This window comes from Streptomyces sp. NPDC002835 (genome assembly GCF_053591995.1).
Map to the genome: position 1 here is coordinate 1 of NZ_JBSFUW010000019.1, position 57311 is coordinate 57311.

The 57311-nt window shown below is 71.1% G+C and carries 52 protein-coding genes (1 of these 52 running past the window's edge); 17 read left to right on the forward strand and 35 right to left on the reverse strand.

Annotated features, from left to right (window positions below; translation table 11 throughout):
• Positions 1-237: 237 nt before the first annotated feature.
• Entirely contained in the window at positions 238-870 is a 633-nt protein-coding gene (locus tag ACWD01_RS20930; protein WP_451163933.1) for a MerR family transcriptional regulator, read from the reverse strand.
• 188 nt (positions 871-1058) lie between these two features.
• Between ACWD01_RS20930 and ACWD01_RS20935 the strand changes: the two genes are divergently transcribed.
• The 4 genes from ACWD01_RS20935 to ACWD01_RS20950 are packed head-to-tail and all read left to right on the forward strand — an operon-like array spanning position 1059 to position 3911.
• The gene (locus tag ACWD01_RS20935) at positions 1059-2018 is read left to right on the forward strand and encodes a hypothetical protein (protein ID WP_451163935.1); all 960 of its coding nucleotides are present in this window, start codon (positions 1059-1061) and stop codon (positions 2016-2018) included.
• Complete coding sequence (locus ACWD01_RS20940; protein ID WP_451163937.1) at positions 2015-2482, forward strand: ABA4-like family protein; 468 nt, start codon at positions 2015-2017, stop codon at positions 2480-2482. The genes ACWD01_RS20935 and ACWD01_RS20940 overlap by 4 nt, the downstream gene beginning before the upstream one ends.
• Positions 2483-2508: 26 nt before the next feature.
• On the forward strand, positions 2509-3471 hold the full coding sequence (locus ACWD01_RS20945; RefSeq protein ID WP_451163939.1) for an ADP-ribosylglycohydrolase family protein: 963 nt from the start codon (positions 2509-2511) through the stop codon (positions 3469-3471).
• A gap of 44 nt (positions 3472-3515) precedes the next feature.
• The gene (locus ACWD01_RS20950) at positions 3516-3911 is read left to right on the forward strand and encodes a nuclear transport factor 2 family protein (protein WP_451163941.1); all 396 of its coding nucleotides are present in this window, start codon (positions 3516-3518) and stop codon (positions 3909-3911) included.
• A 466-nt stretch (positions 3912-4377) separates the two neighbouring features.
• Here ACWD01_RS20950 and ACWD01_RS20955 read toward each other — a convergent pair whose 3' ends face one another.
• The 13 genes from ACWD01_RS20955 to ACWD01_RS21015 all read right to left on the reverse strand — a co-directional run bounded on the left by ACWD01_RS20955 (position 4378) and on the right by ACWD01_RS21015 (position 17214).
• Entirely contained in the window at positions 4378-4998 is a 621-nt protein-coding gene (locus ACWD01_RS20955) for a hypothetical protein (protein ID WP_451163943.1), read from the reverse strand.
• 232 nt (positions 4999-5230) lie between these two features.
• Entirely contained in the window at positions 5231-5635 is a 405-nt protein-coding gene (locus tag ACWD01_RS20960; protein WP_451163945.1) for a VOC family protein, read from the reverse strand.
• 294 nt (positions 5636-5929) lie between these two features.
• Positions 5930-8758, reverse strand: coding sequence for a DEAD/DEAH box helicase (locus ACWD01_RS20965; RefSeq protein ID WP_451163947.1), 2829 nt, complete (start codon positions 8756-8758; stop codon positions 5930-5932).
• Between the two features lie 158 nt (positions 8759-8916).
• The gene (tatC, locus tag ACWD01_RS20970) at positions 8917-9867 is read right to left on the reverse strand and encodes a twin-arginine translocase subunit TatC (RefSeq protein ID WP_451163949.1); all 951 of its coding nucleotides are present in this window, start codon (positions 9865-9867) and stop codon (positions 8917-8919) included.
• A gap of 71 nt (positions 9868-9938) precedes the next feature.
• The gene (tatA, locus tag ACWD01_RS20975) at positions 9939-10223 is read right to left on the reverse strand and encodes a Sec-independent protein translocase subunit TatA (RefSeq protein WP_451163951.1); all 285 of its coding nucleotides are present in this window, start codon (positions 10221-10223) and stop codon (positions 9939-9941) included.
• Positions 10224-10399: 176 nt separating this feature from the next.
• Entirely contained in the window at positions 10400-10597 is a 198-nt protein-coding gene (locus ACWD01_RS20980) for a hypothetical protein (RefSeq protein ID WP_451163953.1), read from the reverse strand.
• Positions 10598-10641: 44 nt separating this feature from the next.
• Positions 10642-10914: a hypothetical protein gene (locus ACWD01_RS20985; protein ID WP_451163955.1), complete on the reverse strand. Its 273-nt coding sequence runs from the start codon at positions 10912-10914 to the stop codon at positions 10642-10644.
• Positions 10911-11915 carry a helix-turn-helix transcriptional regulator gene (locus ACWD01_RS20990; protein ID WP_451163957.1) on the reverse strand — a complete coding sequence of 335 codons (1005 nt, stop codon included), beginning with the start codon at positions 11913-11915 and terminating at the stop codon, positions 10911-10913. Before ACWD01_RS20990 ends, ACWD01_RS20985 begins: the two co-directional genes overlap by 4 nt.
• Before the next feature lie 16 nt (positions 11916-11931).
• Positions 11932-12891, reverse strand: coding sequence for a helix-turn-helix transcriptional regulator (locus ACWD01_RS20995; RefSeq protein ID WP_451163959.1), 960 nt, complete (start codon positions 12889-12891; stop codon positions 11932-11934).
• 127 nt (positions 12892-13018) lie between these two features.
• A complete protein-coding gene (locus tag ACWD01_RS21000; protein ID WP_356895124.1) occupies positions 13019-13393 on the reverse strand; it encodes an FKBP-type peptidyl-prolyl cis-trans isomerase in 375 nt (124 codons plus the stop codon).
• Positions 13394-13457: 64 nt separating this feature from the next.
• The gene (locus ACWD01_RS21005) at positions 13458-14399 is read right to left on the reverse strand and encodes an FKBP-type peptidyl-prolyl cis-trans isomerase (protein ID WP_451163961.1); all 942 of its coding nucleotides are present in this window, start codon (positions 14397-14399) and stop codon (positions 13458-13460) included.
• A 160-nt stretch (positions 14400-14559) separates the two neighbouring features.
• Positions 14560-15921: a Pup--protein ligase gene (pafA, locus tag ACWD01_RS21010; RefSeq protein ID WP_356895128.1), complete on the reverse strand. Its 1362-nt coding sequence runs from the start codon at positions 15919-15921 to the stop codon at positions 14560-14562.
• Between the two features lie 9 nt (positions 15922-15930).
• Positions 15931-17214 carry an MFS transporter gene (locus ACWD01_RS21015; protein WP_451163963.1) on the reverse strand — a complete coding sequence of 428 codons (1284 nt, stop codon included), beginning with the start codon at positions 17212-17214 and terminating at the stop codon, positions 15931-15933.
• A 157-nt stretch (positions 17215-17371) separates the two neighbouring features.
• Between ACWD01_RS21015 and ACWD01_RS21020 the strand changes: the two genes are divergently transcribed.
• Positions 17372-18421: a LacI family DNA-binding transcriptional regulator gene (locus ACWD01_RS21020; RefSeq protein WP_451163965.1), complete on the forward strand. Its 1050-nt coding sequence runs from the start codon at positions 17372-17374 to the stop codon at positions 18419-18421.
• A gap of 64 nt (positions 18422-18485) precedes the next feature.
• Here ACWD01_RS21020 and prcA read toward each other — a convergent pair whose 3' ends face one another.
• From prcA to arc, 5 genes are all read right to left on the reverse strand, one after another.
• Positions 18486-19334 carry a proteasome subunit alpha gene (gene prcA, locus ACWD01_RS21025; RefSeq protein ID WP_356895134.1) on the reverse strand — a complete coding sequence of 283 codons (849 nt, stop codon included), beginning with the start codon at positions 19332-19334 and terminating at the stop codon, positions 18486-18488.
• Positions 19335-19384: 50 nt separating this feature from the next.
• Positions 19385-20230 (reverse strand): proteasome subunit beta, encoded by an 846-nt coding sequence (gene prcB / locus ACWD01_RS21030; RefSeq protein WP_356895136.1) that lies wholly within the window; start codon positions 20228-20230, stop codon positions 19385-19387.
• A gap of 144 nt (positions 20231-20374) precedes the next feature.
• Positions 20375-20593, reverse strand: a complete 219-nt coding sequence (locus tag ACWD01_RS21035) for a ubiquitin-like protein Pup (protein WP_451163968.1) — start codon at positions 20591-20593, stop codon at positions 20375-20377.
• 120 nt (positions 20594-20713) lie between these two features.
• Complete coding sequence (gene dop, locus ACWD01_RS21040) at positions 20714-22225, reverse strand: depupylase/deamidase Dop (RefSeq protein WP_451163970.1); 1512 nt, start codon at positions 22223-22225, stop codon at positions 20714-20716.
• A gap of 259 nt (positions 22226-22484) precedes the next feature.
• Positions 22485-24251 carry a proteasome ATPase gene (gene arc, locus ACWD01_RS21045; protein ID WP_451163972.1) on the reverse strand — a complete coding sequence of 589 codons (1767 nt, stop codon included), beginning with the start codon at positions 24249-24251 and terminating at the stop codon, positions 22485-22487.
• Between the two features lie 265 nt (positions 24252-24516).
• Between arc and ACWD01_RS21050 the strand changes: the two genes are divergently transcribed.
• Positions 24517-24828 carry a ferredoxin gene (locus tag ACWD01_RS21050; protein WP_356895144.1) on the forward strand — a complete coding sequence of 104 codons (312 nt, stop codon included), beginning with the start codon at positions 24517-24519 and terminating at the stop codon, positions 24826-24828.
• Positions 24829-24832: 4 nt separating this feature from the next.
• On the opposite strand, the gene ACWD01_RS21055 is transcribed toward ACWD01_RS21050, so the two are convergent.
• From ACWD01_RS21055 to ACWD01_RS21065, 3 genes are all read right to left on the reverse strand, one after another.
• The gene (locus ACWD01_RS21055; RefSeq protein WP_451163974.1) at positions 24833-25414 is read right to left on the reverse strand and encodes a hypothetical protein; all 582 of its coding nucleotides are present in this window, start codon (positions 25412-25414) and stop codon (positions 24833-24835) included.
• Between the two features lie 230 nt (positions 25415-25644).
• A complete protein-coding gene (locus ACWD01_RS21060; protein ID WP_451163976.1) occupies positions 25645-26532 on the reverse strand; it encodes a tRNA (adenine-N1)-methyltransferase in 888 nt (295 codons plus the stop codon).
• An 18-nt stretch (positions 26533-26550) separates the two neighbouring features.
• Positions 26551-27795, reverse strand: a complete 1245-nt coding sequence (locus ACWD01_RS21065) for a site-2 protease family protein (RefSeq protein ID WP_451163978.1) — start codon at positions 27793-27795, stop codon at positions 26551-26553.
• Between the two features lie 120 nt (positions 27796-27915).
• On the opposite strand from ACWD01_RS21065, the gene ACWD01_RS21070 reads away from it, so the two are divergent.
• Together ACWD01_RS21070 and ACWD01_RS21075 are read left to right on the forward strand one after the other, a co-directional pair.
• On the forward strand, positions 27916-28959 hold the full coding sequence (locus tag ACWD01_RS21070) for a PD-(D/E)XK nuclease family protein (protein WP_451163980.1): 1044 nt from the start codon (positions 27916-27918) through the stop codon (positions 28957-28959).
• A gap of 13 nt (positions 28960-28972) precedes the next feature.
• The gene (locus ACWD01_RS21075; RefSeq protein WP_451163982.1) at positions 28973-29653 is read left to right on the forward strand and encodes a response regulator; all 681 of its coding nucleotides are present in this window, start codon (positions 28973-28975) and stop codon (positions 29651-29653) included.
• Positions 29654-29780: 127 nt separating this feature from the next.
• Here the strand turns inward: ACWD01_RS21075 and ACWD01_RS21080 are convergent, their stop codons facing one another.
• From ACWD01_RS21080 to metH, 3 genes are all read right to left on the reverse strand, one after another.
• Positions 29781-31382, reverse strand: a complete 1602-nt coding sequence (locus ACWD01_RS21080) for an ABC transporter substrate-binding protein (RefSeq protein ID WP_451163984.1) — start codon at positions 31380-31382, stop codon at positions 29781-29783.
• 514 nt (positions 31383-31896) lie between these two features.
• The gene (locus ACWD01_RS21085) at positions 31897-32598 is read right to left on the reverse strand and encodes an HAD family hydrolase (protein WP_451163986.1); all 702 of its coding nucleotides are present in this window, start codon (positions 32596-32598) and stop codon (positions 31897-31899) included.
• A gap of 109 nt (positions 32599-32707) precedes the next feature.
• Complete coding sequence (metH, locus tag ACWD01_RS21090; protein ID WP_451163988.1) at positions 32708-36217, reverse strand: methionine synthase; 3510 nt, start codon at positions 36215-36217, stop codon at positions 32708-32710.
• Positions 36218-36458: 241 nt separating this feature from the next.
• Between metH and ACWD01_RS21095 the strand changes: the two genes are divergently transcribed.
• The 5 genes from ACWD01_RS21095 to ACWD01_RS21115 all read left to right on the forward strand — a co-directional run bounded on the left by ACWD01_RS21095 (position 36459) and on the right by ACWD01_RS21115 (position 42239).
• Entirely contained in the window at positions 36459-37223 is a 765-nt protein-coding gene (locus ACWD01_RS21095; RefSeq protein ID WP_356895162.1) for an IclR family transcriptional regulator, read from the forward strand.
• A gap of 233 nt (positions 37224-37456) precedes the next feature.
• Positions 37457-38251 (forward strand): MIP/aquaporin family protein, encoded by a 795-nt coding sequence (locus tag ACWD01_RS21100; RefSeq protein ID WP_451163991.1) that lies wholly within the window; start codon positions 37457-37459, stop codon positions 38249-38251.
• A gap of 52 nt (positions 38252-38303) precedes the next feature.
• Positions 38304-39830 carry a glycerol kinase GlpK gene (glpK, locus tag ACWD01_RS21105; protein WP_451163993.1) on the forward strand — a complete coding sequence of 509 codons (1527 nt, stop codon included), beginning with the start codon at positions 38304-38306 and terminating at the stop codon, positions 39828-39830.
• Between the two features lie 12 nt (positions 39831-39842).
• Complete coding sequence (locus ACWD01_RS21110) at positions 39843-41468, forward strand: FAD-dependent oxidoreductase (protein ID WP_451163995.1); 1626 nt, start codon at positions 39843-39845, stop codon at positions 41466-41468.
• A 99-nt stretch (positions 41469-41567) separates the two neighbouring features.
• Complete coding sequence (locus ACWD01_RS21115; RefSeq protein ID WP_451163997.1) at positions 41568-42239, forward strand: FadR/GntR family transcriptional regulator; 672 nt, start codon at positions 41568-41570, stop codon at positions 42237-42239.
• 341 nt (positions 42240-42580) lie between these two features.
• Here ACWD01_RS21115 and ACWD01_RS21120 read toward each other — a convergent pair whose 3' ends face one another.
• The gene (locus ACWD01_RS21120; protein ID WP_451163999.1) at positions 42581-43357 is read right to left on the reverse strand and encodes an SDR family NAD(P)-dependent oxidoreductase; all 777 of its coding nucleotides are present in this window, start codon (positions 43355-43357) and stop codon (positions 42581-42583) included.
• Positions 43354-44673, reverse strand: a complete 1320-nt coding sequence (locus tag ACWD01_RS21125; protein WP_451164001.1) for an enolase C-terminal domain-like protein — start codon at positions 44671-44673, stop codon at positions 43354-43356. Before ACWD01_RS21125 ends, ACWD01_RS21120 begins: the two co-directional genes overlap by 4 nt.
• A 258-nt stretch (positions 44674-44931) precedes the next feature.
• On the opposite strand from ACWD01_RS21125, the gene ACWD01_RS21130 reads away from it, so the two are divergent.
• Entirely contained in the window at positions 44932-45963 is a 1032-nt protein-coding gene (locus ACWD01_RS21130; protein ID WP_451164003.1) for a PAC2 family protein, read from the forward strand.
• A gap of 48 nt (positions 45964-46011) precedes the next feature.
• Here the strand turns inward: ACWD01_RS21130 and ACWD01_RS21135 are convergent, their stop codons facing one another.
• The 5 genes from ACWD01_RS21135 to ACWD01_RS21155 form a co-directional block, all read right to left on the reverse strand.
• Positions 46012-46977, reverse strand: a complete 966-nt coding sequence (locus ACWD01_RS21135; protein WP_451164005.1) for an SMP-30/gluconolactonase/LRE family protein — start codon at positions 46975-46977, stop codon at positions 46012-46014.
• 150 nt (positions 46978-47127) lie between these two features.
• A complete protein-coding gene (gene mshC / locus ACWD01_RS21140; protein ID WP_451164007.1) occupies positions 47128-48357 on the reverse strand; it encodes a cysteine--1-D-myo-inosityl 2-amino-2-deoxy-alpha-D-glucopyranoside ligase in 1230 nt (409 codons plus the stop codon).
• Positions 48358-48459: 102 nt separating this feature from the next.
• Positions 48460-49287 (reverse strand): SCO1664 family protein, encoded by an 828-nt coding sequence (locus tag ACWD01_RS21145; RefSeq protein ID WP_451164009.1) that lies wholly within the window; start codon positions 49285-49287, stop codon positions 48460-48462.
• Positions 49251-49841 (reverse strand): DUF3090 domain-containing protein, encoded by a 591-nt coding sequence (locus ACWD01_RS21150; RefSeq protein WP_356895184.1) that lies wholly within the window; start codon positions 49839-49841, stop codon positions 49251-49253. The genes ACWD01_RS21145 and ACWD01_RS21150 overlap by 37 nt, the downstream gene beginning before the upstream one ends.
• A 115-nt stretch (positions 49842-49956) precedes the next feature.
• Positions 49957-50658 carry a histidine phosphatase family protein gene (locus tag ACWD01_RS21155; RefSeq protein ID WP_451164011.1) on the reverse strand — a complete coding sequence of 234 codons (702 nt, stop codon included), beginning with the start codon at positions 50656-50658 and terminating at the stop codon, positions 49957-49959.
• A gap of 68 nt (positions 50659-50726) precedes the next feature.
• Here ACWD01_RS21155 and ACWD01_RS21160 point away from each other — a divergent pair, with 68 nt between their 5' ends.
• A complete protein-coding gene (locus ACWD01_RS21160) occupies positions 50727-51719 on the forward strand; it encodes a magnesium and cobalt transport protein CorA (RefSeq protein ID WP_451164013.1) in 993 nt (330 codons plus the stop codon).
• A gap of 82 nt (positions 51720-51801) precedes the next feature.
• On the opposite strand, the gene ACWD01_RS21165 is transcribed toward ACWD01_RS21160, so the two are convergent.
• From ACWD01_RS21165 to ACWD01_RS21175, 3 genes are all read right to left on the reverse strand, one after another.
• Entirely contained in the window at positions 51802-53328 is a 1527-nt protein-coding gene (locus tag ACWD01_RS21165) for a hypothetical protein (RefSeq protein WP_451164014.1), read from the reverse strand.
• A gap of 2 nt (positions 53329-53330) precedes the next feature.
• Positions 53331-54122 (reverse strand): ferritin-like domain-containing protein, encoded by a 792-nt coding sequence (locus tag ACWD01_RS21170; RefSeq protein ID WP_451164015.1) that lies wholly within the window; start codon positions 54120-54122, stop codon positions 53331-53333.
• A 232-nt stretch (positions 54123-54354) separates the two neighbouring features.
• Positions 54355-55404 carry an LLM class F420-dependent oxidoreductase gene (locus ACWD01_RS21175; RefSeq protein WP_451164016.1) on the reverse strand — a complete coding sequence of 350 codons (1050 nt, stop codon included), beginning with the start codon at positions 55402-55404 and terminating at the stop codon, positions 54355-54357.
• A gap of 129 nt (positions 55405-55533) precedes the next feature.
• Between ACWD01_RS21175 and ACWD01_RS21180 the strand changes: the two genes are divergently transcribed.
• Together ACWD01_RS21180 and ACWD01_RS21185 are read left to right on the forward strand one after the other, a co-directional pair.
• Complete coding sequence (locus tag ACWD01_RS21180; protein WP_356895196.1) at positions 55534-56517, forward strand: aldo/keto reductase; 984 nt, start codon at positions 55534-55536, stop codon at positions 56515-56517.
• Between the two features lie 419 nt (positions 56518-56936).
• On the forward strand, positions 56937-57311 hold the beginning of the coding sequence (locus ACWD01_RS21185) for an ATP-binding domain-containing protein (RefSeq protein WP_451164145.1). It continues 1959 nt past the right edge of the window; the window shows 375 of its 2334 coding nt (coding positions 1-375); the start codon lies at positions 56937-56939; the stop codon falls past the right edge of the window.

The window sequence follows — 57311 nt, forward strand, 5'->3', positions numbered from 1 at the left end:
GCGGGCTGTTCCCCCACCCGCCCCTTCCCGAACCGGGCTCCGCCCGGACCCGTACCGCGCTTCGCGCGGTGCCTCAAACGCCGGCCGGGCTGACTGTGTCAGCCTCGCCGGCGTTTGAGGCGCGGGGGTCCGGGGGCGGAGCCCCCGGTTACGGGAAGGTGGGGGTCCCCCCACGGCCGCCAGGCCGTAGGGGGCGGGTAGGGGAACACGCCCCGCGCAGCGGACCCGCCCCGCCGCCTACCCCCCGCCCCCGTCGAACGCTCGCGCCGACCCGTCCACCTGCGCCAGCCTCCGCAGCGCCGCCAGCATCGCGTCGCCGATGACCGTGCCGACGACCACGCCCTCCACCAGGTCGTCCAGGCCGAGCCGGCGCCCCACATGGGCCAGATCCGCCGCGGCGATCTGTTCCGCCGCGGCGGCGTAGGCGTCGAGGACCTCGGCGAACGCGCCGTGGCCGACCCGTTCCAGCGCCGCCAGCGCCTCCGCGAGCGCCTGGGCCGCCGGGTGGTCGTCGTCGACCTCCCACCCGCGGCGGGCGATCAGCTCGCGGACCTGTCTCCGGGCGGCGTCGGGCGGCTCGTCGCCCGTCTCGTACCGCGGTACGAGCGGGTCCGTCACCGCGCCCAGCACCTTGTGCACCGACCGGTCCGGGTCGTCGACGGCGAGGAGCACGTCCCTGATCGTGGAGACGGACAGCCCGCCGACCTCCAGCAGCGCGCGGACGAGCCGCAGCCTGCGCTCGTGCGCGTCGGAGTAGCTGGCCTGGTTGGGGCTGGTCAACTCCCCCGTCGGCAGCAGCCCTTCGCGTACGTAGTACTTGATCGTCGGTACCGGCACCCCGGTCCTGCGGCTCAATTCACCGATGCGCACCGCGTGTTCGTCCTTCCGCCCTTGCCATCCCGTGCCCCCATCATAGATAGTGCCGCTATCGGATAGTAGCGAGTGCCACTATCGATACTACAGCTGTCCATAATGCTGTCTCTGGGGGTACTGCCATGTCTTCGTCCTCGCCTGCACCCGTATCGGCCCCTCCCTGGACCTCCTGGCACCGGCCGCTCATGGTGTTCGCCGCCTCGATGGTGGTGCTCGCCGTGGTCACGGCGGTGGGTCTGGCCGTGGACGACCGGACCGTCGCCGGGTCACCGGCCTGGTTCAAGCCCTTCAAGTTCGCTGTGTCGTTCGCCGCGTACGCGCTCTCGCTCGCGTGGATGCTGTCGCTGCTGCCGCGCTACCGGCGCACCGGCTGGTGGGCGGGCACGGTCGTGGCGGTGACCAGCGGGATCGAGATGGTCCTGATCACCGGCCAGGCGGCGCGCGGCAGGCGCAGCCACTTCAACAACGAGACGCCGTTCGACAGTGCGCTGTTCACCGCGATGGCGGTGACCGTCGTGGCCCTGTGGGCCGGTGCGCTGGTCATCGCGGTGCTGCTGTTCCGCATCCGCCAGGCGGACCGCGCCCTGGCCTGGTCGCTGCGGGTCGGCTCGGTGCTCTCGCTGGCCGGAGCCGCGCTCGGGTTCCAGATGGCGCGGCCGACAGCGGCGCAGCGCGCCGAGGCGGAGACGGGCGTGCCGGAGGTCCTGGGCGCGCACGGGGTCGGCGTGACGGACGGCAGCGGCCCGTCGATGGCACTGACCGGGTGGGAGACGACGGGCGGTGACCTGCGGGTGCCGCACTTCGTCGGGCTGCACGCGCTGCAGATCCTCCCGTTCGTGCTGCTCGCGCTGGTGATGCTGGCCCCGCGCTTCGCCCGGCTGCGTGACGAGCGCGTCCGGCTGCGGCTGATCCTCGTCGTCTCGGGGGCGTACAGCGCGCTGTTCGTCCTCGTCACCTGGCAGGCGCTGCGCGGCCAGGCGCTGCTCTCCCCGGACGGGGTGACGCTCGGCGCCGCGGCCGCGATCCTGCTCGCCTCGGCGGCCGGCGTCTGGGCCGCGCTGCGCGGGGCGTCCTCGCCGACAGGCCCGGCGGAACGTACGGACGGGCCCGCCGCCACCGACACGCACAAGGAGTTCTCGGCATGACCGGCTTCCTCTTCGAACTCTCCTTCTGGCTGGTCGCCCCGGTGTGGCTGCTGCTGATCTTCGCGCCCCGGTGGCGGCTCACCGAGCGCGTCGCCGCCTCACCGCTGACGGTCGTCCCCGTGCTGCTGGTGTACGTGACGATGGCCGTGCCGGTCGCGCCGGAGCTGTGGTCCGCGGTGAGCAGCCCCGACCTCGACGTGTTCCGCGAGCTGACCGCCCGCGCGAACGGCGCGGGCGCCGTCTGGGCGCAGGTCATCGCCTGGGACCTGCTGATCGGCCAGTGGATGTACCACGAGGCGCGCCGGCTGGGCATCCATCCCGCGGTGATGGGCCCGCTGCTGGTCCTGACGATCCTGCTGTCGCCGGTCGGCCTGCTCGTCTTCCTGGTGCTGCGCGCCGCCCGCACGGCGGCCGGACGCGGACAGCCCCTGCCGAAACCGGACCGTTCGCCGGCGGTCAAGTGACCTGCCCGGCCTCGTAGGGTGACGGCATGACAGACAACCGTCTCCCGTCCACCGCCCGCGCGGTCGGCGCCGTCGTCGGCTCCGCGGTCGGGGACGCGCTGGGCGCGCCCTTCGAGTTCGGCGAACCGGGCGTGTACCGGGCCCGGTTCGGCGGCCGGGGCGGCGCGATGTGCGGCGGGGGCGGCTGGGATCCGGGCGAGGCGACGGACGACACGCAGATGGCCGTACCGGTCGGCGAGTCGCTCCTGGAGCACGGCGGGTGGGAACCGGCGGACGTCTTCCGCCGGTTCCAGCGCTGGGCGGCGGGCGAACCGAAGGACATCGGCCTCCAGACGGAGGCCGTACTCGCCAGTGGCGACCCGTGGGACACGGCCGCCGCGCTGCACTTCGCCATGACGGGCCGGGCGGCCGGCAACGGCTCGCTGATGCGGGCGGCCACCTCCGCGGTGTACTACGCGGGGGCCGGCCGCTCGGTGACGATGGACGCCGCCCGCCGCATCGCCGCCCTCACGCACGGCGACCGGGCCGCCTGGGAGGGCACCGCGGTCCTCCACGAGCTGATCCGGGTCGCCCTGGACGGCGGGGACCCGCTCGCCGCCGTCCCCCGGACGCTGAGCCATGTCGACGCGGACCACCGCACCCGCTGGGCCACGGTTCTGGCCCCGGACTGGCATCCCGACGACGCGACCGAGTTCAACGGCGCCGTGTGGCCCTGCCTCGGCTCCGCCCTGTGGGGGCTGCGCACGACGTCCTCGTTCGAGGCGTCCCTCGAGGCGGCGATCGACCTCGGCGGCGACACCGACACGGTGGCGGCGGTGACGGGCGCGCTCGCGGGCCCCGTGTACGGGATCGACGCGGTGCCCCGGCGGTGGACGGAGCCGCTGCACGTACCGCTGCCGGGCTTCGGCGGCCGGGTGCTGCGCCTCCCGGAGCTGACCGGTCTGGCCGTCGCACTGCGCCGTGGACAGTGCATCCGCCCCGGCGGATGATGGACACCAAACGGGAAATTCACGGACGAAAGGTGTGGATCACCATGTCCGAACACCCTGACTGCGCCCTGGTCCGCCGGGGCTACACAGCATTCGTCGCCGGTGACATGGACACCCTCAACGAGCTGTTCACCGCCGACGCCGTCTTCCACGTCCCCGGTGATCACCTTCTCTCCGGGCACCACAAGGGTCGGGAAGCGATCATGGGCCTGTTCCGCCGCCTCGGCGAGGAGACCGGCGGCACGATGCAGATCCTGCTCGAGTCCGTCCTGGCCGACGGGCGCGGGCACGTCATGTCGTGCCACACCGTGCGGGCGGACCGGGGCGACCGCGGCCTGGAGATGCGTGAAGGTCTGTTCTTCACGATCGTGGGCGGAAAGGTCACCGACGTCGACGAGTGCGTCGAGGACCTCGACGAGGTGAACGCGTTCTGGAAGTGACGGAGCGGCACGGACGGACACCAACCGGCCGGAGCGGCTGGACGGACGTCGCCCGGCCTTGGTACTGCTTCCCACGAGCCTGGGTGCCTGCCCGCGATCTCCTGACCGGCCTGCAGTCCGATCCTTGTCCTCCGCGCGCCGCGCACCACGAAAGAGCTGTTCAGCCCGCGCGTGGGGGCGGTCAAACTGCGGACGAACGCGAACCCAGCAGGGCTGTCGGGCGTATCGGCTCCATGGCCCGCCGGTCTCTCTGATGAGGCGGCTGGTGGTCTTGTCGTCGTAGCCGAGGACGTCCGCGACGATGGGGCCTGGTAGTTCGAGGAGTTACTGTCGGATGGCGGCGGCGCGGGCAGCGGCGGCCGGGACCCGATCCTCGTTCAGAGCGCGGAGAGGTGGTCGGGGCGAAACGGCTGGCCCGCCCGGCGGCCGGGGAAGAGCCAGCAGGATGCCGGGTTGGTGGCGGTGTTCATGTTGTCGCGGTTGGCGATGTGGTCAGCAGCAGGGCTGCGACCGGTGCGGGGACGGGCGAAGCGGGCTCGCCGAGTCGTAGCAGCACCGTGTCGCCGTCACGGATCACGTCGTCGACGCTGAGCCGGACGATGCGGCTCACGGGCTGTGGGTAAAGGAGGACGATAATCCAAATGCCGGCGCAGGGTGCGGAAGTCGGAGGACACGCAGGTGTAGAGCGACGTGGTGCTGGCGTGCTCGTCGCCGACCTGCTTCTGGACGAAGCGCGGGTCCCAGCCGTCCTCGTCAGGTGCGTGGCGTAGTACCTGCGGAAGGAGCGGAAGTCGAGCCCGTCGTCCAGGCCCAGGGCCTTGCGGTAGGCGATGAAGCGGAAGTTGAGCCGCTGGCAGCCGATCCGCAGTCCCCGTTCGGAGGGCCAGGCCGCCGGGTTGTTGTCGGTGCCGAACAGCGGGCAGACCTCGGTGAACCACTCGTCCAGGACGTCCGGGGTCCAGTCGAACACGGTCAGCACCCCGCGGCGCTTGGGCGGCGAGCCCTTCTTGGCCTTGCCGAACCGGACCTGGCACCGGCCGAACTCGCCGCCGTGCGGGTTGCGGCCGAAGTCGGCGGCGTCCAGCATCCGCGTCTCGTCGCGCCGCAGACCGTAGGCGCCGGCCCCTGTCGTCGCCGATGCCCTCGGCTACCACCAGGTCACCACGGCCCGCCTCACGTCCGAGACCGGAGGCGCCTGGAGCCGATACGCCCACCGAGAACACACCCGGTCACCAGCAGGGTGGACTCGCAGGAAACTCACGGCAGGTGACCTACGCCACGAAGTGGTAGGCCAGGGCACCCCCTGGCCTACCACTGCCTCACGAAGCTGTCGGCGTCTGCCCGTGGCTGTCATAGGGCCGCGTGATGATCTCCATGCCGTGCCCGGCCGGATCCATGAAGTACAGGCCGCGCCCACCGTAGTGGTGGTTGATCTCTCCCGGCTGCTTCAGATGCGGATCGGCGTAGTACGTGATCCCGGCCTGCTGGATACGCGCGAAGGACGCGTCGAACTCCTCGTCGGAGACGAGGAACGCGTAGTGCTGCATGACGATCGACTCCGCCGGGATGGCGGCGAAGTCCAAGGTGACCCCGTTGCTGGTGGCCACTGGAATGAACGGACCCGACTCGGTCCCGACCTCAAGCCCCAGGATGTGTGCCAGGAACTCGGCCGACTCCCGGTTGTCCCGGGCATGGATGATGGTGTGATTCAACTCGACTGACATCTGTGGAATGCCTCCGCAAGGCAATCTCACGGGCACCTCCATGCCTCACCCAGCCGGTGACCGACACGCGATGCCGTGCCCATGATCCTAAAGCACTACCGCTCACGGCGTCGAGGGCCGCACCTGGTAGCCGCCGATGACGACCACACACCGTCACCAACACTCACGACGGAACCGAGAACTGGCGACAGTTGAATACGCGAGCCCACCGGTACCAAGGGCCGTCGTCCGGCAGCGGAACGGGCCCCGGCGCACCGGCCGGGGCCCGTCGGACGTCAGCCGACGTGAACGACATCAGCCGACCGAGCTGTACGCCACCACACCGCGCAGCAGCCCGTCGACCGCCTTGCGCGCGTTCTTCGCGACGGTGCTGTTCTCCCGGGGCGCGGCCGCGGCGATCTGGCCGAGCACGTCGATGACCTGCTTGCACCAGCGCACGAAGTCGCCCGCGGGCATCCCCGCCTCACGCAGCACCGCGTCGAGCCCCTTGCCAGAGGCCCACTCGTACGCGGCCCAGGCGAAACCGAGGTCCGGCTCGCGCTGGCCCACGCCCTCCGCCTGGTTGATCCTGAACTCCTCCTCCAAGGCGTCCAGCCGGCCCCAGATGCGGACCATGTCGCCGAGGGCGGCCTTCGCCTTCCCCTCGGGCACCTTGGGTGCCAGCGCGTCGTCCGACTGCCGTGCCTCGTACACCAACGCCGAGACACACGCGGCCAGTTCCGCCGGGTTCAGCCCTTCCCAGACTCGCTCGCGCAGGCATTCGCCGGCCAGCAGGTCCAGCTCGCCGTAGAGCCGGGCGAGGCGCTTGCCGTCCTCGGTGACCTCGTTGCCGCGGAGGTAGTCCATCTCGGTCAGCAGGGCGACGATCCGGTCGAAGGTCCTGGCGATGGTGTTCGTACGGCCCTCGATACGGCGCTCCAACTGCCGGGTGTCGCGCTGAAGCCGGTGGTAGCGCTCCGCCCAGCGGGCGTGGTCCTCGCGCTCGTCGCAGCCGTGGCAGGGGTGGGCGCGCAACTCCGCGCGGAGCCTGCTGATCTCGCGGTCGTCCGCCGCGGGCGACCGGCCCTTGCGGTGCCGTTCGGGCGCGATGTGCCCCGCCTTGGTGCGCAGCGCCGACGCGAGGTCCCGACGCGACTGCGGGGAGCGGGGATTGAAGGACTTGGGGACACGCATCCGGTCCAGCGCCTCGACCGGCACCGGGAAGTCGATCGACGCCAGGCGCTTGACCTGACGCTCGGCGGTGAGCACCAGTGGGCGCGGCCCGTCGTGGTACTCGAAGCCGCGGTGGCCGCCCGTCCGCCCGGCGGGCAGCCCCGGGTCGAGAACCAGCGCCAGACCGGCGAACTTCCCCGTCGGCACATGGATCACGTCACCCGGCTTGAGCCGCTCCAGCGATGTGGCGGCCGCCGCCCGGCGCTGCGCGGCGCCCTGCTTGGCGAGCTCGGTCTCCCGGTCCTTGAGGTCGCGGCGCAGCCGCGCGTACTCCTCGAAGTCGCCGAGGTGGCACGTCATTCCCTCGCGGTACCCCTGGAGGCCCTCCTCGTTGCGCTGCACCTGGCGGGAGATGCCCACCACCGACTTGTCGGCCTGGAACTGAGCGAACGACGTCTCCAGCAGCTCGCGCGAGCGGTGCCGCCCGAACTGCTGCACAAGGTTGACCGCCATGTTGTACGACGGCCTGAAGCTGGAGCGCAGCGGGTACGTACGCGTGCCGGCGAGTCCGGCGAGCGCCTCCGGGTCCATGGCCCGCTGCCACAGGACCACCGCGTGACCCTCGACGTCGATGCCGCGGCGGCCGGCGCGGCCCGTCAACTGGGTGTACTCGCCGGGGGTGATGTCGGCGTGCTGCTCGCCGTTCCACTTGACGAGCTTCTCCAGCACCACGGAACGGGCCGGCATGTTGATGCCGAGCGCCAGCGTCTCCGTCGCGAACACGGCCTTCACCAGGCCGCGTACGAACAGTTCCTCGACGACCTCCTTGAAGGTCGGCAGCATGCCGGCGTGGTGCGCGGCGATCCCCCGCTCCAGGCCCTCCAGCCACTCGTAGTAGCCGAGGACGTGCAGGTCCTCGCCGGGGATGGAGGCGGTCCGCTCCTCGACGATCTCGCGCACCGTGACGCGCGCGTCCTCGTCGTTGAGCCGCAGGCCCGCGTAGAGGCACTGCTGCACGGCGGCCTCGCAGCCCGCGCGGCTGAAGATGAACGTGATGGCCGGCAGCAGCCCTTCGGCGTCGAGCCGGTCGATGACCTCGGGCCGGCCGGGCGTCCAGATCCGGCCGCGCTGCCGCCGCTCGCGCTCCCGGTCCGCCTCCCGCACCATCTTGCCGCGGCGGCGGTCGCGCGGGTTGTACGTACGGCTGTTCTCCATCCGGGCCAGCCGCACGAGATCGGGGTTGACCTCGCGGCGGGCGACACCCCGGCCGCCGTGGTCGGTCTCCTCCTCGAACAGGTCGTACATCCGCCGCCCGGCCATGACGTGCTGCCACAGCGGGACGGGGCGGTGCTCGGAGACGATGACCTCGGTGTCGCCGCGGACGGTGTCGAGCCAGTCGCCGAACTCCTCCGCGTTGGACACGGTCGCCGAGAGCGACACGAGGGTCACCGACTCGGGGAGGTGGATGATCACTTCCTCCCACACGGCGCCGCGGAAGCGGTCGGAGAGGTAGTGCACCTCGTCCATGACGACATAGCCGAGGCCCGTGAGCGACTGGGAGCCCGCGTACAGCATGTTGCGCAGCACCTCGGTGGTCATGACGACCACCGGCGCCCCGGCGTTGACGCTGTTGTCACCGGTCAGCAGGCCGACCTGCGCGGAGCCGTACCGCTTGACCAGGTCGGTGTACTTCTGGTTCGACAGGGCCTTGATGGGGGTGGTGTAGAAGCACTTGCGGCCCCGCTCGAGGGCGAGATGGACGGCGAACTCGCCGACGATGGTCTTGCCCGAGCCGGTGGGCGCGGCGACGAGCACGCCTTTGCCCGCCTCCAGGGCCTGGCACGCCTCGATCTGGAAGGGATCGAGATCGAAGTCGTACATCGCGCGGAAGGGGGCCAGCGCTGTGGCCTCTTCGACGGCGCGGACGCGGGCGGCGGCATAGCGCTCTGCGGGAGAGAGATCCTCGGTCATCTTGTTCACGAGCCTACCCGCCGCCTCTGACAGTCAGCCGATCTTTAATCGGACGAGAGCACCTACCGGCGGGAGTACCCGTGGGGTGGCGCCGATACATGCGGAAGCGGGGCCCCGCCGCCTCGGCGTGCCCCGCTTCGCGTCCTGAAGGCGATGCCTCAGGTGATGTCGTCGTAGCTGCCCCGCGGGTGCGAGCGGCCGCCGTCGGCCTCGCCGGTGGCCTGCTCGGGCAGGGCGCCGGCGGTGGTGGCGACCGGTTCCACCTCGCCGAGGGCGGCGGGCGTGAGGTCGAGGTCGGAGGCCTCGTCGTCGCTCAGCTCGGGGCCCTCGGCACGCCGCCTGCGGCGGTCGTTCAGCAGCGAGAAGCCGACCGCGGCGAAGTAGAGGGCCGTCATGGGCACGGCGAGGGCGATCATGGACAGTGGGTCGGTGGGCGTCACCAGGGCGGAGAACACGGCGATCGCCATCACCATGCCGCGCCACCAGCCGAGCATCCGCTCGCCGCTGATCACGCCGCTGGCGTTGAGCAGCGACAGCATGAGCGGAAGCTGGAAGGCCAGTCCGAAGGCGAGCACCAGCTTGATCGACATGCCGATCATGTCGTCGACCGTGATGTAGTTGACCGAGCCCTCGACGCTGAAGCCGATCAGCACCGGAACGGCGAGCGGCAGGATCCAGTAGGCGAGGTAGGCGCCGAGCAGGAACAGCGGAGTGCCGACCGCCACGATCGAGATGGCGTACTTCTTCTCGTTCTTGTGCAGACCCGGGGCGACGAAGGCCCAGAGCTGGTAGAGCCACACCGGCGCCGCGCCCACGAGGGCGGCCATCACGGCCACCTTGACGTAGGTGGTGAACGGCGACGTGATGCCGATCTGGGAGAGCACGGCGCACTTCCCGGCCTGCGCCGCCGGGTCCTGGTCACTGGTGCACCGCGGCACCGGCGCGCTCAGGAACTCGGCGATGTCCTTGGCGTAGAACAGCGCCACGATCATCAGCGGTACGACGGCCACCAAAGCCTTGAGCAGCCGGTTGCGCAGCTCGCGCAGGTGCTCGACCAGGGGCATGCGCCCCTCGGGGTCCCTGGTCTTCTTTTGGGCAGACTTGAGCAACCCAGGTCCTCATCTCGGGGAGCAGCCGGCCACCATGACGACCGCCCGGTGCCTGTGTGATCCGGTGGGCGTCAGCCCTGGGTGGTGTGCTTCGTCTCGTCGACGGGACGGGACGTGGAGACGTCACCGGGAGCAGCCTGGATGGTCTTGGGCGAGCTCTGTGCGGCGGCGGTCCCGGAGTCCTTCTGGGTGTCGTCCGTCGCGGGGCCGTCGTTCTTCATCGCGGCGGCCTCGCTCTTGAGGATGCGTGCGGACTTGCCCAGCGAGCGTGCCATCTCGGGGAGCTTCTTGGCGCCGAAGAGCAGCACGACGATCCCGAGGAGGATGGCCAGTTGCCAGACACCGACCTGACCCATGATTGCCTACCTTCTGACCGAGGTCACATGATTAGCGGACGCTGTGGAGCAGGACTGCGTGAAGGCCCGCACGAGAAGTCATCGTAACCCTGGTGAGTGAACGCATAGCAATGCCCGCGTATCTTCCTTCCGTCCGGCCGGACCCCGCCGGCCGTCCGGCCGGGGGCCCCGTCCGGTCAGCGCAGGGTCTCGCCGGAACGGGCGAGTCCGGTGGCGGCGCGTTCCAGGTCCTCGGTGGCCCGGTTGATGCGTTCCGCAGTGCGGGCGACCTCGCGGCCCAGGCGCTGTGCCTCGATGAAGACCTTGATGCCGAGGATTCCGAGGACCGCGATCCCCAGAAAGCCGAGTGCGATGGCGAGCATGGGCCAGAACATGCGCAGAGCCTAGACCGTTCCCGTAGCGGTTCCTGGACGTGACGTCACACGGTGGAGTGCAGGCGCAGGGTCCGCACCCCGCCGTCCATGAGCAGTTCCACGATCCGTTCACCGGCCGGCTTGCGGACCGCGGAGCCACACTCCGGGCAGGTGAAGGAGTAGAACGTGGTGCGGCGGCTGCCGCCGATGGCGAGGCGAAGCGCTCCCGCGGACAGCTCGAAGCGCGCCCGGCAGTCGGGGCAGGCGGCCTTGAACAGTACCGGCCCGACGCGGGCGGGGACCGGCGACATCGCGGGGACGCGCGGTGTCACGGTCATGAGGCGCCGACTCCCTGCGGTTCGGGTTCCTGCCGCTCGTGGCCCTCGTACGCGGCCAGCGCGTCGCGGGCCGCCGCGCGGGCGCTGTCCGCGAGGTCCTGCGGCGACACGATCCGGCCGTCCCTGCCGAGCCGCAGCGCGAGCCGGCGCAGCGAAGCGGGCGAGGGCGTACGCAGCGTGATGCGCAGACCACCGCCGGGCAGCTCCTCGGCCCGGTCGTGCGGGTAGTACTCGGCGACCCAGCGGCCGCCGGGGGCCACCTCGACGACGACCTCCGGGTCGTCGGCGGACGGCTGCACCAGGCCCTCGGACAGGTCGCGCAGTTCGATCTCGGGCGGCGCGGCAGGCTCGTCGAGCAGCCGGATCTCCGCGACCCGGTCGAGCCGGAAGGTACGGCGCGCCTCGGAGAGGCGGCACCAGGCCTCCATGTACGTGTGGCCGACGGCGAACAGCCGGATCGGGTCCACCTCGCGCTCGGTGAGCTCGTCGCGCGCGGGCGAGTAGTAACGCAGCCAGAGCCGCCGGCGCTCCGAGATCGCCCGGTCGACGTCGGCGAACACCCCGCCCTCCGCCTCGAAAGTCACCGAGAGCCGGGAGCTGGCGCCCGCCGCCTCCCCGGCCGCACCCTCGACCTTGGCGGTGGCCCGCAGCAGCGCCTCGCGGTCGCCCTCCCGCAGCCCGGGGAGCGTCGCCACGGCACGGGCGGCGACGAGCAGCGCGGTCGCCTCGTCGGCGGCCAGCCGCAACGGCTCCGCGGTGGACTCGCCGGACGCGTCCGGGTTGCGCCACCAGATCCGCTCACCGTCGGTGTCGATGTCCAGCAGATCGCCGCCGCGGAAGCTGGTCCCGCACATGGGCAGCACGTCGAGGTCGGAGATCAGCTCGTCCTCGGTGATGCCGAAGGCGCGGGCGACGTCCGCGATGTGCGCGCCGGGGCGCTCCCGCAGATAGGTCACCAGCGACAGCATCCGCCGGGTCTGGTCGATGGCATTGGCCGCCATGGTCCGCGACTCCCCCTCAGCCCTTGGCCACGGCACGCAGCCGGTCGACCACGTCCGCCCGCAGATCCGCGGGCTCCAGCACGACGACGTCCGGCCCGAACTCGACGAGCCAGGCGTCCAGACCGTGTCCGTACGGAATCTCCAACTCGTCCCACCCGTCGCCGAGTTCCCGGACCGCGGTGGCCCGTGAGCGCAGCGGGTAGCCGCAGCCGGCCCGGAGCCGGATCAGCGCCGAACGGGTCGCCGTCTCACCGGCCCAGCTCTCGACGGTCTCCCGGACGGTGACGACGTCGGGCACGGGCACGGTGAACGCCCCCGAGCGGGACGAGCGGACCTTGCCGGAGATGCGCGAGAGACGGAAGACCCGCTCCGCGCCCCGGCTGCGGTCGAAACCCGCCAGATACCAGTGGCCGCGCCAGCATTCGAGCGTCCACGGCTCGACATGACGCTGCTCGGGGCTGGCCGAGTTGGCCTTGCGGTAGTCGAAGAGGACCGGCCGGCGGTCACGGCAGGCGAGCATCAGCGGCTCGAAGGCCGCCTCGTGGACGGGGATGCGCGGTTCGAGGGCGCTGTGGTGCAGCTCGTACGCGTCCTCGGTCTCCGGCATCCCGGCCGCCCGCAGCTTCTGGAGGGCGCCGCTGGCGGCCCCGGCGAGCCGCGCCTGCTGCCACACCTTGGCGGCCAGGCCCAGCGCCGCGGCCTCCTCGGCGTCCAGGGTGATGGGCGGCAGGCGGTTGCTGTCCCGGCGCGCCAGATAGCCGATGTCCCCGTCCAGGGACTCCACCGTCTCGATCACCAGGCCGAGTTCCCGCAGATCGTCCTTGTCGCGCTCGAACATCCGGTTGAACGAGTCGTCGGAACCCGCTTCCAGGTAGGCCTCGATGGACCCGCGCAGCTCGCGCTTGCTGAGCGGGCGCCTCGTCCCGAGCAGGCACAGCGCCAGATTCATCAGCCGCTCGGCCTTGGCAATCGCCATCGACGCCCTTCACCTCTTTTTATGAAGTCCCTTACGCCTGTCGACCGTACCGCCCCGGGGTGTCCGGACAAAAGCGAGGGCCCGTGCCTCAGGCACGGGCCCTCACGTCGTCACCGGTCGACCGGGCTCAGACTCCCACCAGGTCGCAGACGAAGATCAGCGTCTCACCGGGGGCGATCGCGCCGCCGCCGGCGCCGCGGTCCCCGTAGGCGAGGTGCGGGGGAATGGTCAGCTGGCGGCGCCCGCCGACCTTCATGCCCTGCACGCCCTGGTCCCAGCCGGAGATGACCTGGCCGGCGCCGAGCTGGAACTGCAGCGGCGTGCCGCGGTTCCAGGAGGCGTCGAACTCCTCACCGGTGGAGAAGGCCACGCCCACATAGTGGACGGAGACGGCGTCGCCCGCCTTCGCCACCGGGCCGTCGCCCTCCCAGATGTCCTTGATCTCCAGTTCGGCCGGCGGTTCGCCGCCCGGGAAGTCGACCTCGGGCTTCTCGATGCTCACGGATGTTGCTCCTTGCGTTCTTGAGCGATCAACCGGGACAGTCTCGCAGAATGTCCCGGCCCGCCTACTGAACGGCCAGGATGTCGACCGTGAAGACCAGGGTGGACTTGGCCGGGATGCCCTGCTGCTCCTGGTCGCCGTAGCCCATGTCCGGCGGGACGACGAGCAGCACGCGGCTGCCGGCCTTCTTGCCCTCGAGGCCCTTCTGCCAGCCCGGGATGACCTGCGCGAGCGGGAAGCTCACCGGCGCGTTGCCCCTGGCGTAGCTGCTGTCGAACTCCTTGCCGTCCTTCCACAGGACGCCCTGGTACTTCACGGACAGCGTGTCCGTGGCCTTGACCGCCGGGCCCTTGCCCTCGATCACGTAGTTCGACACGAGCTTCGCCGGAGCGTCCTTCTTGGGGACGGTGAGCGACGGCTTCTCGCCGTCCGTGTTCGTGCCGACCTTGGGCAGGTCGATGTTGTCCTGGGCGACCTCGCTGCCCTCCGCGGAGACCGGGAGCGTGGTGCCCTTGACGATGTCCATGACGAACACCAGCGTGGAATTGGCCGGGATGCTGCCCTGCTCCTGGGCGCCGTAGCCCAGGTCCGGCGGGATCGACACCTCGAGGCGGCTGCCGACCTTCTGGCCGTCGAGCGCCTTCTGCCACCCCTCGATGACACCGCCGCCGCCGAGCGTCACGGTGAACGGCTCGCCGCGGTCGAAGCTGTTGTCGAACGGCTCCTCGCCGTCCCACACCTGACCCAGGTAGTCGACCTGGGCGACATCACCCTTCTTGAGGGTCTGCCCCTTGCCCTCGCTGACGACGTTGACCTTCAGGTCCTTCGGGGGCTCGCCCTCACCCTTGGCGAGGGTCGGCTTCTCGCCGAACTTCTCACCCTCGGTGATCGCGGGGAGCCCCTTCGTCATCTGGGTGGAAGCGGAATCGGAGCCCTGGTCGTCGCCGCACGCCGCTGTCGTCAACAGCAGCAGGGGTACGACGAGCAGGCCGGCAAGTCGGCGCACGTGGTCCTCAGATCTCTAACGGCTCGGTGGATGCGGGACACTCTAGGCCGTGCCGAGGGCCCCGCACGAGAAACGTACGGGGCCCGGGTGACGTTCCGACACACGTGCGACACGCCCGGAAAGCGTCGGCCGACGGCGAGATCACCTGCCGTCGAGCGGCTCACATACCGGCGATGAGCTTCTCCACCCTGTCGTCGACCGACCGGAACGGGTCCTTGCACAACACGGTGCGCTGCGCCTGGTCGTTGAGCTTGAGGTGCACCCAGTCGACGGTGAAGTCCCGCCGCTGCTCCTGCGCCCGCCGGATGAAGTCGCCCCGCAGCCGCGCCCTGGTGGTCTGCGGGGGCACCGACTTGCCCTCGAAGATCTTCAGGTCGTTGCAGATCCGGGCGGCCTGGCCCTTCTTCTCAAGCAGGTAGTACAGCCCGCGCCGGCGGTGGATGTCGTGGTAGGCGAGGTCTATCTGCGCGACCCTCGGGTGCGACATCGACATGTTGTGCTTGGCCCGGTACCGCTCCAGGAGCTTGTACTTCATGACCCAGTCGATCTCGGTGCCGATCCGGTCCAGGTCCTCCTCCTCGATCGCGTCCAGCGCGCGGCCCCACAGCTCCAGCACCTGCTCGACCGTGCCGGTGCGGATGCCGCGCCGGTCGACGAAGTCGACCGCCTTCTCGTAGTACTCGCGCTGCACCTCCAGCGCGGAGGCCTCCCGGCCGCTGGCGAGGCGTACCTTGCGCTGGCCCGTGATGTCGTGGCTGACCTCGCGGATGGCCCGGATCGGGTTCTCCAGGGTGAGGTCGCGCATGACCGTGCCCGCCTCGATCATCCGCAGCACCAGGTCGGTCGCGCCGACCTTCAGCAGCATCGTCGTCTCCGACATGTTGGAGTCGCCGACGATGACGTGGAGCCTGCGGTACCGCTCGGCGTCCGCGTGCGGTTCGTCACGGGTGTTGATGATCGGGCGCGAGCGGGTGGTGGCGGAGCTGACGCCCTCCCAGATGTGCTCCGCGCGCTGGCTGACGCAGTAGACCGCTCCGCGGGGCGTCTGCAGTACCTTTCCGGCACCGCAGATCAGCTGCCGGGTGACCAGGAACGGAATGAGGATGTCGGCCAGCCGCGAGAACTCGCCGTGACGCGCGACGAGATAGTTCTCGTGGCAGCCGTAGGAGTTTCCCGCCGAGTCGGTGTTGTTCTTGAAGAGATAGACGTCGCCCGCGATTCCCTCCTCGTGCAGGCGGCGTTCGGCGTCGACGAGAAGGCCTTCGAGAATGCGCTCGCCGGCCTTGTCGTGCGTGACCAGCTCGGTCACATTGTCGCATTCGGGTGTTGCGTATTCCGGATGCGAACCCACGTCGAGGTACAGGCGGGCGCCGTTCCGCAGAAAGACATTGCTGCTGCGGCCCCATGACACGACACGGCGGAAGAGGTAGCGCGCCACTTCGTCAGGTGACAGTCGGCGCTGTCCCCTGAACGTGCACGTGACGCCGTACTCGTTCTCCAGCCCGAAAATGCGGCGGTCCATGTCTGAACATTACGCCTCAGGGCCTGAGCTGAAACCGGGTTGGGCGGCACCGTTTCGATCATTTTCCGAAGTGCGGGTGACGGCATGGGCTCCGGACCCGGTGATGTCCTCGCTCCGGCCCGGAACTGCGAGTACCCGCTGAGTGGTCGTCAGAACCAGCAGTGCGGCGATTCCTCCCGCTCCGGCGACGGCGAAACTCCATGCCGTACCGCCGATCTCGACCGCCGGGCCCGCGACGGCCGTGCCGGCGGCCGCGCCCACGCCGAAGGTGGTCACCAGCCAGGAGAACGCCTCGGTGACCGTGCCGCGCGGCGCGTGCCGGTCGACGACGATGAACGCGCAGGCGATCGCGGGGGCGAGGAACACGCCGGCGAGCGCCGACAGCGCCGTCATCGCCACCACGCCGGGCGTGAGCGCCAGCGGGAGGTAGCCGAGGGCCAGCAGCGCCACGATGATCCGCAGGCGCCGCTCCGGCGGCCCGGCCCACTGGCGCGCCCCGTACGCGGTGCCGCCGATCAGCGCGCCGAGGCCCAGCGCGGCCATCAGCCAGCCGTACACGGACTCGCGCCCGTGGTCGTCGGCGTAGGCCACGCCCGCGACCGTGATGGACCCGAGGGCGAGACCGACGAAGAAGAACGCGCCGAGCAGCGCGAGCAGTCCGGGCGAGCGCAGCGCGCCCAGCCAGTGCGCCTCGCGCGGCGCGGAGCGCCAGGCGCGGGACGGCTCGGACAGTACGACCGACAGGGCGCCCACGACCCCTATGGCGTTGATCACCAGCAGCGCGGCGGCGGGCGACCAGAGCGAGACCAGCAGCGTCACCATCAGCGGACCGACGGTGAACATGATCTCCTGGGCCACCGCGTCCATGGCGTAGGCCCGGTGCACCCGCTCCTCCTGGCCCAGCACGCTGGGCCACAGGGCGCGCAGCCCTCCCTCGAGCGGCGGGGTGAACAGCCCGGCGACGGTCACCGCGGTGTACGCGACGAGCAGCGATCCGGTGCCGGCCGCGGCGAGCAGGGACATGCCGAGCGCCGAGACGACGGCGGCCGGGAGCTGCACCCTGGGCTGCCCGTACAGGTCCACGGCCCGGCCCAGCAGCGGCTGGCCGACGGCGGTGGCCAGGCCGTACACGGCGGCGAGGGCGCCCGCGAGGGTGTAGCTGCCGCCCTCCGCGCGGGTGAAGAGCACGATGGCGATGTGGGCCGTCGCGTTGGGCAGCCGGCCGACGAGGGTGCCGGTGAGCAGCCGTGCGGCGTGCGGCTGCTTGAGGAGGTCTGCGTAACCGGCGGCCATGGCCGTCCCTTCTGCCCCGTCTCCGCAGCGGGCGGCCGCGGCGAGGTTTTACGTATAACGTGAGCTCCATACGTACCATGTCGACAGTCCGCGGGTCCACAGCGCCGCCGCCCCGGACCCCGCGACACCACCGACGGGCGGCCGAGGGCGGGAGCAGATGGCACACCGGGCCCAGCAGGACCGTCCCCCCGCCGCCGGAGCAGACGCGGGCCGCCCCACCAGCCGGGACGTCGCCCGCGCCGCCGGCGTCTCCCAGGCCACCGTCTCCCTCGTCCTCGGCGACAAATGGCGCGGCCGGGTCTCCGAACGGACCGCCGCCGTGGTCCGCGACGCCGCAGAGGAACTGGGCTACCGGCCTAACCTGGCCGCCCGAAGCCTGCGCCTCGGCCGCACCAGGACCGCGCTCCTCGTCGTCCCCGCCCTCACCAACGACTTCTTCGCCCGCGTCTACACCGGGGCGGCCGCCGTCGCCGCCCGGCACGGCTTCGGCGTCGTCCTGTACCCCTCACCCGAAGGCGTCGGACCCGCCAGAGACCCCTTCGCCTCCGCCCGCGCCGCCCTGGACGGCGTCATCGCCTCCTCCATGGCCGCCCAGGCCCTCACCGCCATCCGCGGCACCGACCTGCCCCTGGTCATGCTCGACAGCGACCCCGCCGACACCGGCGCCGCCGCCCACGTCAACCTCGACATCGCCGACGGGATGCGCCAGGTCGCCGACCACCTGCTCGCGCTCGGCCACCGGCGGATCGTGCACCTCGCCTCCGCCGTCGCCTCCTGGACCTTCGACGTACGCGCCGGCGCCCTGCACACCGCGACCGACGCCGTCGCCGGCGCCCACGTGGACACGGTCACCGCACCGCTCGACGTGGACAGCGGCCGGGAGGCCGCCGTACGGGCGCTCACCGCCCCGGGACCCCGCCCCACGGCCATCGTCTGCGACGACGACATCCTCGCCGCCGGCGCCTGCAAGGCCGCCCGCAGGCTCGGGCTGCGGGTGCCGGAGGACGTCACCGTCACCGGCTTCGACGACCTCGCCCTCGCCACCGCAGTCGAACCGGAACTCACCACCGTCCGGCTGCCCGCGGAACAGGTCGGAGAACGCGGCATGACGGCGCTCCTCGACGTCCTCGACGGCCGGCGCCCCGAAGAGGGCAGCCTGCCCGTCGAACTCGTCGTACGGGGCTCCTCCGCGCCACCGGCGGCCTGACGCGCACCCGGACATGACCGCGCCCCGGACCGCACGGACGGGCGGTCCGGGGCGCGGCCGTCGGTCAGCCGGACTGGTCCGGGCTGTCCGGGGTGCTGGTGCCGGGAGTGCTGGGGCCCGGGCCGGCGGCGCCGGGAGTGCCCGTACCGGACGTGCCCTCGGTCTCGTCCGTCTCCTCGTCCGACGGCGCGTCCGTCGGTGTGGAAGCCGCGCCGTCGGCCTCCAGCAGTCGCGCCAGCTGCCGGCCCACGATCCGCTTGAACTTCCGCTGCTGAGGCCGCGTACGGTCCAGGACCGCGACCTCCAGACGCTCCGCCGGGATCTCCCGGTCGTTCCCGTTCGACTGGCTGGAAAGCGCCTGCACGGCCAGCTTCAGTGCCTCCGCCAGCGACATGCCGTCGCGGTGCCGCTGGTCCAGGAAACCGCTGATCTGCTCCGCGTTGCCGCCGACCGCGACCGAGCCGTGCTCGTCCACGATCGAACCGTCGTGCGGCAGCCGGTAGATCTGGTCGCCCTCCGGAGAGGCGCCGACCTCGGCGACCACCAGCTCCACCTCGTACGGCTTCTCACCGGCGCTCGAGAAGATGGTGCCGAGCGTCTGCGCGTACACGTTCGCCAGGCCGCGGGCCGTGACGTCGTCGCGGTCGTACGTGTAACCACGCAGGTCCGCGTAGCGCACGCCGCCGATGCGGAGATTCTCGTACTCGTTGTACTTGCCGGCCGCGGCGAAGCCGATCCGGTCGTAGATCTCGCTGAACTTGTGCAGGGCACGGGACGGGTTCTCGCCGACGAAGACGATGCCGTCGGCGTACTGCAGCACGACCAGGCTGCGGCCGCGGGCGATGCCCTTGCGGGCGTACTCCGCCCGGTCGGCCATGGCCTGCTGGGGTGAGACATAGAACGGCGTCGACACCGGCTATCCGTCCCTTTCTGTCAGAGGCGAGTACATCGGAGCCGTCACCGTCACAGCAGCGCGGCGCGCGGACCGTCGGGCTGGGTGAGGCGGCCCTCGAGGATGGAACGCGCGATCTCGGAGCTCTCCGTGTCGGTGAGCCGGCGGAAACCCTCCTCCGTGATCACGGTGACGATCGGATAGATACGCCGGGCCACGTCCGGCCCGCCCGTCGCCGAGTCGTCGTCCGCCGCGTCGTACAGCGCCTGGATCACCAGCGTGGTGGCCTGCTGCTCGGTCAGGTCCTCGCGGTAGAGCTTCTTCATCGATCCGCGGGCGAAGATCGAGCCCGAGCCGGTCGCCGCGAAGCCCTGTTCCTCGGAGCGGCCGCCCGTCACGTCGTACGAGAAGATGCGGCCCCTCTCGCGGTCGATGTCGTAACCGGCGAAGAGCGGGACGACGGCGAGGCCCTGCATGGCCATGCCGAGGTTGCTGCGGATCATCGTGGAGAGGCGGTTCGCCTTGCCCTCCAGGGAGAGCTGGACGCCCTCGACCTTCTCGAAGTGCTCCAGCTCCAGCTGGAACAGCTTCACCATCTCCACGGCGAGGCCCGCGGTGCCCGCGATGCCCACCGCCGAGTACTCGTCGGCCGGGAAGACCTTCTCGATGTCGCGCTGCGCGATCATGTTCCCCATCGTCGCCCGCCGGTCACCGGCGAGCACCACACCACCGGGGAAGGTGGTGGCGACGATCGTCGTCCCGTGCGGCGCCTCGATGGCCCCCTGCAGGGGCGGCAGGACCCGCTTGCCGGGCAGCAGGTCGGGCGAGTGGTCGCCCAGGAAGTCCATGAATGACGACGAACCAGGCGTCAGGAAGGCAGCCGGTAGACGCCCGGTGCTACGAGGGTTGGCTTCCACGCGTTTCCTTCCGGATTGGCGGCGGCCCGCCGCTTCGCGCGCGGGCCGATCTTTCAAGCTGTGCACGGACATTACCCGCGCCAACGGCGGTCATCCGCCCCGGTGTCACCGGCTTTCGCCGACGGCACCGGGGGGAGACCAGGGCTACTGACCGCCCTTTTGTACGAATGACCGAACGAAGTCCTCGGCATTCTCCTCCAGGACGTCGTCGATCTCGTCGAGAACCGAGTCGACATCGTCCGAGAGCTTCTCCTGGCGCTCCTGGAGGTCGTCCGCGGCCTGCGCCTCCTGCGCCTGCTCCTCGGCCTCCTCGTTGGAGCGCGTCGCCTTCTGCTGTCCGCCGCCGGTGTCCTTGGTCGCCATGCACCTCACCCCGCTCGGTTCGACGTATCTGATCAGACCCTACTCGCGGGGTCCGACATCGGCCCCGCACTTCCTCCAACGTCCGGGGCCCACCTTCATGATTCCCGGTCGGAGGCCTTTTCAGCCCCCGGCGAGCACCCGGAGCAGGTCTTCCGCGGTACGGCAGCGGTCCAGCAGCTCCTTGACGTGGTTGCGGGTGCCGCGCAGGGGCTCCAGGGTGGGGACCCGTTGCAGGGAGTCACGGCCCGGCAGGTCGAAGATGACCGAGTCCCAGGAGGCCGCGGCCACGTCGTCGGCGTACTGGTCGAGGCAGCGGCCGCGGAAATAGGCCCTGGTGTCCTCAGGAGGCTTCGTCCGCGCCCGCTCGACCGCGCCCTCGTCCAGCAGGCGCTTCATCCTGCCGCGGGCCGCCAGGCGGTTGTAGAGGCCCTTGTCGGGGCGTACGTCCGCGTACTGGAGGTCGACCAGGTGCAGCCTGGCGGCGTCCCACTCGAGCTGGTCGCGCCGGCGGTAGCCCTCCATGAGCTCGCGCTTGGCGACCCAGTCCAGCTCGCCGGCCAGACTCATCGGGTCGGTCTCGAGCCTGCCCAGGGTGTCCTCCCAGCGGGCCAGGACGTCCTTGGTCTGGTCGTCCGCGTCGGCGCCGAAGCGGTCCTCGACATACTTGCGGGCGAGCTCGAAGTACTCCATCTGGAGTTGCACGGCGGTGAGTGTGCGGCCGCTGCGGAGCGTGATGAGCTGCTTGAGGCCCGGGTCGTGCGAGACCTGGTGCAGCGTCCGCACCGGCTGCTCGACGGCGAGGTCGACCGCGATGAAGCCGTCCTCGATCATCGAGAGCACCAGGGCGGTGGTGCCCAGCTTGAGGTACGTGGAGATCTCGGAGAGGTTCGCGTCGCCGATGATCACATGGAGGCGGCGGTACTTCTCCGCGTCGGAGTGGGGCTCGTCGCGGGTGTTGATGATGGGGCGCTTGAGCGTGGTCTCGAGGCCGACCTCGACCTCGAAGTAGTCCGCGCGCTGGCTGAGCTGGAACCCGTGCTCGTGGCCGTCCTGGCCGATGCCGACCCGGCCCGCGCCGGTGACGACCTGCCGGGAGACGAAGAACGGGGTGAGGTGGCGCACGATGTCCGAGAAGGGGGTCTCCCGCTTCATCAGGTAGTTCTCGTGCGTGCCGTAGGAGGCACCCTTGTTGTCGGTGTTGTTCTTGTAGAGGTGGATCGGCTGGGCGCCGGGGAGCTGCGCGGCCCGCTCGGCCGCCTCCGCCATGATCCGCTCCCCCGCCTTGTCCCAGAGGACGGCGTCGAGCGGGTTCGTGACCTCGGGCGAGCTGTACTCGGGGTGGGCGTGGTCGACGTAGAGCCTGGCGCCGTTGGTGAGGATGACATTGGCCAGGCCGATGTCCTCGTCGGTGAGCTGGCTGGAGTCGGCGGCCTCGCGGGCGAGGTCGAAGCCGCGGGCGTCCCGCAGCGGATTCTCCTCCTCGAAGTCCCAGCGGGCGCGGCGCGCCCGGTGCATCGCCGCCGCGTAGGCGTTGACGATCTGGGACGAGGTGAGCATGGCATTGGCGTTCGGGTGGCCGGGGACGGAGATCCCGTACTCCGTCTCGATGCCCATTACTCGCCGTACGGTCATGCGGCCCTCCTTGCCCGGCGGCGTTCCCCTCCGGGAACGGCGCTCAAGTACCGCGGGTGCTCCGGTGCGTGCGCGGTGCCCGTCCCCGCACTGCGCGACCCGGCGGTACGAAAGAGCCTAGAACGCCGCTGCGTGGCTGGGGAGATCAATTTCGTCATTGGTGCGGTGTGGCCGGACCCTGTCCGGAAAGCAGCCGGCTGCGGATGCGCCGCCCCCTGCCTCAGGCGGGGGGCCGGCGGCATCCGCAGCCGGTGTGCCTTTACAGGTACTGACCGGTGTTCGCCACCGTGTCGATGGACCGGCCGGTGTCCGCGCCCTGCTTTCCGGTGACGAGGGTGCGGATGAAGACGATCCGCTCGCCCTTCTTGCCGGAGATGCGGGCCCAGTCGTCGGGGTTGGTGGTGTTGGGCAGGTCCTCGTTCTCCTTGAACTCGTCCACGCATGCCTGGAGGAGGTGGGAGACCCTAAGGCCCTTCTGGTTGTGGTCGAGGAAGGCCTTGATGGCCATCTTCTTGGCCCGGTCGACGATGTTCTGGATCATCGCGCCGGAGTTGAAGTCCTTGAAGTAGAGGACTTCCTTGTCGCCGTTGGCGTACGTGACCTCGAGGAAGCGGTTCTCCTCGGATTCCGCGTACATCTGCTCCACGACCGACTGGATCATGGCGTGGGCCGCGGCCTCCTTCGATCCGCTGTGCTCGCCGAGGTCGTCGGCGTGCAGCGGGAGGGAGGGGGTCAGGTACTTGGCGAAGATGTCCTTGGCGGCCTCCGCGTCCGGACGCTCGATCTTGATCTTGACGTCGAGCCGGCCGGGCCGCAGGATCGCGGGATCGATCATGTCCTCGCGGTTGGAGGCGCCGATGACGATCACGTTCTCCAGGCCCTCGACACCGTCGATCTCGGCGAGGAGCTGCGGGACGATGGTGTTCTCCACGTCCGAGCTGACGCCGGATCCGCGGGTGCGGAAGAGGGACTCCATCTCGTCGAAGAAGACGATGACGGGGGTGCCCTCGCTGGCCTTCTCGCGGGCACGCTGGAAGACCAGGCGGATGTGCCGCTCGGTCTCACCGACGTACTTGTTGAGGAGCTCGGGGCCCTTGATGTTGAGGAAGTAGCTCTTCCCCGCGGGCCTGCCGGTCACCTCGGCGACCTTCTTGGCAAGGGAGTTGGCGACGGCCTTCGCGATCAGCGTCTTGCCGCAGCCGGGCGGGCCGTAGAGCAGGATGCCCTTCGGCGGCCGCAGTTCGTGCTCCTTGAACAGGTCCGGGTGCAGATACGGGAGCTCGACCGCGTCGCGGATCATCTCGATCTGGCCGCCGAGACCGCCGATCTTGGTGTAGTCGACGTCGGGGACCTCTTCGAGGACCAGCTCCTCGACCTCGCTCTTGGGGATCACCTCGTACACGTAACCCGAGCGGGGTTCGAGCAGCAGGGCGTCTCCGGGGCGGATGCTCATGTCCAGCAGGGGCTCGGCGAGCCGGACCACCCGCTCCTCGTCGGTGTGGCCGATCACCAGGGCGCGCTCGCCGTCCTCGAGGATCTCCTTGAGGGTGACGATGTCCCCGGCGCGCTCGAACTCCATGGCCTCGACCACATTGAGCGCTTCGTTGAGCATGACCTCCTGGCCGCGCCGGAGCTCTTCGAGCTCGACGCTGGGGCTGACGTTCACCCGGAGCTTGCGGCCCCCGGTGAAGATGTCGCAGGTGCCGTCCTCGTTGGTCTGCAGGAAGACACCGAAGCCGGCCGGCGGCTGAGCGAGCCGGTCGACCTCCTCCTTGAGGGCCACGATCTGGTCGCGGGCCTCACGGAGCGTGTTGGCGAGCCGCTCGTTCTGAGCGGACACGCCGGCCAGGTTTGTCTGCAACTCGACGATCCGCTCTTCGAGAATCCTCGTGTGTCGCGGAGAGTCGGCGAGCTTGCGGCGCAGGACGGCGATTTCCTGCTCGAGATAGGCGACCTGGCCGGCTGGGTCTTCAGACCCCCGCCCCGGCCGGATGCCGCGGTTGATGTCGTCGTCGTGGGCTGCCACGGTCCTCACCTCCTCCAAGGGGAGCTGGACGCTTCCTGACCCTACCTGTGTGGGTGGTGATTGAAACCCCTAGATCACAAAGACGTAAGGGGTGTGTCCGATCTTCACCCTTGCGCTCTTCACCTCTGCGAGGGGAATACCCACGGGATACCCACCCAGCAACATCGGGAAGCGGGCGGTTGTATCGTCGAAGCGTTCAACACCCGTCAGGGGTGGCACGACTTGCATCACAGAGCTACACCCGACGAAGGAAACGGCAGGAGATATGACCGTGCAGCACGAGGTTCCCACCGAAGGCGCCGCAGAGGCGCTCGAGGTCTGGATCGACCAGGACCTGTGCACGGGGGACGGGATCTGCGCGCAGTACGCGCCCGAGGTCTTCGAGCTCGACATCGACGGGCTGGCGTACGTGAAGTCCGGCGAGGACGAGCTGCTGCAGAACCCGGGCGCCACAACGCCGGTGCCGCTGCCGCTGCTGACCGATGTCGTGGACTCGGCGAAGGAGTGCCCGGGCGACTGCATCCACGTGCGACGGGTTTCGGACAAGGTGGAGGTCTACGGCCCCGACGCTCAGTGACGGGTCACACACTCCGAGCCGCCGGCCGGGCGCCCTGGACGAACTTGCCGCCCTGCCACCGCCACTTGACCTGTTCCCGTACGTCGGGGCAGCAGCCGGGCACGGCCGCCGACGAGTAGCCGAGCAGGGTGGCCGTGATCGTGGCGTCACGTATCGCGAGCGCGCCGACGCTCTGCTTCCGGGCGGGCTCGACGAGGGTGGCGACGACCCTGGGGCCCGCGTCCCGCGCGTTCGCGAGCACGTAGACGCCGCTGGGTGGCGTGCCGGAGCCGGCGTCGCACCGCGCGGCCACCACGGTCTCCGGCGCACCGTCGCCGTCGAGGTCGCCCGTCGCCTTCTTGACGACCACGTTGCCGAGGTCACCGCATTCGAGGGGCAGCCGGACGGCCGCCGGGTCGGGTCCGGGGACGGGGGCCGCCGCCGTAGTGGTCTCGGGACCGCCGCCGGGCTGGGAGGCGGTGGCGGGGTCGGGCTGCACGAGTCCGGCGGCCGCGACGACCGCGGCCATCGCCGCCGCGGTGGCCAGCCAGTGCACCGGGCGGGCGTGGGTGTGCGCGAGGTCCGGGACGGCTGCCGAGTTCTGCACGCGAGGGGTCTCCTGGGAGGGCTGTGCCGGCGGGGGTGGCCAGCATCGTGCCATACGTCACACCGGACCGGAACAGCGGGGTCCGTAAGGCTCGGGTAAAGGCCCGTCGGGCGCTCCGGGCCCAACACGAGGAAACCGCCGCCCAGTTCCGTGCGGGGCACGGGAACTGGGCGGCGGCTTCGGTGCGTTGTGTCGGGTGCGGCCCTCTGCCCTCTCGGGCGCGGCCTCGGTCAGCCCTTGTTGGGGCCCTCGTAGTCGTCGCCGTAGGCGCCCTTGGCGGGCCGGCGGCGGCGCATCGGGGGCTCGACACCGTCGGCGAGGCGGCGGGCGGTGACCAGGAAGCCGGTGTGGCCGATCATCCGATGGTCGGGGCGCACGGCCAGGCCCTCGACGTGCCAGTTGCGGATCATCGACTCCCACGGCTGCGGCTCGGCGAAGCAGCCGATCTCGCGGATGGACTCGACGGTGCGCGCGAGCTGGGTGGTGGTGGCCACGTAGCAGCACAGGATGCCGCCGGGGACGAGCGCCTTGGAGACGGCCTCGAGGCACTCCCAGGGGGCGAGCATGTCCAGGATGACCCGGTCGACGTCGGCGTCGGTCAGGTTGTCCTGGAGGTCGCCGACGGTGAGCCGCCAGGCGGGATGGGGGCCGCCGAAGTAGCGCTCGACGTTCGCCTGGGCGATCTCGGCGAAGTCCGCGCGGCGCTCGTAGGAGTGCAGCATGCCGTGGTCGCCGATGGCGCGCAGGAGGAAGCTGCTGAGCGAGCCGGAGCCGACCCCGGCCTCCACGACGCGGGCGCCGGGGAAGATGTCGGCGAAGGCCAGGATCTGCCCCGCGTCCTTGGGGTAGACCACGGCGGCGCCGCGGGGCATGGACAGGACGTAGTCGGGGAGCAGGGGGCGCAGCGCGAGGTAGGCGACGTTTCCCGTGGTACGGACAACACTGCCCTCGGGAGCGCCGATCAGCTCGTCGTGGGGGAAAGAACCCTTGTGGGTGTGGAAGTTCTTTCCGGCCTCGAGCGTGAACGTGTAGTGGCGTCCCTTGGGGTCGGTGAGCTGGACCTGGTCCCCGACCTTGAAGGGCCCGCGTCGGCGGGCGGCACCGGTCGGTTCGGACATGTGACCAGTGTATGGGCTTCAGGAACCGGGTCGTGCCATGGCTGCGACGAAGGCCCGCTCGACGTCCGCGGCGGACAGGACGCCGTAGATCTCGCCGGTCTCCTCGACGACGAGGTACTCGCTGGCGGGTGTGGTCCGCAGGGTGTCGAGCAGCGCTTCGCCGGCGAGTTCGGCGGGGACCTTCATGCCTTCGGTGAGGTCCTGGGAGAGGCCGCCGACCGCGACCCAGGGGCGGCGGTGTTCGGGGACGCCGACGATGGCGGCCTCGCGGACCAGTCCGGTCGGGTCGCCCTGACCGTCCACGACGACGAGAGCACGGGCGCCGGCCTCGTTGGCCCGGCGCAGGGCCTCGGACAGGGGGGTGTCGGACTCGACGGGCACGGCGCGGCGGGTCAGGGCGCGGGCGGCGAGCTCGGGCAGGTGTTCGCGCAGGCGGGCCATCCGCAGGCTGTTGCCGGCGCCGGTCCAGATGATCGCGGCGAGGATGGCGGCGAGCAGGGCGTCGGTGACGGTCTCCATGCCGCCGATGTCCTCGGTGGCGTTCCCGAGGACGCCGGTGTGGGTGAGCAGCGGCAGGCCGATGAGGACGGCGACGGCCAGGGCGCGGCCGACCCAGGCGGCGGCGACGGTGCCGGCCATGGGCCTGCCGGTGATCTTCCAGACGACGGCGCGCAGCATCCGGCCGCCGTCGAGCGGGAGGCCGGGCAGCAGGTTGAAGGCGGCCACGATCAGGTTGGAGATCATCAGACCGGCAAGGAGGACGCCGGGCACGGTGTCCGGCTCCACGGCGTACAGGCCGAGGTAGAAGACACCGCCGAGGGCGAGGGAGAGCAGCGGTCCGACGAAGGCGAGCCAGAATTCACGGCCCGGGGTCTCCGTCTCCTTCTCGATCTCGGAGACGCCGCCGAAGAACTGGAGCTGGATGCGGCGCACCGGGAGTTTGAAGCGGAGGGCCGCGACAGTGTGGGCCAGTTCGTGGACGAGCACGGAGGCGTAGAAGGCGACGGCGAAGAACAGGGACACCAGGTAGCGTGCGTTGCCGAGCTCGGGCAGCACGCGCTCGAGCTGTCCGCCGAAGACCCAGGTGATCAGCGCGGCGACGACGAACCAGCTGGGGGCGACGTAGACGGGTACGCCGAAGGGGCGGCCCATGAGGATGCCGCCGCCGGGCCCGGCGGGGCGCCGGGACGTGCCGGTGCGGGACGGCTTGTCCGGTCCGGTTCCCGTCCGCTCGCGCTCGCCGCTCGTGTCGTCCTCTTTCACGGGTTCCCTTCGTTGCGGACGCCTCGGTCGTGCGTCGTCCGCTCGAAATGATGCAGTGCTCGGGTGCTGTGGTCGATGGTATGCCGCTCGCTGTCAGTGGCGGGCCGTAGGGTCTGGGTCATGAGTACGAGCCAGCAGCCCGCGGAGCCGGTCGCGTCCGGTGGAGCTTCCGTGCCGGTCCCGTCCGGCGAACCGCCGGTGGCGGTGACCGCCGCGTCCACCGTGGAGGACGTCGCGGAGAGCGGCGCGGAGGACTGCGCGCCGGTGCCGCCCGCGCGGGCGGAGACCACCGTCGCGGAGGAGCCCCCCCGCGTCGCGCGGCCCGCGTCGCTCTCGCCGTCCCGCGCGAGCGACTTCATGCAGTGCCCGCTGCTCTACCGGTTCCGGGTGATCGACAGGCTGCCCGAGAAACCGAGCGAGGCGGCGACGCGCGGGACGCTGGTGCACGCGGTGCTGGAGCGGCTCTTCGACGATCCGGCGGCCGAGCGGACCGCGCCGCGCGCGAAGGCGATGATTCCCGGCCAGTGGGACCGGCTGCTCGAGTCGCGGCCCGAGCTGGGCGAGCTCTTCGCCGAGGACACGGGCGGCGAGCAGCTGTCGCGCTGGCTCGGCGAGGCGGAGCGGCTGGTGGAGCGCTGGTTCACGCTGGAGGACCCGACACGGCTGGAGCCGGCCGAGCGGGAGATGTTCGTGGAGACGGAGCTCGATTCGGGGCTGCGGCTGCGCGGTGTGATCGACCGGGTGGACATCGCGCCGACGGGCGAGGTGCGCATCGTCGACTACAAGACGGGCAAGGCCCCGCGTCCCGAGTACAGCGAGGGCGCGCTGTTCCAGATGAAGTTCTACGCGCTGGTGATCTGGCGGCTGAAGCAGGTGATGCCACGCCGGCTGCAACTGGTGTATCTGGGCAGCGGCGATGTGCTGACGTACGACCCGGTGCCGGCCGATCTGGAGCGTATGGAGCGCAAGTTGCTGGCCCTGTGGGAGGCGATCCGGCAGGCGACGGAGACGGGTGACTGGCGGCCGCGGCCGACGAAGTTGTGCGGCTGGTGCGATCACCGGTCGGTGTGTCCGGAATTCGGCGGCACTCCCCCGGTTTATCCGCTGAGTGTTTCCCCGCGCGAGTCGGCAGAGGATGGTCAGGGCAGAATGGGCCCGGTCTAAAGAAGGAGTACCCGTGGCTATCCGCGTCCTACTGGTCGACGACCAACCGCTGCTGCGCACCGGTTTCCGGATGATCCTCGAGGCGGAGCAGGACATCGCGGTGGTCGGCGAGGCCGGGGACGGCCTCCAGGCGCTCGACCAGGTCCGGGCGCTCCAGCCCGACGTGGTGCTGATGGACATCCGGATGCCCCGGATGGACGGCGTGGAGGCGACCCGGCAGATCACCGGCCCCGGCCGGGACGGCCCGGCGAAGGTCCTGGTGCTGACGACCTTCGATCTCGACGAGTACGTGGTGGAGGCGCTGCGGGCCGGCGCGAGCGGCTTCCTGCTGAAGGACGCGCCCGCGGGCGAGCTGGTCCAGGCGATCCGGGTGGTCGCCGCGGGCGAAGCGATGCTGGCGCCGAGCATCACCCGCCGGCTCCTCGACAAGTACGCCGACCATCTGCCGTCCGGCGAGGACCCGGTTCCGGACACGCTGCACACGCTGCACACGCTGACCGACCGTGAGGTCGAGGTGCTCAAGCTGGTCGCCCGCGGTCTGTCCAACGCGGAAATCGCGGCGGACCTCTTCGTCAGCGAGACGACCGTCAAGACGCACGTCGGCCATGTGCTGACGAAGCTGAGCCTGCGCGACCGGGTCCAGGCGGCGGTGTACGCGTACGAGAGCGGTCTGGTCCGCCCCGGCGCCCAGTAAGTAGGACCGGCGCCCCCGGCGTTGACGTTCCGTCTGCGCCAGGTTCGCGCCGTGAAACGGCCGGCCTCCGGTGGCTGCTCGAAGCAGCTCCCGGAGGCCGGCCGTCGGTGTCAGTGGGCCGCGCGGATCACACGCCGCCGCCCTTGGAGAGCTCCCAGAGCTGGAGGTCGGAGCTCGTGTTCAGCACCGACTCGACGCCGATGACACCGTCGCGGGCGGCGACGTACTGCTTGCCCTGCCACAGCGGCAGCACGGGGACGTCGTTGGCCACGATGTCCTGGATCTGCTTGAACGCCGGGGCGGCCGCCGTGCGGTCGGCCTCGCGCCGCGACTGCGGGATGAGTTCGCGGGCCTTCTCGCTCACGTAGGGCGAGTTGAGGAAGTTGCCCTCGCCGAGGAACGGCGCCGTGTAGTTGTCCGGGTCCGGGAAGTCGGGGAACCAGCCGAGGCCGTAGACCGCGTAGTCACCGCGCTTCTGGGCGGGGCGGAACTTGGACCACTCGGTGCCCCTGATCTTGACGTCGAAGAGCTTGCTGGCGTTCAGCTGGTCGCGCAGCGCCTCGAACTCCTTGGCGGTGCCCTCGCCGTACTTGTCGGTGGTGTAGTGCAGCGTCAGCTCGACGGGGGTGTCGATGCCGGCCTCGTCCAGCAGTGCGGCGGCCTTCTCGCGGCTGGGCTCGCCGTACTTGTTGAAGAACGAGTTGGTGTGCGCGGAGATGCTCTTCGGGATGAGCGAGTAGAGCGGCTCCGCGGTGGCGCCGTACACCTCGCCGGCGATCTGGCCGCGGTCGACGAGCGAGGCCATGGCCTGCCGGACGGCCTTGTCCTTGACCGCCGGGTCGTTGGTGTCGAAGGCGAGGTAGCGGATCTCCAGGCCGGGCATCTCGGTGAGCTCGATGCCGTCCTTGGGCTCGTCCAGCATGCCCTTGATCTGCTCCGGGGACATGGTGCGGGTCATCAGGTCGATGTCGCCGGACTCGAGGGCCTTGCCCATCGAGTCGGCGTCCTCGAAGGAGCGCAGGACGACCTTGTCGTTCTTCAGCCGCAGGTCGCCCTTGTAGTTCGGGTTCTTGGTGAAGACGACCCGGGAGATCCGGTCGCCGTCGGTCTCGGTGTTCATCGTGTACGGGCCGGAGCCGTCGACCTGGAAGCCCTCGCGCAGCTTCTTCGCGTCGTACTCCTCCTTGCTGACGATGCCGGCGGCCGGCGTCGAGAGCTTGTACGGGAACGTGGAGTCCGGCGTGGCGAGATGGAAGATGATCTCGTTGTCGCCCTTGGTCTCGATGGTGTCGATGTTCGAGAGCAGGGCGGCGGTGCCGTTGTCGGAGTCGATGGCGAGCACGCGCTCGATGGAGAACTTGACGTCCTCCGCGGTGACCGGGGTGCCGTCGGCGAACTGGAGGCCGCTGCGCAGCTTGCAGCGGTAGCTCTCGCTCACGGTGTCGGTGAAGAGGCAGGACTCCGCCGCGTCCGGCACGGGCTCGCCGCCGCCGCGGGGGCTGTGCATCAGGGTCTGCAGGGTCTGCCGCAGGACGTTCCAGGCGCCGGTGTCGTAGGCGTAGGCCGGATCCAGGGGTGCCGGGGCGTCCTCGCCGGCGACGAACTGGTCCGTGGTGCCCACGACTATGGCGTCACCGCCGCCCGACCCGCCGTCCGTGCTGCCGCAGGCGACGAGCACGGGCGCGAGCAGGCCGACCACGGTCGGCAACACCAAAGTCTTACGGTTCATCCTGGACGTTCTCCCTCATGCATCCGGCACTGTGATACAGCGATGTGTGCGCAAGACACTCCGCCGCCTCCGCCCGGTCCGGGCGGCGCGATCGGGCCGGGATACAGACGATCGGTCCTGCGTTTCCGACGGCTGGGTGGCCGACGGGGACACCACGGTGATGCAGCGAAGCTCTCGCGACGAGATTAGTCGGCGACGCCAGGAAAGCGTGAACGGGCCCGAGTTGAGCCGTATTCACTGAGTGATCATCAATACCTGTGAGTGGATGGCCCTACCACGGAAGATCGGTCGACTTGCTGACCAATCAGGACACATGACTCCGCGCGACATGCGCCTGAACGGTGCATCAGGCACAAATCACCCAGGATGCGGCAGCACGCACAGTGACAAAGGTCACGCCCCGAACAAAACAGTGACCGGCTCGGCAATAGCGCCGCCGGTCACGGAAAAGATATGTGCCGCTGCCCTGAGTTCCTGTCCCATTCCCCATTCGAAAACACGGGCAGTGCGCGAATCACTGCTTGGAGCTGATCAGCGTCCGCAGAAATAGCAGGTCGACTTCTTCGAGCGAGGTCACGACGGCCCGCCCGTCGGCCGGCTGGATCGGGGCCACCGACGGGACGGCCACCACCCGGCAGCCCGCGGCCTCCGCGGCGGCCACACCGGTCGCCGTGTCCTCCACGACGGCGCATCTCGCCGGTTCCGCGCCGACCCCCTCGGCCGCGAGCAGATAGGGGTCCGGGTGCGGCTTGGTGCGCGGCACCTCGTCCCCGGCGACCGAAAGCATGAAGCGGTGGGGGCCGAGGGAGGCGAGGACGCGGTCGATGATGCGCCGGTGCGAGGCGGAGACCAGCGCGGTCGGCACATTGTGCGCGGCCAGTTCGGCGAGCAGCCGCTCGGCGCCCGGCATCAGGGGCACGCCGCGGGCGATCCGCTCCTCGAACGTGTCGTTGAGCAGCACGGTCAGTTCCGGGAGGGTGATGTCGGCACCGGTGGCCTCGATGAGATATCCGGCGCTGCGGGTCATCGGGCCGCCGACGACCACGTCCCGCCATGCCTCGTCCAGCCGGTGGCCGAGGCCGGCGAAGACCTCCACCTCCGCGTCCCACCAGAAGCCCTCGGTGTCGACGAGGGTGCCGTCCATGTCGAGAAAGACGGCCTGCAGTGCGGCCGCTTCCGCCGAACGGGTCAGCGACGCGGGGACCGTGCTGGTCATGGGCACACCTCCGGGAGGGACGAGAAGGCCGGCCACCTGGTCCCGGCGGCATTCCCGCGGGGACAGGCGACCGGCCTGCACTGGACCGACCAGTGTACGACTCGCCCGATCAGCGTGCGTTGAAATACTTCGCCTCGGGGTGGTGAATCACGATCGCGTCGGTGGACTGCTCGGGGTGGAGCTGGAACTCCTCCGAGAGCTTGACGCCGATCCGCTCCGGCTCCAGCAGCTCCGCGATCTTGGCGCGGTCCTCGAGGTCGGGGCACGCGCCGTAGCCGAGCGAGAACCGCGCGCCGCGGTACTTCAGCGAGAACATGTCCTCCACGTCGGCCGGGTCCTCGCCCGCGAAGCCGAGTTCGGCGCGGACGCGGGCGTGCCAGTACTCGGCGAGGGCCTCGGCGAGCTGGACGGACAGACCGTGGAGTTCGAGGTACTCGCGGTAGGCGTTGGCCTCGAAGAGCTTGGCGGTCTCCTCGCCGATCCGTGAGCCGACGGTGACGACCTGGAGGCCGACGACATCGGTCTCGCCGGACTCCTCCGGGCGGAAGAAGTCGGCCAGGCACAGCCTGCGGCCGCGGCGCTGGCGCGGGAAGGTGAAGCGGGTCCGCTCCGCGCCGTCGTCGCCCAGGAGGATCAGGTCGTCGCCCTTGGACACGCACGGGAAGTAGCCGTGGACGACGGCCGCTTCGAGGAGGTTGTCGGTCTGCAGACGGTCCAGCAGACCGCGCAGCCGGGGCCGGCCCTCAGTCTCCACCAGCTCCTCGTACGAGGGCCCGTCGCCCGCGCGCGACTGCTTGAGTCCCCACTGGCCCTTGAAGAGGGCGCCCTCGTCGAGCCAGGAGGCGTAGTCCTTGAGCGGGATGCCCTTGGCGACGCGGGTGCCCCAGAACGGCGGGGTGGGCACCGGGTTGTCGGTGGCGACGTCCGAACGGCCGCCGGGCTCCTCCGGACGCTCCTCGACGACCGCGGCGCCGGCCTTGACCCTGCGCTGCCGCAGCTCCGGCAGAGCGGCGCCGGGGACGCCGCGCTTGATTCCGATGAGTGCGTCCATCAGGCGCAGTCCCTCGAACGCGTCCCGCGCGTAGCGGACCTCGCCCTCGTAGATCTCGTGGAGGTCCTGCTCCACGTACGCGCGGGTGAGGGCCGCGCCGCCGAGGATGACGGGGTAGTCGGCGGCCATCTTGCGCTGGTTGAGCTCCTGCAGGTTCTCCTTCATGATCACCGTGGACTTGACCAGCAGCCCGGACATGCCGATCACGTCCGCGCGGTGCTCCTTGGCCGCTTCCAGGATCGCCGAGACCGGCTGCTTGATACCGAGGTTGACGACGTTGTAGCCGTTGTTGGACAGGATGATGTCGACCAGGTTCTTGCCGATGTCGTGGACGTCGCCACGGACCGTGGCGAGCACGATGGTGCCCTTGCCCTCCGCGTCCGACTTCTCCATGTGCGGTTCCAGATGCGCGACCGCGTTCTTCATGACCTCGGCCGACTGCAGCACGAACGGGAGCTGCATCTGCCCGGAGCCGAACAGCTCGCCGACGACCTTCATCCCCGCGAGCAGGGTGTCGTTGACGATGTCCAGCGCGGGCCGGGTCTGCAGCGCCTCGTCGAGGTCCGCCTCGAGACCGTTCTTCTCGCCGTCGATGATGCGCCGCTGCAGCCGCTCGTCCAGCGGCAGCGCGGCCAGCTCCTCGGCCCTGCCGGCCTTCAGCGACGTGGTCGTGGCGCCCTCGAAGAGCTGCATGAGCTTCTGCAGCGGGTCGTAGCCCTCACGGCGGCGGTCGTAGATCAGGTCCAGTGCCGTGGTCACCTGCTCCTCGTCGAACCTGGCGATCGGCAGGATCTTGCTCGCGTGCACGATCGCCGAGTCCAGACCGGCCTTCACGCACTCGTCCAGGAAGACGGAGTTGAGCAGGATCCGCGCGGCCGGGTTGAGACCGAAGGAGATGTTCGACAGTCCGAGCGTGGTCTGCACGTCCGGGTGACGCTTCTTCAGCTCCCGGATCGCCTCGATGGTGTTGAGCCCGTCCTTGCGGGACTCCTCCTGGCCGGTGCAGATGGTGAAGGTGAGCGTGTCGATGAGGATGTCCGACTCGTGGATGCCCCAGTTGCCGGTCAGGTCGTCGATGATCCGCTCGGCGATGGCCACCTTGTGCTCGGCCGAACGGGCCTGGCCCTCTTCGTCGATCGTCAGCGCGATGAGCGCCGCGCCGTGCTCCTTGGCCAGCGCGGTCACCTTCGCGAAACGCGACTCGGGCCCGTCGCCGTCCTCGTAGTTCACCGAGTTGATGACGGCACGGCCGCCCAGCTTCTCCAGACCGGCCTGGATGACGGGGACCTCGGTCGAGTCGAGCACGATCGGCAGGGTCGACGCGGTCGCGAAGCGGCCCGCCAGCTCCGCCATGTCCGCGACGCCGTCCCGCCCGACGTAGTCGACGCACAGGTCGAGCATGTGGGCGCCCTCGCGGATCTGGTCGCGGGCCATCTCCACACAGTCGTCCCAGCGGCCGGCGAGCATCGCCTCGCGGAACTTCTTCGACCCGTTGGCGTTCGTGCGCTCGCCGATCGCCATGTACGCGGTGTCCTGACGGAACGGCACCGTCTGGTACAGCGAGGCGGCGCCCGGCTCCGGACGCGGCCGGCGCTCCGCCGGCTCGACGCCCCGCACCCGCTCGACGAGCTGGCGCAGGTGCTCCGGCGTCGTGCCGCAGCAGCCGCCGACCAGGGAGAGGCCGTAGTCGCCCACGAACTGTTCCTGGGCGTCGGCCAGGCCCTCGGGGCCGAGCGGGAAGTGCGCGCCGTCCTTGGTGAGCACCGGCAGACCCGCGTTGGGCATGCAGAGCAGGGGGATGCGGGAGTGGCGGGTGAGGTAGCGCAGGTGCTCGCTCATCTCGGCGGGGCCGGTGGAGCAGTTCAGACCGATCATGTCGACGCCGAGCGGCTCCAGCGCGGTCAGCGCCGCGCCGATCTCGGAGCCCAGCAGCATCGTGCCGGTCGTCTCGAAGGCGAGCGAGCAGAGCAGCGGGAGGTCGGCGCCAGCCGCCTTCATGGCGCGGCGCGCTCCCAGGATCGCGGCCTTCGTCTGGAGCAGGTCCTGCGTCGTCTCCACCAGCAGCGCGTCCGCGCCGCCGGCGATCAGTCCCTCGGCGTTCTGCTGGAAGCCGTCGCGGAGCACGGTGTAGGGGGCGTGTCCCAGGGTGGGAAGCTTGGTGCCGGGGCCCATGGAGCCCAGCACCCAGCGCTGCTGCCCGGTCGACGCGGTGAACTCGTCCGCGACCTCGCGGGCGATCCGCGCGCCGGACTCGGACAGCTCGAAGACGCGCTCTGGGATGTCGTACTCACCCATGGCGGAGTGGTTGGCGCCGAAGGTGTTCGTCTCCACGCAGTCGACGCCGACCTCGAGGTAGGCGGCGTGCACGGAGCGGACGATGTCGGGGCGGGTCACATTGAGGACCTCGTTGCAGCCCTCGAGGTTCTGGAAGTCCTCGAGTGTCGGATCCTGCTCCTGCAGCATCGTGCCCATCGCACCGTCGGCCACCACCACCCGGGTGGCGAGCGCTTCGCGCAGTGCGTCGATTCGGGTCCGGCTGTCAGCGGCGGGGGTCGGCAACGAGGCCATGGATGCAGCTCCCTGGGGTGCGACGGCTGTCGGCTTTACGCCCTTCGGTGGGGGGCGCACCAAGCCAGAGTAGCCGGGCGGGTCCGTGTGGGGTCGAGGTGTCCCACGGGGCGGACTACGGCATGTCCCGCGGGTTTTTCCCGGGGCCTCTGACGCGAGATACTCGGTCCGCCGTGACCAAGGTCGGCATCGACCGATAGTGTTCAGCATTGTCGAACCGTGTTGGAGAAGGGCCGATCCGATGGCGAAGAACATCCAGTCACTGGAGCGGGCAGCCGCCATGCTGCGCCTGCTCGCGGGCGGCGAGCGCCGGCTGGGCCTCTCCGACATCGCGTCCTCGCTGGACCTGGCCAAGGGTACGGCCCACGGCATCCTGCGGACCCTGCAGGCGGAGGGTTTCGTCGAGCAGGACGCCGCCTCCGGCCGCTACCAGCTGGGCGCGGAGCTCCTGCGGCTCGGCAACAGCTATCTGGACGTGCACGAGCTGCGGGCGCGCGCCCTCGTCTGGACCGACGACCTGGCCCGCTCCAGCGGCGAGAGCGTCCACCTGGGCGTCCTGCACCAGCACGGCGTGCTGATCGTGCACCACGTCTTCCGGCCCGACGACAGCCGCCAGGTCCTCGAGGTCGGCGCGATGCACCCGCTGCACTCGTCGGCCCTGGGCAAGGTGCTCGCCGCCAACGATCCGGTGGCCCACACCGAGGCGCTCGAGGTCGACCGCAAGGCGTTCACGCCGCGGACCGTGACCGGGCTCGAGGAGTTCGAGGCGGTGCTCGACCACGCCCGGGCGCGCGGGTGGGCGGCCGATGTGGAGGAGACCTGGCACGGCGTCGCCGCCGTCGCCGCACCGATCCACGACCGGCGCCGGATGCCCGTGGGCGCGGTCGCCATCACGGGCGCCGTGGAGCGGATCTGCGAGGCCGGAGAACTGCGCTCCGAGCTGGTCGCGGCGGTGCGGGACTGTGCCCGCGCGGTGTCGCGCGACCTCGGCGCCGGGCGGTTCTGACCGCCCTGGCGCATCATCGGTAACGATCCGGTTTTCGCCGGACACAACCCTTGACGTGTGTTAACCGGAGGACAAAACTGCCGTTCACCGGTCGGCAATGCCGAACAGCTAACGGCAATACGCGCTAGAGTGTGGCAACGCCAGGCCGGGAGCACGCCCTCTGCTGAGGGCGCGAACCACCGGAGGGACCCGGGGTTCGCCTTCCCCCTGGACGAAGGACAAAGGAGTCGCGGGTGTCCAACTCCGACATCTTCATCGGCGAGATCATCGGTACCGCCGTTCTCATCCTGCTCGGTGGTGGCGTGGTCGCCGCCGTGGTACTCAAGCGCTCCAAGGCGCAGAACGCGGGCTGGCTGGCCATCACCTTCGGGTGGGGCTTCGCGGTCATGACGGCCGTCTACATGACAGGTGCCCTCTCCGGCGCCCATCTCAACCCGGCCGTCACCCTCGGCATCGCGATCAAGGACAACGACTGGGGCAACGTCCCGGTCTACGTCGCGGGCCAGCTGCTCGGCGCCATGATCGGCGCGACCCTGGTCTGGCTCGCCTACTACGGCCAGTTCCACGCCCACCTCACCGACCCCGAGGTCATCAGCGAGCCGGTCGACGAGAAGGCCATCGAGGGCCCGCACGACGAGACCTCTGCCCAGGCCGGCCCGGTCCTCGGCGTCTTCTCCACCGGCCCCGAGATCCGCAACGTCTGGCAGAACCTCGCCACCGAGATCATCGGCACGACCGTGCTGGTCCTGGCAGTGCTCACCCAGGGCCTCAACGAGAGCGGCAACGGCCTCGGCCCGATCGGCGGTCTGATCGTCGCCCTGGTCGTCGTCGCCATCGGTCTCTCCCTCGGCGGTCCGACCGGCTACGCCATCAACCCGGCCCGTGACCTGGGTCCGCGCATCGTGCACGCCCTGCTTCCGCTGCCGAACAAGGGCGGCTCCGACTGGAGCTACTCGTGGATCCCGATCGCCGGCCCGCTGATCGGTGCGGCCATCGCGGCGGGTATCTACAACGTCGCGTTCGCGTGAGCCGAATCAGCAGCACGAGCCGTATTCAACGAGACCTGAGCAGGAGCAGACCGTGACCGACGCACACACCACCGGCCCGTTCATCGCCGCCATCGACCAGGGCACCACATCCAGCCGCTGCATCGTCTTCGACACGGACGGCCGGATCGTCTCCGTCGACCAGAAGGAGCACGAGCAGATCTTCCCGAAGCCGGGCTGGGTGGAGCACGACGCCGCCGAGATCTGGACCAACGTCCAGGAGGTCGTGGCCGGCGCGATCGAGAAGGCCGGCATCACCTCCGCCGACGTCAAGGCCATCGGCATCACCAACCAGCGCGAGACGACGCTGCTGTGGGACAAGAACACCGGCGAGCCCGTCCACAACGCCATCGTCTGGCAGGACACCCGCACCGACGCCCTGTGCAAGGACCTCGGCCGCAACGTCGGCCAGGACCGCTTCCGCCGTGAGACCGGCCTCCCGCTGGCCTCGTACTTCGCCGGACCGAAGGCCCGCTGGCTGCTCGACAACGTCGAGGGCCTGCGGGAGCGCGCCGAGCGCGGCGAGATCCTCTTCGGCACCATGGACTCCTGGGTCATCTGGAACCTGACCGGCGGAGTCGACGGCGGCGTCCATGTCACCGACGTCACCAACGCCTCGCGCACCATGCTGATGAACCTGCACACCATGGAGTGGGACGACAAGATCCTCCAGTCCATGGAGGTCCCGGCGGCGATCCTGCCGGAGATCCGGTCCTCCGCCGAGGTCTACGGCCTCGCCAAGGGCGGCGCGCTGGACGGCATCCCGGTCGCCTCCGCGCTCGGTGACCAGCAGGCGGCCCTGTTCGGCCAGACCTGCTACTCGAAGGGCGAGGCCAAGTCCACGTACGGCACCGGCACCTTCATGCTGATGAACACCGGTGAGGAGCCCGTCAACTCCTACAACGGGCTGCTGACCACCGTCGGCTACCGCATCGGCGACCAGAAGCCGGTGTACGCGCTCGAGGGCTCGATCGCCGTCACCGGTTCGCTGGTGCAGTGGATGCGCGACCAGATGGGCCTCATCAACTCGGCCGCGGAGATCGAGACCCTCGCCTCCTCGGTCGACGACAACGGCGGCGCCTACTTCGTCCCGGCCTTCTCCGGGCTGTTCGCCCCGTACTGGCGCTCCGACGCCCGCGGTGTGATCGCCGGTCTCACCCGGTACGTCACCAAGGCGCACATCGCGCGCGCCGTGCTCGAGGCCACCGCCTGGCAGACCCGCGAGATCACCGACGCCATGACCAAGGACTCGGGCGTCGAACTGACCGCGCTCAAGGTCGACGGCGGCATGACCTCCAACAACCTGCTGATGCAGACCCTCTCGGACTTCCTGGACGCGCCGGTCGTGCGCCCCATGGTCGCCGAGACGACCTGCCTCGGCGCCGCCTACGCCGCCGGCCTGGCCGTCGGCTTCTGGCCGGACACCGACGCGCTGCGCGCCAACTGGCGCAGGGCCGCCGAGTGGACCCCCCGCATGGACGCTGACAAGCGTGACAGCGAGTACAAGAGCTGGCTCAAGGCCGTGGAGCGGACCATGGGCTGGCTCGACGAGGAAAACTGACGAGGAGCAAGAATGACCACCCTGCAGAGCGTCCCCTCCCCCGGGACGCACCCGGCCTCCGGCTCGGCTGTGTCTTCTCCCAGAGCAGCGGGCCGCGCCGAAACTCGGGAGCAGCTTTCCAAGGCGACGTACGACCTCCTGGTGATCGGCGGCGGCATCCTGGGCATCTCCACCGCCTGGCATGCGGCGCAGTCCGGGCTGCGGGTGGCCCTGGTGGACGCCGGCGACTTCGCCGGCGCCACCTCCTCCGCCTCCTCCAAGCTGCTCCACGGCGGACTGCGCTACCTGCAGACCGGCGCGGTGAAGCTGGTCGCGGAGAACCACTTCGAGCGGCGCGCGGTCTCCCGCCAGGTGGCGCCCCACCTGGCCAACCCGCTCAAGTTCTACCTGCCCGTCTACAAGGGCGGCCCGCACGGCGCGGCCAAGCTCGGCGCGGGCGTCTTCGCCTACTCGGCGCTGTCCGCCTTCGGTGACGGTGTCGGTCACGTCATATCGGCGGCGAAGGCACAGCGGGACGTGCCGGAGCTGCGGACCGACAACCTCAAGGCGGTCGCCGTCTACGGCGACGACCAGATGAACGACTCCCGTATGGCGCTGATGACGGTCCGCGCGGCCGCCCAGTCGGGCGCGACCGTCCTCAACCACGCGGAGGTCACCGGCCTGCGGTTCACCAAGGGCCGGGTCACCGGCGCGGAGCTCAAGGACCGCACGGACGGCACCGAGTTCGGTGTCACCGCGCGCCTCGTGCTCAACGCCACCGGTCCGTGGGTCGACCACCTGCGCCGGATGGAGGACCCGGACGCGGCCCCCTCCATCCGCCTCTCCAAGGGCGCGCACCTGGTGCTCAAGCGCACCGCCCCCTGGCGTGCCGCGCTCGCCACTCCGATCGACAAGTACCGCATCACGTTCGCCCTGCCCTGGGAGGACATGCTGCTGCTCGGTACGACCGACGAGGAGTACGAGGGCGACCCGGGCGACGTCGCCGTCAACGACAAGGACACCGCCCAGATCCTGGACGAGGCCGCGTTCTCCATCCGCGACCAGCAGCTGTCCCGGGACCTGATCACATACTCCTTCGCCGGGCTCCGGGTGCTGCCGGGCGGCCCCGGCGACACGTCGAAGGCCAAGCGGGAGACGGTCGTCACGGAGGGGCGCGGCGGGATGCTGTCCGTGGCCGGCGGCAAGTGGACCACGTTCCGCCACATCGGCCGCACGGTGATGAACAAGCTGGCGACCCTGCCGGGGCGCCCGCTCGCCGAGGACATGGAGCCGCTGGCCCATCTGCCGAAGAAGCTGCCGCTGCCCGGCATCGCCAACCCGAACGCGGTCGCCCACCGGCTGCTGGTGGACGGCGGCACCCCGGGCCCGCGGATGGCGGCCGACACGGCCCGGCACCTCGCCACCCACTACGGCTCGCTGTCCTTCGACATCGCCCGCCTGGCTGACGAGGACCCGGCGCTCGCCGAGCGCATCCACCCGGACGCGCCGGAGATCTGGGCGCAGGTCGTGTACGCCCGCGACAACGAGTGGGCCGAGACGGCGGACGACGTGCTGCGCCGCCGTACGACGCTGACGATCCGGGGGCTGGCGACGGACGAGGTCCGCGGCCGGGTCGAGGACGTGCTGCGCGCACGGTAGGTCGGTACGCACGATGAGGGCGGCCCCGGGGGGCCGCCCTCGTTGTACGCTCACCCCTCCGATGTCTGCTGGAATGGTGCGAACGACGGGGGCGACGTCATGGCCGTGACCGACGAGGCCATCGAGAAGATCAAGGCGATGATCGTCTCCGGCGCCCTGCGGCCCGGCGACCGCCTCCCCAAGGAGAGCGAGCTCGCGGCCGAGCTGGGCCTGTCCCGCAACTCGCTGCGCGAAGCGGTACGGGCGCTGTCGCTGATCCGCATCCTCGACGTACGGCAGGGCGACGGCACGTATGTGACCAGCCTGGACCCGCAGCTCCTGCTGGAGGCACTGAGCTTCGTCGTCGACTTCCACCGGGACGACACGGTGCTGGAGTTCCTCGCGGTACGCCGCATCCTGGAACCGGCCGCCACGGCGATGGCCGCGAGCCGGATCACCGCCTCCGAACTCGACGCACTCGCCGCCCAGTTGGACGCGCTCGGCCCGGAGCCGTCGGTCGAGGACCTGGTGGCGGCGGACCTGGACTTCCACCGGGCCATCGTGCGGGCCTCGGGCAACTCGGTGCTCTGCTCCCTCCTCGACGGCCTCTCCGGCCCGACGACCCGCGCCCGCGTCTGGCGCGGCCTCACCCAGGAGGACGCGGTACCCCGCACCCTCCACGAACACCGCGCGATCCTGGCGGCGCTGCGGGAGGGTGACGGGGAGGCGGCGAGGGCGTGGGCGACGGTGCACGTGGCGAGCGTGGAGCAGTGGCTCCGGGCAACGCTGTAACGCCTGCGGCGGGCTGTTCCCCTCCCCGCCCCCTTCCCGAAACCGGGGCAAGCCCCAGACCCCATACCACGCTCCGCGCGGTGGCCTCAATCGCCGGCCGGGCTTGAGTTGCCGGGCAACTCAAGCCTCGCTGGGGGCACCTCCCACGGCCGCCAGGCCGTAGGGGGAGTTTGAGGCGCGGGGTTCGGGGCAGCGCCCCGACAAGACCGGCAGGTTCCCAGCCTCGCCGGCGATTGAGGCGCGGGTCCGGGCGGAGTCCCCACGCGGCGGAGCCGCACATCCGGTGCAGCGGGAAGGGACGGGTAGGGGAAGACGCCCCGCGCAGCGGAGTCGCAGCCGCGTCACCGCGACGGGCGGAGACGCACCCCCTGGAGGCCGCCGTCGACCGCCAGCGCCGTACCCGTGACCGCCGCCGCCGCGGGGCTCGCCAGGTACCCGACCGCCGCCGCGACCTCGGCCGCCGTGACGAGCCGGCCCCCCGGCTGGCGGGCCGCGAGCGCCGCGCGCTCCGCCGCCGGGTCGTCGGCGCGGGCGAGCAGGCGGCCGACCCACGGCGTGTCCGCCGTGCCGGGGTTGACGCAGTTGACGCGGATGCCCTCGCGTACGTGGTCCGCCGCCATGGCCAGCGTCAGCGACAGCACCGCCCCCTTGCTCGCGCTGTAGAGGGCGCGCTGTTCGAGCCCCGCCGTGGCGGCCACGGAGCAGGTGTGGGTGACGGAGACCGCTCCGGGCCGGGCCGCCGCCGCGCGCCGCAGATGCGGCAGGGCGTGGCGGGCGACCCGGACCATGCCGAGCACGTTGACGTCGAGGACGCGCCGCCATTCGTCGTCGTCGTTGTCGGCGACCGTACCGACCGCGCCCACACCGGCGTTGGAGACGACGGTGTGCAGCGCCCCGAACTCGGCGACGGCGGCGTCCACCGCCCGGCGCACGCGGCCGTCGTCGGTGACGTCGGCCTCGAGGGCGAGGCACCCCTCGGGCGCGCCGCGGGTGTCGCGGTCGAGGACGGCGACGCGCGCCCCGCGCGCCAGCAGCAGCGCGGCGACGGCCGCCCCGATGCCGGAGGCCCCGCCGGTGACGAGGGCGGCCATGCCCGCGAAGTCCTGTGCGCCGGTCACCGGTGGTCCTCCGTTGCGGTGCGGCGGGCCTGCCAGACGGGCCCGTTCGGATAGCTGTGGGCGGTGACGGAGCCGGGGAGCATCCGGGCGGAGAAGCCGGGCGCCCGGGGTGCGGCGTAGCGTCCGCCCGTGATGACGGCCGGGTCGGCGAAGTGCTCGTGGAGATGGTCCACGTACTCGATGACGCGGTCGTCCCAGCTGCCGGAGACGGCGACGAAGTCGAACATGGCCAGGTGCTGGACGAGTTCGCACAGTCCGACGCCGCCGGCGTGCGGGCAGACGGGCACGCCGTACTTGGCTGCGAGCAGCAGGATCGCGATGTTCTCGTTGACGCCGGAGACCCGTGCGGCGTCGATCTGGACGAAGTCGACGGCCCCCGCCTGGAGCAGCTGCTTGAAGACGACGCGGTTGGCGGCGTGTTCGCCGGTGGCGACCTTGACGGGCTGGCCGACGCGTACGGCGGCATGGCCGAGGATGTCGTCGGGGCTGGTGGGTTCCTCGATCCAGTACGGCTCGTAGGGCGCGAGCGCGGTCATCCAGCGCACGGCCTCGGCGACGTCCCAGCGCTGGTTGGCGTCGACGGCGATGCGTACGGAGGGGCCGACGGCCGCCCTGGCGACCTTCAGCCGCCGGACGTCGTCCTCCAGGTCGCCGCCCACCTTGAGCTTGATCTGGCCGAAGCCGGCGGCGACCGCTTCCTTCGCCAGCCGGGCCAGTTTCTCGTCGGAGTAGCCCAGCCAGCCCGGTGAGGTGGTGTACGCGGGATAGCCGCGCTCGCGGAGCAGCGCCGCCCGTGCGGCCCTGCCCGGTTCCGCGGCACGCAGGATGCCGAGGGCCTCGTCCCTGGTCAGTGCGTCCGTCAGATAGCGGAAGTCGACCAGGGACACGAGTTCCTCCGGGCTCATCGCGGAGAGGAACTCCCATACGGGCAGGCCCACCCGGGTGGCCGCCAGGTCCCAGGCCGCGTTGACGACTGCCCCGGCGGCCATGTGGATGACGCCCTTCTCGGGGCCGAGCCAGCGGAGTTGGGAGTCGTGGGTGAGGTCGTGGTGGAGCGCCGCCAGATCCGCGGCACCCGCCGGGGCGGGGCGGCCGACGACATGGGGGCGCAGCGCCTCGACGGCGGCGGCGGTGACGTCGTTGCCGCGGCCGATGGTGAAGCAGAAGCCGTGGCCCTCGCTGCCGTCGCCGGTGCGCAGCACCAGATAGGCGGCGGAGTAGTCCGGATCCGGGTTCATGGCGTCGGAGCCGTCGAGCTGTTCGGAGGTGGGGAAGCGGATGTCGTGGACCTCGAACGCCTCGACGGTCTGATTCATGCACGCCCCCCGGTGACGATGGACATCGGACCTCTGCTGGACATCCGATGTATAGCGCCGCGGGGCGGTAAGGGTCCAGGGATTCGCTTGAATTTCCCGCTCACAGCTCGGATGTATCCGGCTGCCTTACCGTGTTGCGTTCGGACGTTTGCCCGACCTCCGCCGAGTTCACCCGGCCGTGCAAGGGGGCTGCGGCGGCACACGTGGAAAGCCGTAAGGTTGGGGTGTGGACAAGGGAACTTCGGAAGGAGGCACTGGGTGATCGAGCTCGAGGGGGTGCCCGAGCTGATCGACCCGGTCATGGTGGCCGCGTTCGAGGGCTGGAACGACGCCGGCGACGCCGCCTCCACCGCGGTCGCTCATCTGGACCGGGAATGGAAGGGCGAGGTGTTCGCGGCGCTCGACGCCGAGGACTACTACGACTTCCAGGTCAACCGGCCCACGGTGTGGCTGGACGGCGGGGTACGGAAGATCACCTGGCCGACCACGCGGCTCTCCGTGGTCCGCATCGGCGGTGACAAGCCGCGCGATCTGGTCCTGGTCCGCGGTATCGAACCGTCCATGCGCTGGCGCTCGTTCTGCAACGAGATCCTGGGCTTCGCGCATGAACTGGGCGTGGAGATGGTGGTGATCCTGGGCGCGCTGCTCGGCGACACCCCGCACACCCGGCCGGTGCCCGTCAGCGGGATCACCTCGGACGCGGATCTGGCCAGGACGATGGATCTCGAGGAGACCCGGTACGAGGGGCCGACCGGCATCGTCGGCATCCTCCAGGAGGCGTGCACCCATGCGGGCGTGCCCGCGGTCAGCCTGTGGGCGGCCGTGCCGCACTACGTCTCGCAGCCGCCCAACCCCAAGGCGACGCTCGCCCTGCTCAACCGGCTGGAGGACCTCATCGGCCTCCGGATCCCGCTGGGCGAACTGGCCGAGGACGCACGGGCCTGGCAGCTCGGGGTGGACCAACTGGCCGCGGAGGACAGCGAGGTCGCGGAGTACGTCCAGACGCTGGAGGAGGCGCGCGACACGGCCGAGCTGCCGGAGGCGTCCGGCGAGGCCATCGCCCGCGAGTTCGAGCGGTATCTGCGCCGGCGCGACGGCGGGCCCGGCGGTCATGCGACGGACGGCGGCGAGGGCAGTTCGTATCTGCGCGACCCGGCCGGCCGGACCAAGCCCCCGAAGCCGCCGCGGCCGGAGGCCGAGACCGGCACGCCGGAAGGCGCCGGCACCGAGCCGGAGGCGCGGGACGACGACGAGGGCGACGGCCCCGAGGGCGGCCCGTCCCAGGACTGAGCGGTACGGGAGGGGGCCGGCGCCGATGGCGCCGGCCCCCTCCCTCGTTCAGCCGGTCACCTGGTCGACGGCGACCACGTCGTACTCCGTGTCGGGCGTCGGCGGTACGCCGAACCGCGCGTTGGGCAGATAGATCCGGTCGCCCCAGGCCGCGGCCGTTGTCGGGATGCGGAAGCGCGGGTCGGTGATACGGGCGACGGGCCTGCCCCTGGTGCCCGCGGCGTTCAGCCGGACCACGTCCACCTGGTTCAACCGCTGCTGCACGATGTAGAGGTGACGGCCGATCAGCAGCAGGCCGTCACCGAACGGGATGGCGAGGTCCGCCAGATCGACCCTCCGGGCGACGCCGTCGCGCGGATCGACACGCATCAGCGAGCCGCCCTCCACCACGGTGTTCACAACCAGCAGGGCGCTGCCGTCGGGCGTGCGGGCGATGCCGTTGGCGGTGAAGTCGGTGCCCTGCTCCCAAGCGCCGCCCAGCGGCAGGGTCGCCACCTCGTGCGCGGGCTCCCCGCGCCGGTCCAGCGCCAGCCGGTAGAGCTGCGGACGGAACGAGTCGGTGAACCAGGCCGCGCCGGGGGTGAGGACGACGTCGTTGACCATCGTGCCCTCGGCGCCGACGGTGAACAGCCTGACGATCTCCCCGGAGCGCGCGTCGGCGACCCTGATCTCGCGGCTGAATCCGCCCGAGAGAAACAGCCGCCGCTCCTGGCGGTCGATCTTCAGGCCGATGACGGAGCGCCCTGCGCCCAGTCCCTCGACGACGACCCGGCCGCGGCCGGTGGCCAGGCTCGCCCGGTGGACGTCGCCGTCGGCGATGGAGCCGCACCAGGCGTACGGGCTGCGGCCGATGGCGATTCCCTCGGGCTGGAAGCCGTTCGGAAGGGGGAAGCGGGTCGGCCACGACCTCGGTGACGCGGCACGGGCGGCCCCGGCGGCGGGCCAGAGAAGCGCGGCCGAGCCGATGGCCGCGGCCGCGCCGAGAACCTCTCTGCGTGCGAAGGAACGTTCCACTGTGCATCCTTCCGGCAACTGTGACATGCGCCTGAGGGCCGGATGTCGTCAGCTCACCACACGCCGGGGTTTCGCACCGCTGGAACGTTCAAGTGAAAGAACGCCCTCCCGGGACGCGGTCGCTCCCGCGCCCCGGGAAGCGGGACTTCTTCACAGCGCCACACCGAGCAGCGCGTCGACCGTGCGGGACACGAGCCCCGGGGCGCCCTCGTCCGTGCCGCCCCCGGACTGCTGGAGCGCGGCCCAGCGGTCCACGGCGGCGAGTGCCGACGGCGCGTCGAGGTCGTCGGCGAGGGCCTCGCGGACCTCCTCGACCAGGGCGTCGGCGGACGGCCCGTCGGGCCGCGAGACGGCCGCGCGCCACCGCGCGAGCCGCTCCACCGCGTCGCCGAGCACCGTGTCGGTCCACTCCCAGTCGGCCCGGTAGTGGCGCGAGAGCAGCGCGAGCCGTATGGCGACGGGGTCCACGCCGTCGCGGCGAAGCTTGGAGACGAAGACGAGATTGCCCTTGGACTTGGACATCTTCGCGCCGTCGAGGGCCACCATGCCCGCGTGGACGTAGGCCTTCGCGAACGGGTGCTCGCCGGTGAGGGCCTGGGCGTGCGAGGCGCCCATCTCGTGGTGCGGGAAGGCGAGGTCGGAGCCGCCGCCCTGGATGTCGAAGCCCATACCGAGGTGGTCGAGCGCGATGGCGACGCACTCGATGTGCCAGCCGGGCCGGCCGCGGCCGAGCGAGGCGCCGTCCCAGTCCGGCTGCCCCTCGCGGGCGGCCATCCACAGCATCGGGTCGAGCGGGTTCTTCTTGCCGGGTCGTTCGGGGTCGCCGCCGCGTTCCGCGGACAGCAGGCGCATCGCCTCCGCGTCGAGCCGGGACACCTCCCCGAAGTGCGGGTCGGACTCGACCGAGAAGTAGACGTCGCCCTCCAACTCGTAGGCGGCGCCCGCGTCGCGGAGCCGTTCCACCAGCGGGACGATGCCGGGGATGGCCTCGACCGCTCCGATGTAGTGGCGCGGCGGCAGCATCCGCAGTGCGGTCATGTCCTCGCGGAACAGGGCGGTCTCGCGTTCCGCGAGCTCCGCCCAGTCGTGCCCGTCGCGGGTCGCGCGCTCGAGCAGTGGGTCGTCCACATCCGTGACGTTCTGGACGTAGTGAACCTGCCGCTTGGTGTCGAGCCACACGCGCTGCACGAGGTCGAACGCGTTGTAGGTCGCCGCGTGCCCCATGTGGGTCGCGTCGTACGGTGTGATGCCGCAGACGTAGATACGGGCGACGGGACCGGGGTCGAGGGTCACCAGACCGTCGGTCGCGGTGTCGTGGATCCGGAGGTCGCGGCCCTTGCCGGGCAGGGCGGGGACCTCAGAAGCGGGCCAGGCATGCATGCCATGAGCGTAACCGGATGCCGCTTCCGCATACGAACCGGATCACTGGTGATGGCCGGTTGGGCACTCTTGCAATCAGGCCGCCGGTGTGCAGGCCGGTGGCTACACGGGTGGCCACGGGATCGCGGGCCACTCCCCGGAGGGCACCGGGTGCGTGCCGGAGCCGAGCAGCGCCGCCACCCTGCCGCGCACGGCGGCCACCTCCGCCGCGGTGAGCAGTTGCGCCAGACGGATGGCGAGCGGACCGCCGTCGCCGAGGGCGGCCGCCACGGCGGTCAGGGTCGCCGTGGCCTCGGGCGGCAGCGGTTCCCCCGCCCATCCCCACAGCAGGGTGCGCAGCTTGTCCTCGACGTTGAAGGTGACGCCGTGGTCGATCGCGTACAGGCTTCCGTCGGCGGTGGTCAGCAGATGGCCGCCCTTGCGGTCACCGTTGTTGATCACCGCGTCGAGCACGGCGAGCCGGCGCAGCCGTACGTCGTCCGCGTGGACGAGCAGTGCCGTACGGCCCTCGCCGACGTCGGCGAAGCCGACCGCTTTCCAGCCGTCCCCGGGCTCCTCGTCCTCTACAAGGGCCAGCAGGGAGGTCTCCGGGTCCGCCTCGATCCACAGCTGGACCATGCCCTCGCCGTACGGGCCGTCGCGCAGGACGGTGGGCGGCACCAGGCCCCAGCCGGTCGCCTCGGAGAGCGCGTAGGCCGCCACCTCGCGCTGCGCGAGCGTGCCGTCCGGGAAGTCCCACAGCGGGCGCTCGCCCGCGACGGGCTTGTAGACGCAGCGGGCTTCCTCGCCGTCGAGCGAGACCGTGCAGTACAGCACCGCGTTGGACGCCTGGCGCACCCGTCCGCGCACGGTCAGCTCGCCCTCGGCCAGCAGTGTGAGCGCGTCGGGCGCGCTCACTCGCCCCGTCGGTATCCGTTCTGGCGCGGGCATACGTGTCCTTCCGGATCCAGGGGCAGGCTGCACAGCGGGCACGGCGGACGGCCGGCGTTCACCACCTCCAGCGCACGCTTGGCGAACGCCCTGGCCTGCGCGCCGGTGAGCCGGACCCGCAGCATCGGCGGGCCGTTCTCCTCGTCCTGCAGCAGCCGCTCCTCGGCCTCCGCGAGGTCCTCCTCCGACTCGGCCTCGAGTTCGACGAGTGCCTGCGCCTCCACGATCATGCGCTGTTCCTCGCCGTCCCACGCCAGCGCCATGGTGCCGACGCGGAACTCCTCCTCGACCGGATTGTCGAGCGGCGCGGTGTCGGCGACGTCGGCCGGGGCGACGGCGGGCACCGGCGCGTTGCCGCCGGTGCGGCGCACCACCTCGTCCAGCAGTTCGTCGATGCGCTCCGCGAGGGCGGCCACCTGAGTCTTCTCCAGGGCCACGCTGGTCACGCGCCCTGCGGCGGAAGCCTGCAGGAAGAACGTACGGCGGCCAGGCAGCCCGACCGTACCGGCCACGAAACGGTCCGGCGGGTCGTAGAGGAACACCTGACGGGACACGTTCTGTCTCCCTTTGGATCGTCGGGTCGGTCGGGTTTCCGAGCGGGTCGTACGAGAGTCACGGAATGAGGCGGAATTCAGCTTTTCGGCGCGTCCACCCTACTGCGCGAAGCGATCACGGTGCGCCCGCGCCGCCCCCGACGACCGCGTCGTCGCTGCCGGTCTTTTCCTGCGGGCCCTGCGCCGGGGGCACCAGGGCTCCCAACTCGCCGGTGTCGCCGAGTCGCAGCAGGAACGGCCGGCTGCGGGTGTAGCGGACGGCGGTGACGGAGCACGGTTCGGCGTGGATGCGCTGGAACAGGTCGAGATGCAGGCCCAGGGCGTCCGCCACCAGGGACTTGATGATGTCCCCGTGCGAGCACATCAGAAACGCGGCGTCCTCGCCGTACTCCTGGTCGACGCGCGCGTTCCAGTCGCGGACGGCGTCGACCGCGCGCGCCTGCATGGCCCGCATGGACTCGCCCCCGGGGAAGACCACCGCCGACGGATGGTGCTGGACGACCTCCATCAGCGGGTCCTGCGCGAGCTCCTTGAGCTTGCGGCCGGACCAGTCGCCGTAGTGGCACTCCCCGATGCGCTCGTCGGTCTGCAGGGTGAGCGCGGGCCGTGCCGCCAGGAGAGGCGCGAGGGTCTCGCGGCAGCGTTCGAGCGGGCTGGAGACGACCGCCGCGAGCGGCACGTCGGCCAGTCTTGCGGGCAGCCCGGCCGCCTGTGCGGTGCCGCGCTCGTCGAGGCGGACACCGGGTGTCCAGCCGGCGAGCACCCCTTCGGTGTTGGCGGTGGAGCGTCCGTGGCGTACGAGGATCAGCGTGGCCATGGGGGCCAGCCTACGGTCCTGGCAGGTGTGGCGGGCCGCGGGTGTGCCGGGGCGCCGGTCAGGGAAGAATGCGCGCCGTGATCGTGGACTGCGCCATCTACCGCGACGGACGCCGCACCGAGGGCCCGTCGGACTTCTCCGACGCCCTGGACGAGGCGCGGGCCACCGGTGACGCGTTCCTGTGGATCGGCCTGCACGAGCCCACGGAGGACGAGTTCGACCATGTCGCGGACGAGTTCTCGCTGCACCCGCTCGCCGTGGAGGACGCCCTCAAGGCGCATCAGCGGCCCAAGCTCGAGGTGTACGACGACTCGCTCTTCGTGGTCCTCAAGCCCGTGGTGTACGAGCCGGAGAGCGATTCGGTGACCACCGGCGAGCTGATGGTCTTCATAGGCGACTCGTTCGTGGTGACGGTCCGGCACGGCGAGGGCGCGCCGCTGGGCGCCGTCCGCGAACGGCTGGAGGCCGAGCCGGCGGTGCTGCGGCACGGGCCGACCGCGGTGCTCTACGCGGTCAGCGACGCCATCGTCGACCACTACATCGATGTCGCGGCCGAGCTCCAGGTGGACCTGGAGGAGATGGAGACCGCGGTCTTCGAACCGGGTCGCAGGGACACCAAGAACACGGCGGCGCGGATCTACACCTTCAAACGGCAGGTGCTCGAGTTCCGCCGTGCGGCGGGGCCGCTGGCGGCTCCGATGGCCCGGCTGGCAGGCGCGGGCGTGCCGTTCGTCCATGAGCACTCGCAGCCGTTCTTCCGGGACGTCAGCGACCACCTGATCCGGGCGAACGAGCATGTGGAGGGGTTGGACCGGCTGCTGTCCGACATTCTCTCCGCACACCTGGCGCAGATGGGCGTGCGGCAGAACGACGACATGCGCAAGATCTCGGCCTGGGCGGCGATGGCGGCGGTGCCGACGATGGTCGCGGGGATCTACGGCATGAACTTCGAGCACATGCCGGAGCTGAAGGTCGTCTGGGCCTACCCCGCGACGGTGCTGCTGATGGCGGGCGCGGTGTACGGGCTGTTCCGCCTCTTCAAGCGGCGCGGCTGGCTCTGAGCCCGGCGGGCGCGCGCCGGCCGGTCAGGGGCACGCTCTGTTCGGTCACGGCGGTGCCGGTGGTCAGGGGCCTGTCGTTCGGTCAGGGGCGTGTCGCGGGGCCCAGGTAGGCGCGGAGGTCGGGGCGGGCGCGCAGCCCGGGCAGGTGGACGGGCCGCCAGTCGCGGGCGAACGCCGGTGGCCGGCTCCCCGCCGCCCCGATGTAGGCCACCGGCTGCTCGGCCGCGAGCGCGCCGATTCCCGCCCTGGTGATGCTGCCGTCGTGCCCGCCGACCTGACGCGAGGCGCAGCCGGTCTCGAAGGCGATCCGGGGCGCTTCGGTGCCGCTGATCACACAGGGCGGGCGGACGCCGTGGCGGTGCAGTTCGGCGGTGATCCGTTCGAACGACCGGCGGTTGTCCCGGCTGCGCTCGATCGCGCCGTCGAGCACGACGTACTGGACGGCCAGGTGACAGGCCAGGGCGGCCGCGACGACAGCGGCGCCGACGCCCGGCCACCCCCGCCCGGCGACGGCGGCCAGGCACACCGCGACCGGCAGGGCGAGCAGCGCGTAGGCGGGGAGCAGGAACCGCGGCGCGGCGTAGCCGACCAGCAGCAGGTACGGCAGGGCCATGGACACCCCCGCCAGCGTCGCCACCGGCACGACGCCGAACCGGCCCGCGACCGGCAGCGCGGTGACGGTGCGACGGGTACGCGCGGCCACCAGGACGCCGCCCGCGACCAGCACCGGCAGCATGAAGAACCAGACCGCGGTGACCGGCTGCCGCCACGGGATGTCGCAGGGGCGGCACAGCGCCCGGCCGTTGAGCGCGCGCACATGGTCGTCGACGGCGAAGTTCGGCCCCAGGTGTCCCTGGATCTCGCCGGCCCGCCGCAGCCGGGCGAACAGCCCGTCGTACGCGACGTACGCCTCGACGATCCAGGGAGCGCAGCCGACGGCGGCGCCCGCGAGGAGCGCGACCACCAGCGCCGGCCGCCGGGCCGCGCGCGACAGCAGGGCGACGGCGGCGAGCGGTACGAGGAGCCAGACGGCGTCGGTCGGCCGCATGAGCGCGATGAAGGCCGTGCCCGCGCCGACGCCGAGAACCGCCGCCCGGCCGGACCCCTCGCGGGCGGCTCGCAGGAAGCAGCCGACCGTGAAGAGCGCGCCAAGGGCGACCCAGAGGTTCGGCATGACCTGCGGACCGTAGAACACCGTGATCCACAGGCCGGCGAAGAGCCCTCCGGCGAGGGCCAGCACACGCTGGGGCAGCAGCCCGCGCCACACCGCCAGGGACACGAAGAGACCGGCGCCCGACAGCACCGCCAGATAGCTCCGGAGTACCTCGACGGACGAGGTCAGTGCCGTCACCGGCGCGACGAGGAAGGTGATGCCGCGAGCGCGGGGAGCGCTGAAGAAGGCGGCTTCCGAGCCGGGCGTGACCTGGCTGACGTAGACCGTCTCGTCCCAGCCGAGGCTGGTCCCGCCGACGGCGAGCGCCAGTTGGACAACCGTGTAGAGGACGGAGACGGCGGCGATCCACCGCAGACCGCCGTCCGCCGGGCGCTCTTCGCCGGGCCACAGGGGGGCGCGGCGGCGTACGGGCGCCAGGGCCGAGAGGCGGGCCACGATCAGTGGGCGGGGGCCGGAGCGGCGGTGACCGGGCCGTCGAGGGCGCCGCGGCGGACCGGGATCCTCAGGTCCACCATGCGACGCCAGCCGTGGACCCGTTCGTACTCGTACGTCGCGTGGATGCCGGCGGCCAGGGCCGCGGACTTGGCCCGGGACCAGCGCAGCAGCCGGCCCATGCGGGCCATGACGGCGAGGCTGACGTCGCGGTGGACGCGGATCTCGGCCAGCGCGCTCTCACGCAGCACCCGCCGTACGGTGCGGCCGTGCCCGGCGGCGGAGAGACGGAGCAGTTCCTCGTGGCAGTAGGCCAGATGGCTGTCCTCGTCGGCGCTGATCATCCTGATCGCCCTGCCGATCCCCGGACGGTCGCCGAAGTACTTCACCAGAAGCTCCATCTGCTCGGCCGCACGCTGCTCGGTGACCCGGCTGTGCGCGAGGTAGACGACGATGTCGTGCTCGGTCAGCCGGTCCTCACGGCGCAGCCTCTCGTGGGCGAGGCCGATGCCCCGCCGCTCCAGCAGCATGGTGTAGTCGGTCTCCGGCGGCACCGGGACGGGCTCCAGCCGCCGCTTCTTGAGGAGGGCGTGGAACAGGCGGCCGTGCTTGTCCTCGTCGGCCCCGTGCCGGGCGATCTTCGGGGCCAGGTCGCGCAGTGTCTCCGGGACGAGGGCGGCGATGCGGCCGTTCTCCCAGCCTCCCTGGGCCTCGCCGCCGGCCGCGATGGAGCAGAACAGCCGAAACGACTCGTCGTCGTCGACGATCTCCTGGAAGAGACTCCGGGCCGAGAGCATGTCTGCAACCTCCGTCGGGCCTTCGGGACATCCACAAAGAGCGAGTCAAATGGGATACAGCCGCCCAGGCAAGGGCCCACTCGGACAAATCGACCGAACGGACCAGAGGACACGGCGAAAGGCCGTATGCACGGCAGTAACCGCCACGGCCGTCGCGCGTTGTACCGCGTGACGGCCGTGGCGGGGAAGACCCCCGAGCCCCCACCACGGCCGCAGGCTTGCCCCGGGGAGTTCAGGCGAGGCCGGCGCGCTCCAGGGCCTCGGTGCCGGCGCGCAGCGCGGTGATCCGCTCGTCGAGCGTGAAGCCGGCGGGCGAGAGGGTCAGGGTGGTGACACCGGCCGACGCGTACGCCTGCATCCGGTCGGCGATCCGCTCCACCGGGCCGAGCAACGCGGTCTGGTCGATCAGCGTGTGCGGAACGGCGGCGGCCGCGCCGGCCTTGTCGCCGTCGAGGTACTTGTCCTGGATCTCGGCGGCTTCCTTCTCGTAACCCATGCGCTGCGCGAGCTGGTTGTAGAAGTTCTGCTTCCGGCTGCCCATGCCGCCGACGTAGAGAGCCGTGTACGGCCGGAACATGTCGGCGAGGCCGGCGACGTCGTCGCCGACCGCGAGCGGCAGGGTCGGGCAGACGTCGAAGCCGTCCATCGCCTTGCCGGCCTTCTCGCGGCCCGCGCGGATGTGGCGCAGCGCGGTGTCCTCGATGTGCTCGGCGGACGGGAAGATCAGCAGGGCGCCGTCGGCGATCTCACCGGTCTGTTCGAGGTTCTTGGGGCCGATCGCCGCGATGTAGAGCGGGATGTGCTCGCGCTCCGGGTGCACGGTGAGCTTGAGCGGCTTGCCCGGACCGCCGGGCAGCGGCAGCGTCCAGTGCTCGCCCTCATAGGAGAGGCGCTCGCGGGACATCGCCCTGCGCACGATCTCGACGTACTCGCGGGTGCGGGCGAGCGGCTTGTCGAACTTGACGCCGTACCAGCCCTCGGAGACCTGCGGCCCCGAGACGCCGAGCCCGAGCCGGAACCGGCCGCCCGAGAGCGAGTCCAGGGTGGCCGCCGTCATGGCCGTCATGGCGGGCTGCCGGGCCGGGATCTGCAGAATCGCGGAGCCGACGTCGATCCGCTCGGTCTGGGCGGCGACCCAGCTGAGCACGGTCGGGGCGTCGGAGCCGTACGCCTCCGCGGCCCAGCAGACGTCGTAGCCGAGCCTGTCGGCCTCCTGTGCGACGGCGAGGTTGTCGCCGTCCATGCCCGCGCCCCAGTAGCCGAGGTTGATGCCGAGCCGCATAACCGCTCCCTCTTACTGATCAGTAACGTGCCTGTGCCGGGACTCTAGCGCGGGGCGGCGCTTCCGGGGAGGGGCGCGTTGTCCACAGGCTCTCTCAGGGTGCGCCTCTGGCCAGTAATCTCAGCGCCCATGGAGCAGAGGCATCTCGGCCGCACCGGCCTGCGCGTGTCCCGGATCGGGCTCGGCACCCTGACCTGGGGCCGGGACACCGACGAGCACGACGCCGCCGACCAGTTGAAGGTCTTCTGGGAGGCCGGCGGGACGCTGGTCGACACCGCCGATGTGTACGGCGGCGGGGAGGCCGAGTATCTGCTGGGCCAGTCGGTCGAACGGCTGGTGCCCCGCGCGGACCTGGTGATCGCCACGAAGGCCGGCAGCGTGCCGGACCCCGACCGGCGCTTCGACGGCTCACGCGGCCATCTGCTCGCCGCGCTCGACGCGTCGCTGGCGCGGCTCGGCACGGACTACGTGGACCTGTGGCAGATCCACGCCTTCGACCCCGGCACGCCGCTCGAGGAGACGCTCCAGGCCCTCGACATCGCGGTCAGCAGCGGCCGGGCGCGGTACGCCGGCGTGTCGAACTTCAGCGGCTGGCAGCTGGCGAAGGCGGCGACCTGGCAGCTCGCCTCGCCGGGTACCCGCACCCGGCTGGCGAGCACCCAGATGGAGTACTCGCTCCTCCAGCGGGGCGTGGAGCGGGAGGTGCTGCCGGCGGCGCTCGACCTGGGGGTGGGCCTGCTGCCGTCGTCACCGCTGGGGCGCGGCGTGCTCACCGGCAAGTACCGGACCGCCACGCCGTCCGACTCCCGGGGCGCCTCCGAACAGATGGCGGCCTTCGTGGAGCCGTACCTCGACGAGGCGGCGAGCAGCATCGTCGACGCGGTCGCGACGGCGGCGGACGGACTGGCGGCGACGCCGCTGGAGGTGGCGCTGGCGTGGGTCCGCGACCGGCCGGGGGTGGTGGCACCGATCGTCGGCGCGCGCAATTCTCAGCAGCTGAGCGCGGCGTTGTCAGTGGAGGCGCTTACTCTTCCTGACGAGATCTGCCAGGCGCTCGACGATGTGTCGGCGCCCGTGCACCGCTATCCCGACCAGGACTGGAGCACGCTGTGACTGCGCGTCCCCGGGGGACCTCCCCCGGCCCCCCCGCCGACTCCACCCCTCCCCCGGCGGACCCCGCGGAGGGTTTGGGCGTGGAGGGCACCGGCCTCGCCGCGCCCGCTGACGCGTCGGACGCGTCGGACGCGTCGGACGCCGAAGGCGTCGCGGGCGGGACCGGCGAGGCGGGCGCGGACCCGGCCGCCGGCACAGACGCGGCCGACGCCGACGAGGCAGCCGGCCTGGCCGCCGAAGGGGCTGCGGGAGTGGAGGACACAGGCGGGACGGACGCCGACCTGGCCGACGCTGAGGTAGCTGGGCCGGCGGGCAGCACCGGCGGGGCGGACGAGGCTGTCAGCGTCGAGGAAACCGCCGTCGCCGACGCGACAGGCGCTGACGAGGTAGCGGGCTCGGGCAAGGAGGAGGCTGGGGGAGTGGAGGACACAGGCGGGACGAACGCCGACGGGGCGGACGCGGTCGGCAGCACCGACGCCGCAGGCGGCGAAGGCCAGGCGGAAGCCAACCCGGCCAACGAGGCGAACGCGGCCGACGCTGACGAGGCGGACGCCGAAGGCGTCGCCGGCGCATCGGAAGCCGGCACGGCCGCCGAAGCGGCAACGGCCGGCGCCGACCAGCCAGCAGGCCCGGCCGACCACGAGGCTGCGGCGGTGGAGGACACCGACGCGACGGGCACCGGACGCGGGGCGGACGGCGACGAGCCCGGCAGCACCGCCGCGGCGGACGCCGAAGGCGTCGCGGGTGGTGCGGGCTCCGGGCTGAGTGAGGTCGAGATCGAGATCGCCGCGCAG

Coding starts and splice junctions, on each gene's coding strand:
- ACWD01_RS20935 (WP_451163935.1), top strand. CDS start 1,059: ATGGTGTTCGCCGCCTCGATGGTGGTGCTCGCCGTGGTCACGGCGGTG.
- ACWD01_RS20940 (WP_451163937.1), top strand. CDS start 2,015: ATGACCGGCTTCCTCTTCGAACTCTCCTTCTGGCTGGTCGCCCCGGTG.
- ACWD01_RS20945 (WP_451163939.1), top strand. CDS start 2,509: ATGACAGACAACCGTCTCCCGTCCACCGCCCGCGCGGTCGGCGCCGTC.
- ACWD01_RS20950 (WP_451163941.1), top strand. CDS start 3,516: ATGTCCGAACACCCTGACTGCGCCCTGGTCCGCCGGGGCTACACAGCA.
- ACWD01_RS20955 (WP_451163943.1), bottom strand. CDS start 4,998: ATGCTGGACGCCGCCGACTTCGGCCGCAACCCGCACGGCGGCGAGTTC.
- ACWD01_RS20960 (WP_451163945.1), bottom strand. CDS start 5,635: ATGTCAGTCGAGTTGAATCACACCATCATCCATGCCCGGGACAACCGG.
- ACWD01_RS20965 (WP_451163947.1), bottom strand. CDS start 8,758: ATGACCGAGGATCTCTCTCCCGCAGAGCGCTATGCCGCCGCCCGCGTC.
- tatA (WP_451163951.1), bottom strand. CDS start 10,223: ATGGGTCAGGTCGGTGTCTGGCAACTGGCCATCCTCCTCGGGATCGTC.
- ACWD01_RS20980 (WP_451163953.1), bottom strand. CDS start 10,597: ATGTTCTGGCCCATGCTCGCCATCGCACTCGGCTTTCTGGGGATCGCG.
- ACWD01_RS20985 (WP_451163955.1), bottom strand. CDS start 10,914: ATGACCGTGACACCGCGCGTCCCCGCGATGTCGCCGGTCCCCGCCCGC.
- ACWD01_RS20990 (WP_451163957.1), bottom strand. CDS start 11,915: ATGGCGGCCAATGCCATCGACCAGACCCGGCGGATGCTGTCGCTGGTG.
- ACWD01_RS20995 (WP_451163959.1), bottom strand. CDS start 12,891: ATGGCGATTGCCAAGGCCGAGCGGCTGATGAATCTGGCGCTGTGCCTG.
- pafA (WP_356895128.1), bottom strand. CDS start 15,921: ATGGACCGCCGCATTTTCGGGCTGGAGAACGAGTACGGCGTCACGTGC.
- ACWD01_RS21015 (WP_451163963.1), bottom strand. CDS start 17,214: ATGGCCGCCGGTTACGCAGACCTCCTCAAGCAGCCGCACGCCGCACGG.
- ACWD01_RS21020 (WP_451163965.1), top strand. CDS start 17,372: ATGGCACACCGGGCCCAGCAGGACCGTCCCCCCGCCGCCGGAGCAGAC.
- ACWD01_RS21035 (WP_451163968.1), bottom strand. CDS start 20,593: ATGGCGACCAAGGACACCGGCGGCGGACAGCAGAAGGCGACGCGCTCC.
- dop (WP_451163970.1), bottom strand. CDS start 22,225: ATGACCGTACGGCGAGTAATGGGCATCGAGACGGAGTACGGGATCTCC.
- ACWD01_RS21050 (WP_356895144.1), top strand. CDS start 24,517: ATGACCGTGCAGCACGAGGTTCCCACCGAAGGCGCCGCAGAGGCGCTC.
- ACWD01_RS21060 (WP_451163976.1), bottom strand. CDS start 26,532: ATGTCCGAACCGACCGGTGCCGCCCGCCGACGCGGGCCCTTCAAGGTC.
- ACWD01_RS21070 (WP_451163980.1), top strand. CDS start 27,916: ATGAGTACGAGCCAGCAGCCCGCGGAGCCGGTCGCGTCCGGTGGAGCT.
- ACWD01_RS21080 (WP_451163984.1), bottom strand. CDS start 31,382: ATGAACCGTAAGACTTTGGTGTTGCCGACCGTGGTCGGCCTGCTCGCG.
- ACWD01_RS21085 (WP_451163986.1), bottom strand. CDS start 32,598: ATGACCAGCACGGTCCCCGCGTCGCTGACCCGTTCGGCGGAAGCGGCC.
- metH (WP_451163988.1), bottom strand. CDS start 36,217: ATGGCCTCGTTGCCGACCCCCGCCGCTGACAGCCGGACCCGAATCGAC.
- ACWD01_RS21095 (WP_356895162.1), top strand. CDS start 36,459: ATGGCGAAGAACATCCAGTCACTGGAGCGGGCAGCCGCCATGCTGCGC.
- ACWD01_RS21110 (WP_451163995.1), top strand. CDS start 39,843: ATGACCACCCTGCAGAGCGTCCCCTCCCCCGGGACGCACCCGGCCTCC.
- ACWD01_RS21115 (WP_451163997.1), top strand. CDS start 41,568: ATGGCCGTGACCGACGAGGCCATCGAGAAGATCAAGGCGATGATCGTC.
- ACWD01_RS21125 (WP_451164001.1), bottom strand. CDS start 44,673: ATGAATCAGACCGTCGAGGCGTTCGAGGTCCACGACATCCGCTTCCCC.
- mshC (WP_451164007.1), bottom strand. CDS start 48,357: ATGCATGCCTGGCCCGCTTCTGAGGTCCCCGCCCTGCCCGGCAAGGGC.
- ACWD01_RS21145 (WP_451164009.1), bottom strand. CDS start 49,287: ATGCCCGCGCCAGAACGGATACCGACGGGGCGAGTGAGCGCGCCCGAC.
- ACWD01_RS21155 (WP_451164011.1), bottom strand. CDS start 50,658: ATGGCCACGCTGATCCTCGTACGCCACGGACGCTCCACCGCCAACACC.
- ACWD01_RS21160 (WP_451164013.1), top strand. CDS start 50,727: ATGCGCGCCGTGATCGTGGACTGCGCCATCTACCGCGACGGACGCCGC.
- ACWD01_RS21170 (WP_451164015.1), bottom strand. CDS start 54,122: ATGCTCTCGGCCCGGAGTCTCTTCCAGGAGATCGTCGACGACGACGAG.
- ACWD01_RS21175 (WP_451164016.1), bottom strand. CDS start 55,404: ATGCGGCTCGGCATCAACCTCGGCTACTGGGGCGCGGGCATGGACGGC.
- ACWD01_RS21180 (WP_356895196.1), top strand. CDS start 55,534: ATGGAGCAGAGGCATCTCGGCCGCACCGGCCTGCGCGTGTCCCGGATC.